General features: G+C 75.0%; 62 protein-coding genes (1 of these 62 running past the window's edge). 49 read left to right on the top strand and 13 right to left on the bottom strand.

Annotated elements, in window-relative coordinates; translation table 11 throughout:
- Nucleotides 1–64 precede the first annotated feature (64 nt).
- Nucleotides 65–1,234, top strand: coding sequence for a L,D-transpeptidase (locus tag EV188_RS30480; protein ID WP_133830093.1), 1,170 nt, complete (start codon nt 65–67; stop codon nt 1,232–1,234).
- Between the two features lie 48 nt (nt 1,235–1,282).
- Nucleotides 1,283–2,428: a L,D-transpeptidase gene (locus EV188_RS30475; protein WP_133830092.1), complete on the top strand. Its 1,146-nt coding sequence runs from the start codon at nt 1,283–1,285 to the stop codon at nt 2,426–2,428.
- A gap of 1 nt (nt 2,429) precedes the next feature.
- Here the strand turns inward: EV188_RS30475 and EV188_RS30470 are convergent, their stop codons facing one another.
- Nucleotides 2,430–3,203, bottom strand: coding sequence for an SDR family NAD(P)-dependent oxidoreductase (locus tag EV188_RS30470; RefSeq protein ID WP_243742109.1), 774 nt, complete (start codon nt 3,201–3,203; stop codon nt 2,430–2,432).
- A 159-nt stretch (nt 3,204–3,362) separates the two neighbouring features.
- Between EV188_RS30470 and mshA the strand changes: the two genes are divergently transcribed.
- The 5 genes from mshA (at nt 3,363) to EV188_RS30445 (ending at nt 8,449) form a co-directional block, all read left to right on the top strand.
- A complete protein-coding gene (gene mshA / locus EV188_RS30465) occupies nt 3,363–4,631 on the top strand; it encodes a D-inositol-3-phosphate glycosyltransferase (RefSeq protein WP_133830116.1) in 1,269 nt (422 codons plus the stop codon).
- Between the two features lie 56 nt (nt 4,632–4,687).
- On the top strand, nt 4,688–5,170 hold the full coding sequence (locus tag EV188_RS30460; RefSeq protein WP_208114437.1) for a type III secretion system chaperone family protein: 483 nt from the start codon (nt 4,688–4,690) through the stop codon (nt 5,168–5,170).
- Between the two features lie 284 nt (nt 5,171–5,454).
- Nucleotides 5,455–7,041, top strand: coding sequence for an AMP-binding protein (locus EV188_RS30455; RefSeq protein WP_133830089.1), 1,587 nt, complete (start codon nt 5,455–5,457; stop codon nt 7,039–7,041).
- Between the two features lie 421 nt (nt 7,042–7,462).
- Nucleotides 7,463–8,089 (top strand): helix-turn-helix transcriptional regulator, encoded by a 627-nt coding sequence (locus EV188_RS30450; RefSeq protein WP_243742108.1) that lies wholly within the window; start codon nt 7,463–7,465, stop codon nt 8,087–8,089.
- A 156-nt stretch (nt 8,090–8,245) separates the two neighbouring features.
- Nucleotides 8,246–8,449 (top strand): hypothetical protein, encoded by a 204-nt coding sequence (locus EV188_RS30445; protein WP_133830088.1) that lies wholly within the window; start codon nt 8,246–8,248, stop codon nt 8,447–8,449.
- A gap of 94 nt (nt 8,450–8,543) precedes the next feature.
- Here the strand turns inward: EV188_RS30445 and EV188_RS30440 are convergent, their stop codons facing one another.
- Nucleotides 8,544–8,912: a hypothetical protein gene (locus EV188_RS30440; protein ID WP_133830087.1), complete on the bottom strand. Its 369-nt coding sequence runs from the start codon at nt 8,910–8,912 to the stop codon at nt 8,544–8,546.
- 420 nt (nt 8,913–9,332) lie between these two features.
- Here EV188_RS30440 and EV188_RS30435 point away from each other — a divergent pair, with 420 nt between their 5' ends.
- From EV188_RS30435 to EV188_RS30425, 4 genes are all read left to right on the top strand, one after another.
- Entirely contained in the window at nt 9,333–9,746 is a 414-nt protein-coding gene (locus EV188_RS30435) for a helix-turn-helix transcriptional regulator (protein WP_133830086.1), read from the top strand.
- Complete coding sequence (locus EV188_RS32090) at nt 9,743–9,904, top strand: hypothetical protein (protein ID WP_166660177.1); 162 nt, start codon at nt 9,743–9,745, stop codon at nt 9,902–9,904. Before EV188_RS30435 ends, EV188_RS32090 begins: the two co-directional genes overlap by 4 nt.
- A gap of 174 nt (nt 9,905–10,078) precedes the next feature.
- A complete protein-coding gene (locus tag EV188_RS30430; RefSeq protein WP_243742107.1) occupies nt 10,079–10,843 on the top strand; it encodes an ANTAR domain-containing protein in 765 nt (254 codons plus the stop codon).
- Between the two features lie 68 nt (nt 10,844–10,911).
- On the top strand, nt 10,912–11,133 hold the full coding sequence (locus EV188_RS30425) for a hypothetical protein (RefSeq protein ID WP_133830085.1): 222 nt from the start codon (nt 10,912–10,914) through the stop codon (nt 11,131–11,133).
- A gap of 403 nt (nt 11,134–11,536) precedes the next feature.
- On the opposite strand, the gene EV188_RS30420 is transcribed toward EV188_RS30425, so the two are convergent.
- A complete protein-coding gene (locus EV188_RS30420; RefSeq protein WP_133830084.1) occupies nt 11,537–11,908 on the bottom strand; it encodes a hypothetical protein in 372 nt (123 codons plus the stop codon).
- Between the two features lie 193 nt (nt 11,909–12,101).
- On the opposite strand from EV188_RS30420, the gene EV188_RS30415 reads away from it, so the two are divergent.
- The 5 genes from EV188_RS30415 to EV188_RS30400 all read left to right on the top strand — a co-directional run bounded on the left by EV188_RS30415 (nt 12,102) and on the right by EV188_RS30400 (nt 15,074).
- On the top strand, nt 12,102–12,410 hold the full coding sequence (locus tag EV188_RS30415) for a hypothetical protein (protein ID WP_133830083.1): 309 nt from the start codon (nt 12,102–12,104) through the stop codon (nt 12,408–12,410).
- Nucleotides 12,411–12,614: 204 nt separating this feature from the next.
- Complete coding sequence (locus tag EV188_RS30410) at nt 12,615–13,070, top strand: hypothetical protein (RefSeq protein ID WP_133830082.1); 456 nt, start codon at nt 12,615–12,617, stop codon at nt 13,068–13,070.
- A gap of 176 nt (nt 13,071–13,246) precedes the next feature.
- Nucleotides 13,247–14,206 (top strand): helix-turn-helix transcriptional regulator, encoded by a 960-nt coding sequence (locus tag EV188_RS30405; RefSeq protein ID WP_133830081.1) that lies wholly within the window; start codon nt 13,247–13,249, stop codon nt 14,204–14,206.
- A 125-nt stretch (nt 14,207–14,331) separates the two neighbouring features.
- Nucleotides 14,332–14,505: a hypothetical protein gene (locus EV188_RS32085; protein WP_166660176.1), complete on the top strand. Its 174-nt coding sequence runs from the start codon at nt 14,332–14,334 to the stop codon at nt 14,503–14,505.
- Between the two features lie 170 nt (nt 14,506–14,675).
- The gene (locus EV188_RS30400) at nt 14,676–15,074 is read left to right on the top strand and encodes a hypothetical protein (RefSeq protein WP_133830080.1); all 399 of its coding nucleotides are present in this window, start codon (nt 14,676–14,678) and stop codon (nt 15,072–15,074) included.
- A 6-nt stretch (nt 15,075–15,080) separates the two neighbouring features.
- Here EV188_RS30400 and EV188_RS30395 read toward each other — a convergent pair whose 3' ends face one another.
- The 6 genes from EV188_RS30395 to EV188_RS32345 all read right to left on the bottom strand — a co-directional run bounded on the left by EV188_RS30395 (nt 15,081) and on the right by EV188_RS32345 (nt 19,132).
- Nucleotides 15,081–15,518, bottom strand: a complete 438-nt coding sequence (locus EV188_RS30395; RefSeq protein ID WP_133830079.1) for an OsmC family protein — start codon at nt 15,516–15,518, stop codon at nt 15,081–15,083.
- A 26-nt stretch (nt 15,519–15,544) separates the two neighbouring features.
- Nucleotides 15,545–16,024, bottom strand: coding sequence for a MarR family winged helix-turn-helix transcriptional regulator (locus EV188_RS30390; protein WP_133830078.1), 480 nt, complete (start codon nt 16,022–16,024; stop codon nt 15,545–15,547).
- A 37-nt stretch (nt 16,025–16,061) separates the two neighbouring features.
- On the bottom strand, nt 16,062–16,331 hold the full coding sequence (locus tag EV188_RS30385) for a GlsB/YeaQ/YmgE family stress response membrane protein (RefSeq protein WP_133830077.1): 270 nt from the start codon (nt 16,329–16,331) through the stop codon (nt 16,062–16,064).
- A 105-nt stretch (nt 16,332–16,436) separates the two neighbouring features.
- A complete protein-coding gene (locus EV188_RS30380; RefSeq protein WP_133830076.1) occupies nt 16,437–17,393 on the bottom strand; it encodes a sucrase ferredoxin in 957 nt (318 codons plus the stop codon).
- 65 nt (nt 17,394–17,458) lie between these two features.
- A complete protein-coding gene (locus tag EV188_RS30375; protein WP_133830075.1) occupies nt 17,459–18,760 on the bottom strand; it encodes a cupin domain-containing protein in 1,302 nt (433 codons plus the stop codon).
- 6 nt (nt 18,761–18,766) lie between these two features.
- Entirely contained in the window at nt 18,767–19,132 is a 366-nt protein-coding gene (locus tag EV188_RS32345; RefSeq protein WP_208114432.1) for a hypothetical protein, read from the bottom strand.
- A gap of 163 nt (nt 19,133–19,295) precedes the next feature.
- On the opposite strand from EV188_RS32345, the gene EV188_RS30365 reads away from it, so the two are divergent.
- The 12 genes from EV188_RS30365 (at nt 19,296) to EV188_RS30310 (ending at nt 31,423) form a co-directional block, all read left to right on the top strand.
- A complete protein-coding gene (locus EV188_RS30365) occupies nt 19,296–20,066 on the top strand; it encodes a phosphoglyceromutase (protein WP_133830074.1) in 771 nt (256 codons plus the stop codon).
- A gap of 146 nt (nt 20,067–20,212) precedes the next feature.
- On the top strand, nt 20,213–21,484 hold the full coding sequence (locus EV188_RS30360; RefSeq protein ID WP_133830073.1) for a sensor histidine kinase: 1,272 nt from the start codon (nt 20,213–20,215) through the stop codon (nt 21,482–21,484).
- On the top strand, nt 21,481–22,197 hold the full coding sequence (locus tag EV188_RS30355; protein WP_133830072.1) for a response regulator transcription factor: 717 nt from the start codon (nt 21,481–21,483) through the stop codon (nt 22,195–22,197). The genes EV188_RS30360 and EV188_RS30355 overlap by 4 nt, the downstream gene beginning before the upstream one ends.
- A 24-nt stretch (nt 22,198–22,221) precedes the next feature.
- Nucleotides 22,222–23,214 carry a Ppx/GppA phosphatase family protein gene (locus EV188_RS30350; protein WP_133830071.1) on the top strand — a complete coding sequence of 331 codons (993 nt, stop codon included), beginning with the start codon at nt 22,222–22,224 and terminating at the stop codon, nt 23,212–23,214.
- A 5-nt stretch (nt 23,215–23,219) separates the two neighbouring features.
- Nucleotides 23,220–24,452 (top strand): hypothetical protein, encoded by a 1,233-nt coding sequence (locus EV188_RS30345; RefSeq protein WP_133830070.1) that lies wholly within the window; start codon nt 23,220–23,222, stop codon nt 24,450–24,452.
- A gap of 75 nt (nt 24,453–24,527) precedes the next feature.
- The gene (locus EV188_RS30340) at nt 24,528–25,283 is read left to right on the top strand and encodes a sugar phosphate isomerase/epimerase family protein (protein WP_133830113.1); all 756 of its coding nucleotides are present in this window, start codon (nt 24,528–24,530) and stop codon (nt 25,281–25,283) included.
- Nucleotides 25,284–25,302: 19 nt separating this feature from the next.
- A complete protein-coding gene (gene proC, locus EV188_RS30335; RefSeq protein WP_133830069.1) occupies nt 25,303–26,145 on the top strand; it encodes a pyrroline-5-carboxylate reductase in 843 nt (280 codons plus the stop codon).
- Between the two features lie 283 nt (nt 26,146–26,428).
- On the top strand, nt 26,429–26,602 hold the full coding sequence (locus EV188_RS32855; RefSeq protein WP_274234950.1) for a helix-turn-helix domain-containing protein: 174 nt from the start codon (nt 26,429–26,431) through the stop codon (nt 26,600–26,602).
- Nucleotides 26,603–26,763: 161 nt separating this feature from the next.
- Nucleotides 26,764–26,865, top strand: coding sequence for a 30S ribosomal protein bS22 (locus tag EV188_RS30325; protein WP_010241351.1), 102 nt, complete (start codon nt 26,764–26,766; stop codon nt 26,863–26,865).
- 66 nt (nt 26,866–26,931) lie between these two features.
- Entirely contained in the window at nt 26,932–27,984 is a 1,053-nt protein-coding gene (locus EV188_RS30320; protein ID WP_133830067.1) for an NAD-dependent epimerase/dehydratase family protein, read from the top strand.
- A gap of 59 nt (nt 27,985–28,043) precedes the next feature.
- Nucleotides 28,044–29,093 (top strand): lysophospholipid acyltransferase family protein, encoded by a 1,050-nt coding sequence (locus EV188_RS30315; protein ID WP_133830066.1) that lies wholly within the window; start codon nt 28,044–28,046, stop codon nt 29,091–29,093.
- Between the two features lie 500 nt (nt 29,094–29,593).
- Nucleotides 29,594–31,423 carry an HNH endonuclease signature motif containing protein gene (locus EV188_RS30310; RefSeq protein WP_133830065.1) on the top strand — a complete coding sequence of 610 codons (1,830 nt, stop codon included), beginning with the start codon at nt 29,594–29,596 and terminating at the stop codon, nt 31,421–31,423.
- 314 nt (nt 31,424–31,737) lie between these two features.
- Here the strand turns inward: EV188_RS30310 and EV188_RS30305 are convergent, their stop codons facing one another.
- The 3 genes from EV188_RS30305 to EV188_RS30295 all read right to left on the bottom strand — a co-directional run bounded on the left by EV188_RS30305 (nt 31,738) and on the right by EV188_RS30295 (nt 35,131).
- The gene (locus EV188_RS30305) at nt 31,738–32,658 is read right to left on the bottom strand and encodes an HAD family hydrolase (protein WP_243742116.1); all 921 of its coding nucleotides are present in this window, start codon (nt 32,656–32,658) and stop codon (nt 31,738–31,740) included.
- Nucleotides 32,659–33,015: 357 nt separating this feature from the next.
- Nucleotides 33,016–34,320: a DUF5667 domain-containing protein gene (locus EV188_RS32080; RefSeq protein ID WP_166660175.1), complete on the bottom strand. Its 1,305-nt coding sequence runs from the start codon at nt 34,318–34,320 to the stop codon at nt 33,016–33,018.
- A gap of 124 nt (nt 34,321–34,444) precedes the next feature.
- Nucleotides 34,445–35,131, bottom strand: a complete 687-nt coding sequence (locus EV188_RS30295; protein WP_166660181.1) for a sigma-70 family RNA polymerase sigma factor — start codon at nt 35,129–35,131, stop codon at nt 34,445–34,447.
- Nucleotides 35,132–35,921: 790 nt separating this feature from the next.
- Here EV188_RS30295 and EV188_RS30290 point away from each other — a divergent pair.
- The 16 genes from EV188_RS30290 to EV188_RS30220 all read left to right on the top strand — a co-directional run bounded on the left by EV188_RS30290 (nt 35,922) and on the right by EV188_RS30220 (nt 50,012).
- A complete protein-coding gene (locus tag EV188_RS30290; RefSeq protein WP_424922965.1) occupies nt 35,922–36,269 on the top strand; it encodes a glutaredoxin family protein in 348 nt (115 codons plus the stop codon).
- On the top strand, nt 36,266–36,853 hold the full coding sequence (locus tag EV188_RS30285; RefSeq protein WP_133830064.1) for a ferritin-like domain-containing protein: 588 nt from the start codon (nt 36,266–36,268) through the stop codon (nt 36,851–36,853). Before EV188_RS30290 ends, EV188_RS30285 begins: the two co-directional genes overlap by 4 nt.
- On the top strand, nt 36,850–37,497 hold the full coding sequence (locus EV188_RS30280; protein ID WP_133830063.1) for a ferritin-like domain-containing protein: 648 nt from the start codon (nt 36,850–36,852) through the stop codon (nt 37,495–37,497). The genes EV188_RS30285 and EV188_RS30280 overlap by 4 nt, the downstream gene beginning before the upstream one ends.
- Before the next feature lie 299 nt (nt 37,498–37,796).
- A complete protein-coding gene (locus tag EV188_RS30275; RefSeq protein ID WP_424922964.1) occupies nt 37,797–38,627 on the top strand; it encodes a redox-sensing transcriptional repressor Rex in 831 nt (276 codons plus the stop codon).
- Nucleotides 38,624–40,027 (top strand): glutamyl-tRNA reductase, encoded by a 1,404-nt coding sequence (locus EV188_RS30270; protein ID WP_133830062.1) that lies wholly within the window; start codon nt 38,624–38,626, stop codon nt 40,025–40,027. Before EV188_RS30275 ends, EV188_RS30270 begins: the two co-directional genes overlap by 4 nt.
- Nucleotides 40,024–41,025 (top strand): hydroxymethylbilane synthase, encoded by a 1,002-nt coding sequence (gene hemC, locus EV188_RS30265; RefSeq protein ID WP_133830061.1) that lies wholly within the window; start codon nt 40,024–40,026, stop codon nt 41,023–41,025. Before EV188_RS30270 ends, hemC begins: the two co-directional genes overlap by 4 nt.
- 23 nt (nt 41,026–41,048) lie before the next feature.
- The gene (locus tag EV188_RS30260) at nt 41,049–42,695 is read left to right on the top strand and encodes a bifunctional uroporphyrinogen-III C-methyltransferase/uroporphyrinogen-III synthase (protein WP_133830060.1); all 1,647 of its coding nucleotides are present in this window, start codon (nt 41,049–41,051) and stop codon (nt 42,693–42,695) included.
- Between the two features lie 35 nt (nt 42,696–42,730).
- Complete coding sequence (hemB, locus tag EV188_RS30255; RefSeq protein WP_133830059.1) at nt 42,731–43,705, top strand: porphobilinogen synthase; 975 nt, start codon at nt 42,731–42,733, stop codon at nt 43,703–43,705.
- Nucleotides 43,702–44,142 (top strand): hypothetical protein, encoded by a 441-nt coding sequence (locus EV188_RS32075; RefSeq protein ID WP_166660174.1) that lies wholly within the window; start codon nt 43,702–43,704, stop codon nt 44,140–44,142. Before hemB ends, EV188_RS32075 begins: the two co-directional genes overlap by 4 nt.
- A complete protein-coding gene (locus EV188_RS32070; protein ID WP_166660173.1) occupies nt 44,139–44,594 on the top strand; it encodes a hypothetical protein in 456 nt (151 codons plus the stop codon). Before EV188_RS32075 ends, EV188_RS32070 begins: the two co-directional genes overlap by 4 nt.
- On the top strand, nt 44,591–44,920 hold the full coding sequence (locus EV188_RS30245; protein WP_133830057.1) for a hypothetical protein: 330 nt from the start codon (nt 44,591–44,593) through the stop codon (nt 44,918–44,920). Before EV188_RS32070 ends, EV188_RS30245 begins: the two co-directional genes overlap by 4 nt.
- An 80-nt stretch (nt 44,921–45,000) precedes the next feature.
- The gene (locus EV188_RS30240) at nt 45,001–46,986 is read left to right on the top strand and encodes a serine/threonine-protein kinase (protein ID WP_133830056.1); all 1,986 of its coding nucleotides are present in this window, start codon (nt 45,001–45,003) and stop codon (nt 46,984–46,986) included.
- Nucleotides 46,987–47,055: 69 nt separating this feature from the next.
- Nucleotides 47,056–48,372, top strand: coding sequence for a glutamate-1-semialdehyde 2,1-aminomutase (gene hemL, locus EV188_RS30235; RefSeq protein ID WP_133830108.1), 1,317 nt, complete (start codon nt 47,056–47,058; stop codon nt 48,370–48,372).
- 2 nt (nt 48,373–48,374) lie between these two features.
- Entirely contained in the window at nt 48,375–49,001 is a 627-nt protein-coding gene (locus EV188_RS30230; RefSeq protein ID WP_133830107.1) for a histidine phosphatase family protein, read from the top strand.
- Between the two features lie 7 nt (nt 49,002–49,008).
- Nucleotides 49,009–49,578 (top strand): TlpA family protein disulfide reductase, encoded by a 570-nt coding sequence (locus EV188_RS30225; RefSeq protein WP_481726167.1) that lies wholly within the window; start codon nt 49,009–49,011, stop codon nt 49,576–49,578.
- A 56-nt stretch (nt 49,579–49,634) separates the two neighbouring features.
- The gene (locus EV188_RS30220; RefSeq protein WP_133830055.1) at nt 49,635–50,012 is read left to right on the top strand and encodes a zinc-ribbon domain-containing protein; all 378 of its coding nucleotides are present in this window, start codon (nt 49,635–49,637) and stop codon (nt 50,010–50,012) included.
- A 14-nt stretch (nt 50,013–50,026) separates the two neighbouring features.
- Here EV188_RS30220 and EV188_RS30215 read toward each other — a convergent pair whose 3' ends face one another.
- Entirely contained in the window at nt 50,027–50,212 is a 186-nt protein-coding gene (locus EV188_RS30215; protein WP_133830054.1) for a hypothetical protein, read from the bottom strand.
- Between the two features lie 255 nt (nt 50,213–50,467).
- Here EV188_RS30215 and EV188_RS30210 point away from each other — a divergent pair, with 255 nt between their 5' ends.
- From EV188_RS30210 to EV188_RS30190, 5 genes are all read left to right on the top strand, one after another.
- Entirely contained in the window at nt 50,468–51,319 is an 852-nt protein-coding gene (locus EV188_RS30210) for a hypothetical protein (RefSeq protein WP_133830053.1), read from the top strand.
- Nucleotides 51,320–51,395: 76 nt separating this feature from the next.
- On the top strand, nt 51,396–52,244 hold the full coding sequence (locus tag EV188_RS30205; RefSeq protein WP_133830052.1) for a cytochrome c biogenesis CcdA family protein: 849 nt from the start codon (nt 51,396–51,398) through the stop codon (nt 52,242–52,244).
- 19 nt (nt 52,245–52,263) lie between these two features.
- Entirely contained in the window at nt 52,264–53,988 is a 1,725-nt protein-coding gene (gene resB, locus EV188_RS30200; protein WP_133830051.1) for a cytochrome c biogenesis protein ResB, read from the top strand.
- On the top strand, nt 53,978–54,970 hold the full coding sequence (gene ccsB / locus EV188_RS30195; protein WP_133830050.1) for a c-type cytochrome biogenesis protein CcsB: 993 nt from the start codon (nt 53,978–53,980) through the stop codon (nt 54,968–54,970). Before resB ends, ccsB begins: the two co-directional genes overlap by 11 nt.
- Nucleotides 54,971–55,044: 74 nt before the next feature.
- Nucleotides 55,045–55,721, top strand: partial view of a MinD/ParA family ATP-binding protein gene (locus EV188_RS30190; RefSeq protein WP_133830049.1) — the 5' portion only. The gene runs 631 nt beyond the window's last position; only the first 677 of its 1,308 coding nucleotides appear in the window; it begins with the start codon at nt 55,045–55,047; its stop codon lies beyond the right edge, outside the window.

Below are 55,721 nucleotides of genomic sequence, written 5' to 3'. Positions count from 1 at the left end.
CGGGCCGACCGCGTCGTGCGATCGGTGGATCGATCAGGAGGGGGCTTCCTCGGTGCGGGGACGCGTGCAGGGTGTGCTGGCGGCAGCGGTGGCGTTGATCGCCGTCGCCGCGGTCGTCGTGGGATGTGCGTCGGCGGGGGCGACGCCCCGGTCGCCGGGGTCGACGGCCGCCGATGCGGCGCCCCCGAGCGTGACCACCACGGCCGTGCCCGGCCGCACCGACGTCGACCCGGGCGGCGAGATCAGCGTCTCCGCGCCTGACGCGACCCTGCGCGACGTGGCGCTGACCGGCGCCGACGGCCGCGCGATCGCGGGCGCGACGAGCCCCGACGGGCACCGCTGGGCGGCCACCGAGGCGCTCGGCTACGGCAAGCCCTACACGTGGTCGGGCACGGCGGTCGGCGCCGACGGGGCCGTGACGCCGGTGGCCGGCGGCTTCTCGACCGTGGCCCCGGAGCGGGTCGTGCGGGCGCAGTTCGCGCAGCCCGACGACGCGACGGTGGGCGTGGCCGCGCCGGTCGTCGTGCAGTTCGACGGGCCGGTCACCGACAAGGCCGCGGCCGAGCGGGCCCTGTCGATCCGCACCAGCGTGCCCACCGAGGGCTCGTGGGCGTGGCTCCCGGACGACGCGATGGGCTCGCGCGTCCACTGGCGCCCGAAGGAGTACTGGAAGCCCGGCACGGTCGTCGACGTCTCGGCCGACCTGTACGGGGTGAACCTGGGCGACGGTGCCTACGGGCGCGAGGACCTCACGAGCCACCTGACCGTCGGGCGCTCGCAGATCGTGCGCGCCGACGTGACGAGCCACCGCATGGTCGTCATCCGGGACGGCCAGCAGGTCATGGACGTGCCGGCGAGCTACGGGCTCGGCAGCGACCCGAACCGCATCACGCGCTCCGGGGTCCACGTCGTCACCGAGAAGTTCGACAACAAGCGGATGACCAGCGCGCAGTACGGCTACGACCTGGTCGAGCACTGGGCCGTGCGGATGAGCAACAACGGCGAGTTCATCCACGCCAACCCGGCGTCGGCGGGCGCGCAGGGCTCGAGCAACGTGACCCACGGCTGCGTCAACCTCTCCACCGCCGACGCCCGGGCGTACTACGACACCGCGCTCTACGGCGACCCGGTCGAGGTGACGAACTCCCCGGTGCAGCTCTCCGCGGCCGACGGCGACGTCTACGACTGGGCCCTCTCCTGGGACCAGTGGCGGGAGATGTCGGCTCTCGCGTAGGGCGTCGGGCTGACACGATGGACCCTCGGACCACGAGCGGGGGAACGCATGGGTCGGGCGCTGGTCGCGCTGCTGGGCGGACTGCTGGTGGTGCTGACGGCTTGCGGGTCCGGGGCACCGGGGTCGGCTCCGGCGGCCCCGCCCCCGCCCGTCCGCGTCGACGTGACGCCGGCGACGAACGCCACCGACGTCGCGCCGCGGGCCGGCGTCGCGGCCACCACCGAGGGCACGTTCACCGACGTCACGCTCACGGCCGCACCCGGCGGCCCCGTCGCGGGCACGCTCTCGCCGGACCGCAAGCGCTGGACGCCCGACGGGCCGCTGGCCTACGGCGCCACCTACACGTGGGGCGGCACGGCCACGGCACCCGGCGGGGGCTCGTCGCCCGTCACCGGCTCGTTCACCACGGTCGCGCCGGGCGAGACCGTGCGGGCGACGCTGAACATCGGCGACGACCGCGAGGTCGGGATCGGCGCGCCGATCACCGTCCAGTTCTCCGCGCCGGTGGAGGACAAGGCGGCCGCCGAGCGGGCGCTGGAGGTCCGCACGAGCGTGCCCACCGAGGGCTCCTGGGCGTGGCTGCCCGACCAGGACGGCGGCTCGCGGGCGCACTGGCGCCCGAAGGAGTACTGGAAGCCGGGGACGAAGGTCGACGTCGCGGCCGACCTGCTCGGCGTCCCGTTCGGCGGCGGCGCGTGGGGCCGCGAGGACCTCACGACGTCGTTCACCATCGGGCGCGCCCAGATCGTGCGGGCCGACGTGAACAGCTTCCGCATGGTCGTCGAGCGCGACGGCGCGCAGGTCATGGACGTGCCCGCGAGCTACGGGCTCGACTCCGACCCGAACCGCACCACGCGCTCGGGCATCCACGTGGTGTCCGAGAAGTTCACCAACAAGCGGATGACCAGCGCGCAGTACGGCTACGACCTCGTCGAGCGCTGGGCGGTGCGCATCAGCAACAACGGCGAGTTCATCCACGCCAACCCCGCGTCGGCGGGCGCGCAGGGCTCCAGCAACGTCACGCACGGCTGCATCAACCTGTCCGAGAACGACGCCAAGGCGTTCTACGACAGCGCGATGTACGGCGACCCCGTCGAGGTCACCGGCTCCGGGGTCGACTACTCCGAGCGCGACGGCGACATCTACGACTGGGCGATCCCCTGGGACCAGTGGCAGGGCATGTCGGCCCTCTAGATCACCTCCGATGGAAGCGCATCCCCGTGGCCTGGTCGCGGGGCTTGAGCACGATGGTGTCCAGGTTGACGTGCGACGGGCGGCTCATCGCGAACGCGACGACCTCGGCGACGTCGTCGGCCACGAGCGGCGTGATGCCCTCGTAGACCTTCGCCGCGCGCGCTTCGTCGCCGTCGAAGCGGACCAGCGCGAACTCGGTCTCCACCGCGCCCGGCGCGATCTCGGTGACGCGCACGGGCTCGCCGAGCAGCTCGCCGCGCAGCGTGCGGTGCAGCGCGCCCTCGGCGTGCTTGGCGGCGGTGTAGCCCGAGCCGCCGTCGTAGACCTCGAGCCCGGCGATCGAGGTGATCGTGACGACGTGGCCGTCGCCGGAGTCGATGAGCAGCGGCAGCAGCGCCTTGGTCACGCGCAGGGTGCCGAGGACGTTGGACTCCCACATCCAGCGCCACTTGTCCTCGTCGGCCTCGATGACCTTCTCGGTGCCCTGGGCGCCGCCGGCGTTGTTGACGAGGCCGCGCAGGGGCGCCCCGCCGTCGACCAGCTCGCGCACCGACGCGGCGAAGGCGGCGACGGAGTCGGCGTCGGTGACGTCGAGGGGCAGGGCGGTGCCGCCGACCTCGTCGGCGATCTCCTGCAGGCGCTCCACGCGCCGGGCCCCGAGCACGGGGTGCCAGCCGTCGGCGGCGAGGGCCCGCGCGCTGGCCGCGCCGATGCCCGAGCTGGCACCGGTGACGACGACGAGGGGGCGATCGGATCCGGGGTTCGGCGCGCTCACGCCCCGCACCCTAGGACCCGGCGGACCGAGATCGACGAAGCCGATCGGGAGCCGCGCACCTAAGCTGGCGGGGTGACCCCGGCGGCGACGACGGTGACGGCAGCGGCGGCCCCCCGTTCCCGACCCCCGGAACCCGTCATCCGCGCCCATCCCGGGCAGCTGCGCCGCGTCGCGGTCATCTCGCTGCACACGTCCCCGCTCGCGCAGCCCGGCACGGGCGACGCCGGCGGCATGAACGTCTACGTCGTCGAGACCGCGCGGCGCATGGCCCAGCGCGGCGTCCAGGTCGAGATCTTCACGCGGGCGACGTCGTCCGACCTGCCGCCGGTCGCCGAGCTCGCGCCCGGCGTGCTGGTCCGCCACGTCACCGCCGGTCCGTACGGCGGGCTCGGCAAGGAGGACCTGCCCAGCCAGCTGTGCGCGTTCACCGCCGGCGTCCTGCGCGACGAGGCCCGCCACGAGCCGGGCTGGTACGACGTCGTGCACAGCCACTACTGGCTCTCCGGGCAGGTCGGGTGGCTCGTGCGCGACCGCTGGGGCGTGCCGCTGGTGCACACCGCGCACACCCTCGCCAAGGTCAAGAACGCCGCGCTCGCCGACGGCGATCGCCCCGAGCCGCTGTCGCGGGTGGTCGGCGAGGAGCAGGTCGTCGCGGAGGCCGACCGGCTGGTCACCTCCACCCAGGCCGAGACCGACGACCTGATCTCCGCCTACGGCGCCGACCCCGACCGGGTGCGCACCATCGCGCCCGGGGTCGACCTGCGCACGTTCACGCCGGCCCGCGGCCGCGACGAGGCGCGCGCCGCGCTCGGGATCGGGCCGGACGCCGTGACGCTCGCGTTCGTCGGGCGCATCCAGCCGCTCAAGGCCCCCGACGTGCTGCTGCGCGCGGCCGCGACGATGCTCGCGCGCCGTCCCGAGCTGCGCGCGCGTCTCGTCGTCCTCGTCGTCGGCGGGCCGTCGGGCTCCGGGCTCGCCGAGCCGGAGTCGCTCGTGTCGCTGGCCCGCGAGCTGGGTATCGCCGACGTCGTGCGCTTCCTGCCCCCACGCGGCGGCGACGAGCTCGCGCAGGTCTACCGGGCCGCCGACGTCGTCGCCGTCCCCAGCCACTCCGAGTCGTTCGGTCTCGTCGCCCTCGAGGCCCAGGCCTGCGGCACGCCCGTGGTCGCGGCCGCCGTGGGGGGCCTGCCGACCGCGGTCGCGCACGAGCGCTCCGGGCTGCTCGTCACCGACCACGACCCCGGCCACTGGGCGGACGCGCTCTCCCGGGTGGGCCTCGACCAGGCCGAGCGCCAGCGCCTGGCGGCCGGCGCCGTCGAGCACGCCGCGATGTTCTCGTGGGACCGCACCGCCGACGCGCTGCTCGCCACCTACGCCGAGGCCTCGCGCTCCCTGGCCCGCGACCGGGCGGCGGGGGTGGCGGTGTGAGCGCGGCGGACGCGGAGCGCAGCGGAGCCGGACCATCGAAGCCCGATCTCGAGGAGCTGGAGAAGGTCCTGGTCGCCGCGCTCGACGAGCGCGAGCTGACCTACCTGCGGCGCGGACCGGGGCGGCTGTTCGTCACCCTGCCCGGCACGAAGAAGCTCGCGACGCACTGCTGGCTGGTGCTCACCCCGCACGCGCTGCTCGTCGAGGCGTTCGTGTGCCGGCACGCGGACGAGAACCTCGAGGAGGTCTACCGCTTCCTGCTGCAGCGCAACGCCCGGCTCTACGGCGTGCACTACACGATCGACCGCGCGGGCGACATCCACCTCGTCGGGCGGGTGCCGCTCGTGGCCGTGGTGGACGAGGAGATCGACAAGATCCTCGGCCAGGTGCTGGAGGCCGCCGACGGCGACTTCAACACCCTGCTCGAGCTGGGCTTCGTCACCTCGATCCGCCGCGAGTGGGCGTGGCGGGAGTCGCGCGGCGAGTCGCTGGCCAACCTCTCGGCGTTCGCGCACCTGGTGGAGGACGGCAGGACATAGGGCCACGCCGCCGGCGTGGGACGGGGGGCATCCGACGCCGGCGACGGGCGTAAGGGAGCCGCTCACGGCGGCCGTCTCGAGCCGACCCGATGAATGTGGATCGGCGTCCGGTTACGTAGCCTCCCACCACGCAAAGCACAGGACAAGGCATCGTCTGCCGCCGAACGGGTGACGACGTCTCCTCGTACGCCCCCGAAGCGATCACGCAGTGCGCGCGATACCGGACCTGTCGATAGATTGTCCGTCGCCGACCCGCGCCCCGCTCGACGAGGAGTCCCTCCCGCATGATCGTTCGCAGCCCCTACGACGACATCGACGTCCCCGACACGGGCCTGCCGGAGTTCCTCTTCGGCGACCTGGGCGACGCCGCCGAGCGGGTGGCGATCATCGACGGGCCGTCGGGCGCGCAGACGACCTTCGGCGAGCTCGCCGCCGCCGTCGACCGCTTCGCCGCCGGCATGGGCGAGCGGGGCCTCGGGCCCGGCGACGTCATCGCGCTGTTCGCGCCGAACAACCCGTACTACCCCGTCGTCTTCCACGGGGCGCTCGCCGCCGGCCTCGCGGTCTCGACGGTCAACGCGCTCTACACGCCCGACGAGCTCGCCTACCAGCTGCGCGACTCCGGGTCGAAGGTGCTCGTCACCGTGTCCGCCTTCCTCGACCGGGCGCGCGCCGCGCTGGACGAGGAGGGGCTGGCGGTCTCCGAGATCATCGTCATCGACGGGGCTCCGAGCGTCTCCGGCGTCATCACCGAGACGTCGCTCTCCGAGGTGCTCGCGACGACCGCCGAGCGCCCGTCGGTCTCGCTCTCGGGCGACGACGTCGCCGCGCTGCCGTACTCGTCGGGCACCACGGGGCGGGCCAAGGGCGTGGTGCTGACCCACCGCAACCTGCTCGCGAACCTGCTGCAGATCGAGAAGATGGGCACGCACGTCTCGCCGGACACGAAGATCCTCGCGGTGCTCCCGTTCTTCCACATCTACGGCATGACCGTGATGATGAACCAGGGGCTGCACGCCCGGGCCGCGGTCGTGACGATGCCGAAGTTCGACCTCGCCGAGTTCCTCCGGATCATCTCCGAGCACCGCGTCGACCGCGTCTACATCGCGCCGCCGATCGCGGTCGCGCTGGCGAAGCACCCGATGGTCGACCAGTACGACATCGACTGCGTCGACATCGTGTTCTCCGGCGCCGCCGCCCTCGACGCCGAGCTGGGCGCCGCCGTGGGCCGCCGCCTGAACTGCACGATGCTGCAGGGCTACGGCATGACCGAGCTCAGCCCGGTCAGCCACTGCATGCCCGACGACCGCCCCGACATGGACCTCGGGTCGATCGGCGTGGCGCTGCCGAGCGTCGAGTGCAAGCTCGTCGACCCGGACACCGGCGCCGAGGGCGTGGAGCGCGGCGAGCTCTGGGTGCGCGGGCCCAACGTCATGCGCGAGTACCTCAACAACGCCGAGGCCACCGCCTCCACCCTGGACGCCGACGGCTTCCTGCACACCGGCGACGTCGCCACCGTCACCGACGAGGGCGTGTTCTACATCGTCGACCGGGTCAAGGAGCTGATCAAGTACAAGGGCTACCAGGTCCCGCCGGCCGAGCTCGAGGCGCTGCTGCTGACCAACGACGGCATCGCCGACGCCGCGGTGATCGGGGTCAAGGACGCCGAGGGCGAGGAGATCCCCAAGGCGTTCGTGGTGCTGCAGCAGGGCGCCGAGCTCTCGGGCGACGACGTGATGTCCTTCGTGGCCGAGCGCATCGCCCCGCACAAGAAGGTCCGCGTCGTCGAGTTCATCGACCAGATCCCGAAGTCGGCGTCGGGCAAGATCCTGCGCAAGGACCTTCGCGCCCGGGAGCAGGCTCCCGCGTAGGGTCGCTGACCCGCCGTTTCGGGCCTCTGACCTGCACGAACGCCGGATGACGTTGTGAAGTCTCTGTGAGGCTCCGCAACGGTACGGCGTGGTGTCCGGGTTCCACGGAACAGGCACGGAACGGATCGTGCATAGTCGATCAAGCCTCTCCGTCGAGTAGATCTTGGATGCGGGCGCGGGCCTGCTTCCAGGTCCGGGTGTAGACGGACTCGCGGACCCGCCCGCCGGTCGTCAGCGCCGGGAACAGCCGGCCGTCGGGCGCGACGCCGTAGCGGGTCCAGGTGCTCGCGCAGGATCGCAACGAGAGCCGGCCATCGACGGCAGGGGCGCTTGCACCCGCACGAGCGGCCCGGCAGGGCAGAGCCCGCGCCGCCGAGGGAGAGACCCCGAAGCCGGGTGCCGTGAGCCGAGGACATGAACCGTGCGCTCGCAGGTTGCTGTGTGCGAAAGTCAAGAGCGCGGTCAACTCAATGGCCACAGCACCGGTCACGAACGCTCGAACAAGCTGGTCGGGCAACCCGAGGAGACCGCGATGACCGTCGCCATGAACCCCATCGATCTCGCCACGGGCGTGCTCGTCGAGCGCTACCAGGTGACCGTCGAACGGGCGATCACGATGCTGGAAGAGCTGGCTTCCACCAGCGAAGCAGGCGTCGATGATTACGCCTCGTGGCTCGTCGCGCGCTGCGGCGACTCGACCGTTCGCCTGAAGCCGGCCGACGAACCAGCCCACGTGCGCCGGGCGATGGCGTACATCGCGGCCAACGCAGACAGCGACATCGGGATCGAGGACATCGCCCGTGCGGCGCGAGTGGGACCCCGAGGGCTGCAGAGCGCGTTCCAGAAATCCCGCGGGCAGACACCGATGGCCTTCCTGCGCTCGGTGCGGATGAACAACGCCCACGTCGACCTGGTGGCCGGCGACCCGACCAAGGGCGACACCGTCTCCGAGATCGCCGCACGACGGGGCTTCACCAACGCCGGCCGATTCTCCGTCGAGCACCGGAAGATCTTCGGGTGCAGCCCGAGTCACACACTCCACCGCTGACCAACACGTGCGCCGGCCGTAGAGGCCGAGGGCACCGCCGGAGATCCGGGAGACACATCGATGGGTGAGGCTGCAGGCAGCAGACGCCGCCACCCCCAGGCGAGCGCCGAGGCCGCACGCGAGCGGGCCAGCGAAGCCCAGCGACACGCGCGGGACGTGGCCCAGCAGCTCAGTTCGACCGCCGAGCGGGTTGCGGAGACCTTCGAGGACGTCGCCCACCGCAAGGATGTGCAGGCAGACGCCGCCGACTCGCAGGACGCTTCTGGACACCGGGGCGACGCGAGGCGTGCACGAGAGTTCGCGGACAAGGAGCGCACCGAGAGCCGGCGACTGCGCGAACAGTGGGACCTGCCGAGCTGAACCACCAGTGCTGACGGACGGGCCGGCGGTTCGGGTAGGGTTCTTCGCCAGGGCGACGCGGGCCCCGTTCGAGACGGCCGACTGCGGGTGCTTGCTAGCGACCCGGCAAGAATGGCTCCTCGATCTCCATGGCCGCGAGTCGCCGCCACCGACGTTCAGTGGCGTCGAGGTTGGCTCGTGCCCGTGCCGCCGCGGATCGGAGCCGGTCCTGCGCCGCACCGGGCCCGAGGTCTCTCGCGATGCGATCCAGCCTCGCTGCCGCCTGCTCCCGGCCGAGACTGACGTCGACGAGCACATCGAGCACCCGGGCCCGCAGCCGGTGCGCGTCGCGCAGGAGCGAGTTCGCGAAGTTGAGGTCCCCGCACGCCTCCTGCAGCGGGTCGGTAGCGGTACCGCCGGACCAGGCTTCGTCGATGCCCGTGGAGCCGGTGGTGTCCAGCTCCCACGGCATGTGGCCGTCCATGGGGCCAAGTTTGCATCGCGACGTCCAACGCGCGCGATACCTACCCCTCGCTGGGCCGTACGGGGCGATTCACGGAACCACCACGGAGCACGGGCGCGGCGTGGGAGTGGTCTGCATCTTGTTCGTGCAGGTGATGGGGCTGTCGACGGCGATCGGGTGAGGTCCTGCGCAAGGACCTCCGCGCCCGCGAGCAGGCTCCCGCCCAGCGCGGCGCTGCGACTTGTGTGTCCACGGCCGCCGACGGGAGGAGGGTCGTGTCGGTTGTGGACGACGAGATGCGGCACTCCTGCGTCGTCGGCTTCCGCTCACGCGGGCAGGCCGGCGCGAGGAGGGTGGGGTGTCGGATGCCCCGGATGCGGTCGACGTCGCGACCGGCGTGCTCATGGCGCGCTCCGCCAGGACCTCGAGCAGGCCTCGACGATGCTGGCAACGATCGCTCGGACCCACGATCGCGACGTCGCCGAGCTCGCCACCGCGGTGCCCATCGGGGTCCGCGGGCTGCAGCAGTCGTTCCGCAAGCACCACAGGCAGACGCCGCTGGGCCTTCTGCGTCGTGTCCGGCTGGACCGTGCCCACCGCGATCTCCTCGCGGCCGACCGGGCCGACTGCGTCACGGTGGGAGACATCGCGAACCGTTGGCACTTCGGGAACGCCGGCCGGTTCACGAGCGAGTGTCGGCAGGCCTTCGGATGCTCCCCCAGCCGGACCCTGCGCACTCCGGCGGTCCCGGGTTCCCCCGATCCGTCCGACCTGCACGGGCGTGCCCTCGACGCCGTGCAGCGGGGGCGGGGGAGCTCCACGACCGCGCGGTCGAGGCCTCGCTGCGGGCCGTGATCGCCAGGGCCCGCGCCGAACACATCGCGATCTCGCCCGTCGTCGAGGCGTGCCTGCACCTGCTCGCGGCCGACGAGATCGCCGCCGCCTCCGTTCGGGAGCCGTCGACGCCGCGGGCGAGCACCAACGGGACCAGCCGCCACCGAGTCTCACGCTGATCGACGCCACGCCGGCCCGGGGCAGACCCCCCTCGGCGAGGGGCGCTCCCGGACGCGATCTGCGCACCAGAACGGTAGATTGCCACCACGGTCGGGCGCACGGCCGACTGCCGGCGCAGCTGTCGCGCGCGCCATCGTGCGACGTCGGTCGGACCCGAGGCGGGGGTGTTGCCGTTGAGCCCACGGTCGAGCGACGACCCGGTCGCGCCGTTGCACCGCAGCGTCCAGGACCTGGTCGCGCGACGTCGCCTGCGGAACGTCGACCTCACCCTCGGCGACATCACGGCCACCGCCCTCGAGGTCGTCCCCCGTGCGGCGGGCGCGGGCATCACCTGCTGCCGCGACGACAGGGTGGAGGCCGGTCACGCCACCGACGAGCACGTCGGGCGGCTCGACGGGTACCAGGCCGAGCTGGAGGAAGGGCCCGGCGTCACCGCGCTGCGCGGCGACCCCGCGGACGGCCCGGTGGTGGCCGTCGACCTCGGCGGCGTCGATTCCTACCGGTGGCCGCGGTTCGCGCCGCTCGCCGCCCACCTGGGCTACCGATCGATCCTCTCGATCCACCTCGCCGCCGCGAACGGCCGTCCCCGACGGGCACTGAACCTCTACGCCACCGAGCCCCAGGCCTTCGACGACGACCACCGGCTCGTGGCCACCGCCTTCGCCGCGCAGGCCGCTGCCCTGCTGCACGGTGCCGAGGAAGCCCAGCACCTGATCCGTGCGCTGGAGAGCCGGGACGTCATCGCCCAGGCGAAGGGCATCCTCATGGAGCGGTTCGGCATCACCGACGAGGCCGCGTTCGCCATGCTGCGCACCAGTTCGCAGGAGACCAACATGAAGTTGCTCAGTGTCGCCAGCTGGCTCGTCGGGGAGGCCCTGCGCCGCAACGAGGAGACGACAGCGGACGGTCAGCAGTCATCTCCGGGCATCGCGACCTGAGAGACGATCCACGGACCCGAGGACGCCGCGGCGTCCGCGACACACGGCCGGCGAGGAGGTGCGTGTCGGTGTCCGACGAGCACGACGACCTCCGTGCGCGGATGCGGGCCGCGCACGATCGGGCGCAGCGGCTCGAAGAGCGCGCGGACGAGGCCAAGGTCCGGTCCCTACTGGTCCGCGCCGAGCACCTCCTGATCCAGCACTCGCCGGTCGTGGAAGGCCGGCTGCGCCTGCTCCTCGAGGACGGCGAGGCGCTCCCCTCGCGGACCGACCCGCCGTCCGGACCGTGATACGCGGATGCGCAGGAACGACGACAGGGACACCGCCCCGTGCACCGACACACCGCTGTCCTGACGGGCTCCGGCAGCGATGGGTGAGCTCGGGGTCCACCGACACCGTGCCGCGGAGGCGGATGCGGAGGTCGCGCTCGGGCAGGCCGCCGAGGCCTGCGACCACGCGCGCCAGGTGAGGCAACAGCTCGGGTCGACGGCCGAGCAGGTCGCGGAGACCTTCGACGACGTCGCGGACCGGAGGGACGAGCGCGCGGCGGACGCCGTCGGCGAGCAGGCTCGCGAGCAACGGCGCGGCGCGCAGCGGGCGCGCGCGTTCGCGGAGGAGGAGCGCGTCGAGAGTCGGCGACTGCGCGCTCAGGGGACACGCACCACTGATCTGCGGGCCGCCGACCGGCGTGCCCTACGGCCCGGGCGGAGGGCGCTCCCCGATGGCGACGGCCGCGAGTCGCCGCCACCGCCATCGAGCGTCTCCTCGGTGGGCGAGTGCTCGGTCCGCCGCCGCACGCAGCCGCTCCTGCGCGGCACCGGGCCCGACGATCGCCGCCGTGCGCTCCAGTCTCGCGGCAGTCCGATCCCAGCCCAGACTGAGGTCGACGAGGACGTCGAGCACCCGGTCACGCAGGCGGTGCGCGTCGCGCGCCATGGAGTGGGCGAAATTGATGTCCTCGCAGGCCAGTTCCAGCGGATCGCGCGAGAGGTCGCGCCCCCTGCCGTCGTCGCCGGTGTCCGTGGGGCCGGTGCTGTCCATCTCCCACGTGGTGTCGTCGTCCACGGATTGAAGTGTGCTGCGCCGAGTCGCGGGACGCGAGAGACCGTTTTCCACCCGCCGAGGTCGGCGCTGTCGCCCCGTCCGGATGCTCCGCCACCTCCTGCTGCGGTCCCCGATCCAGAGACGGGCTTCCGCCCGGGTTCCGGGAGTAGCCTCCGACCGGCTCCGCATCGAGGAGACGATGAGAGGAGCGGTGGTGGCGTCTGACGAGGCTCGGCCGCACGAGGACGGAGCCCCCGACGAGCGCGCTCGCACCGCGAGGCGGCGCGCGACGGAGGCACGCGAGCGGGCCAGGGAGATCGCGGGACGCCTGGCCCGCACCGGGGACGACATCGCCGTGACGCTCGACCGGCTCGCGTCCACCCGCGAGCGTGCGGCCGGGCTGGAGGAGACGGACTCCGACGACGAGCTCCGGTCGGCGCGGCGCGCGCGGGCGAGAGCCGAGGGCGAGCGTCAGGACAGCGCCGAGCTGCGGGCGACGTGGGACGTGCCGCCGACGGAGTGAGCGACGGCCGTCCCGTCGGTGGGGCGATGCGTGTCCCCACGAGCACGGACCGACCGCGAGGACGCCGTCTCGTCTGCGTGGCCAACCGCTACGCTGAGAGGCCAGCTTGTGGGACCCTGGTCCCACCGTCCCGGTCGGTCCCGGGGCGTCGTGTGCCCCAGCGCTACGAGTGCGCTGGTCCACCAGGGAGGCCGCCGGTCCGCGATGAGCAGCAACTCCGTGACCCCCGACGACGCCGCCTCCGGACCCGGAGCGAGCGCCGTGCGGGAGTCGGCCGCCGACACGCGCGAGATCGAGGCCGACATCAGGGACGGCCGCGCGGACGAGCGCGAGCGGTCCGCAGATGAGCGCGATCACCAGGCCGACGAGCGCGAGCGGCTCGCCGACCAGCGCGAGCACCGGGCCGACGAGCGCGAGGCCTCGCTGGACGCCCTGGCCCGGGCCGTCGGCCGACCGACGGCCGATCCCTTCGACCGGTCGGCCGCGGCTCTCGACCGGGCCGCGGAGGCGACCGCCCGCACCGACCGGGCCATCGAGCGGTCGCGGGAGGCGCTGCGTCGGTCCCGTCAGCAGATCGACCGCGAGCAGGACGACGTCGACCGTCAGACCGGCGCCGTCGCACGGGAGATCGACGCCGAGTCGCAGGAGCGGGGCCGGTAGCGGGCGCTCCCGAGGCCGGCACGGCGACCGTCGCCGCCGCGTACACCATGAGCACCGGAGAGGAATCCCCGGAGGACCCACTGCGCGGCTGAACGGGCGAAATTGCGCGTCCTCGGTGCAGCCCGTTCGCTGACCGGATATCGGTCATCGCTCGATCGGCATATCTTCTGGGGGCGATGACCGACGCCACGACCTCCGTCCACCGCCACCACGTCTCGACCGATGACCCCGACGTGGCGGCGGCCCACCAGCACGGCTACGCGCACTTCCGGTACGAGCCGATCGCCAGGGACGGGTTCGCGTTCGACCTCACGGCGTCGTTCGCCGGGGCGTTCGGCGTCAGCCGCATGCGGCACACGGGACGCTTCCGGGCCCAGGTGGAGCCGCCCCGGCGAATGATCGTGGTGGAGGTCCTGGAGGGTGGTCTGTGGGTCACCGCCGACGGCCACGACGTCGCGGCGCACCTGATGCTGGCGCCCCACTGGTCGTCGCACGCTGCGGGGTGGGACACCGTCGCCCTGCGGCTGACGACGCTCGACCTCGAGGAGGTCGAGCGGGTCGGCGCCGAGATCTCCGGGCTCGGGCCCTCCGAGGTGCTCTTCGGGACCATGACGCCGCGGTCGACGGCGCTCGCCCGGTACTGGACGGCCCTGGTCGACCATGTCGACCGGGCGCTGCTCGCCGAGGACGAGCTGATGGGCACGCGGCTGGTGCGGGCCGAGACGCTGCGCCAGCTGGCCGCCGGCGTGCTGACCGTGTTCCCCAACAGCACGCTCGACCATCGCGACGTGGGCGGTCCGGACGTCGTCGAGCCCGCCACCGTCCGCCGGGCCATCGAGTTCATGGAGGCCCACGCCCACGAGGACGTCAGCATCGCCCAGGTCGCGGAGGCGGCCCGGATGGGGCCGCGCGGGCTGCAGGCGGCGTTCCGTCGCCACCGCGCACAGTCCCCGCTGGACTACCTGCGCCGCGTGCGCATGGACCGTGCGCACCAGGACCTGCAGCTCGGCGACCCCACTCGCGGTGACACGGTGGGCGGCATCGCCGCCCGCTGGGGCTTCGCGAACGCCGGACGGTTCGCGGTCGACTACCGCCGCGCGTACGGGTACTCCCCGAGCGAGACACTCCGGCGCTGAGCGTGTCCTTCCCGCTGCCGCGTCCGGTGAGGCACCATCGGACGCGGCAGTCCGGTTCAACCGCGAGCCGCTCCGGCGTCACCGCACACCAACGGGGACCACGATGCGGTTCGACCACGACCCTCATGGCCACGCTGGCCGACGACCCGCCCGAGACGAGCACCGCGTTCTCGGAGTGGCTCGGCGAGCGGGATCTCGAGCAGCTGGCGGCGATCGCCCGCGCCGCGCGGTTCAGCGGTGACTCCTTCGGGCGCCGTCTGTCCGCGGCCGGACGCGGCGAGGAGATCCTGGACGAATAGCGCACACATTGTTCCCTTGACGAGGATCGTCCGAGGGAGGACCGTCAGCGGGGAGTTGTGAGCTCGCTCGCAGCTCGGCGCGGCCGGTGGCGGTCGATGCCCGGGCCCCGTCGGTCGCCCTCCCCCCGCGTGACCGACGGGGCCTCGCCGCGCTCGTACCGTGAGGTGCTGTGGAGTCGCACCGGACGTCCGTCGCCGTCACCACGGTGTCGGCGCTCGCCGCCGCCGGGGTCGCCGCCGCGATGCTGCTGGCGGGCACCGGCGGGCTCGCGGTCGCCCTCGTCGTCGTGCTCGTGGCGGTGCAGGCCGTGCTCCTGGTCGCGGTGCGCCATGAGGCCCTGCGGGCGCGGCAGTTCCTGCTCGCCTGGTCGGGCCAGGCCGGCCTGACCTACCTGGTGGCCGGCGAGCCCGGCGTGGCGTCGGCCCTGGTGTACCTGGGTGTGGGGCTGGTGTTCGCGGCCGTCGTCGTGGCCGGTCTGGCCCTCTGGCGGCCGGCGCCCGAGCCGGAGCACGAACCCGGGGAGCGCCGCGGCGACACCCAGCCCCTGCCCGTGGTGGACGGCGACTGACCGGGGTCAGCTTCCCAGCGACGCGTCCAGCGTGATCGTGGTGCCCGCCAGCGCCTTGGAGACGGGGCAGGTCTGCTCGGCGGTCTTCGCCAGCTCCTGGAATTTCGCGTCGTCGAGGCCGTCGACGTCGGCGCGCAGGGTGATCGCGATGCCGCTGATCTCGAAGCCGCCGCCCTTGGCCGGGGAGAGCGTGACCTCGGCGCTGACGTCGATCGACGTCGCGGTGAGCCCCTCGCCGCCGAGCACGCCGGAGAGGTTCATGGCCAGGCACGACGAGTGCGCCGCGGCGATGAGCTCCTCGGGGCTGGTCTGGCCGTTGGGGTCCTCGGCGCGGGTGGGGAACGAGACGCTGAACTGACCCGCGTTGGACGAGTCGAGGGTCACCTGACCCGTCCCGTCCTGCAGGCCGCCTTCCCAGTGGGTGGTCGCGTCGCGGCTCGGCATCGGTGTCCTCCTGTGGTGCGTTCGGTTCAGCCGGCGGACGACTCGGCGTCGGCGCCGCGGAACGCGATCGTCGAGGCGGTGAGCGTCCGGAGGAGCGTGATGAGCTCGCGGCGCGCCTCGTCGTCGAGGCCGAGCGCGCAGCCGATCGTGGTGGGCACGTGGGCGACCCGCCCGCGCAGCGCGCGACCGGCGTCGGTCAGGTGCACCGTGACGGTGCGCTCGTCGCGGGGATCGCGACGCCGCTCGACGAACCCGGTGCCCTCGAGCCGCTTGAGCAGCGGCGAGACGGTGCCGTAGTCGAGCGCCAGCGCGGCACCGACGTCCCGGACCGTCCGCGGCTCGGACTCCCAGAGGATCAGGAGGACGAGGTACTGCGGGTAGGTCAGCCCCAGCTCGGCGAGCAGGGGGCGGTAGACGTCGGTGACCGCGCGGGACGCCGAGTAGAGCGCGAAGCAGGCCTGCTCGGAGAGCAGCAGGTCCTCCGGTGCGCCCTCGTCGGTGCTCATCGCGCCGAACCTAGCGCACGACTACATCGTGCACAATTTATCGCTGCAGCTTCTTGCGGCCGCTCACCTTGTTGTAGATCACCAGCAGGATGATCGCGAAGATGATCGAGCCGATCCAGCCGAGCGGGTTGGAGAGCTCGATGCGGCCGCTGAACAACGAGAACACCAGGCCGCCGACGACGGACCCGAGGATGCCGAGACCGATCGTCGCGAGGATGCCGATGTTGTCCTTGCCGGGCACGAGCGCCCTGGCGATGAAGCCGACGATCAGTCCGAAGACGATCCAGCCGAGGATGGTGAGGATCATGGGTCCCGCTCCGTTCCAGGAGTACGTGCCGTGCAGCGGCCACGTTCCCCTGTTCCGACGGGCTCAACCAGTGTCCCACGCCGGTTCTCTGCGTTTACCTTCGCTTCACCCGACGACGCCCGTGACCGGCACACCGGCCGGCGTCCCGATCTCGGGAGCGAGATCCACGAGGTCGAACACGCGCATCGACGCGGCGCGCCCGGCCGAACAGGTGAGCGGCGTGGGGGAGGACACCCACCGCTCGCGCACGACGACCGTCAGCGCCCCGCGCTCCGGGCCGCCGTCGAGGCGCACCGCGGTGGCGCCGTCCTCGCGGGCCTCGACGCCCAGGACGCGCAGCGCGTCGACGTGCGACTCGTGCAGGGCCAGGCGGGCGTGGTGCTGGGCGGCCTGCGCCGGCGGGGTGAGGAACGAGCGCCCGCGGACCCAGACCGTGTCGACCTCGCCCGCGGCGTAGCGCTCGACGACCGCGACCGCCTCGGTGGCGGGCACACGGCCGAGCACCAGACCGTGGGGGAGCAGGACGACGTTGGCGGCGAAGCGGTCGCCGCCGGTGTGCGTGGTCTCCCACGTGCGCTCCGGGTAGGCGGTCGCGAGCTCCGCGGCGACGGGGCGCCCGCGCATCGCGCAGCACGCGTCGTGGCGGCCATGAGCGCACACGAGGTAGACGGGCTCGGGCGACGGCGTGGTCACCGCCTCCACGTCGGCCAGGGCGGCGGGCAGGCCGTCGGGCGAGTCGACGCGGCCCCAGCGCACCGACTCGGCGCCCGGCGTCGTGTCCACGACCGCGAACCGGCCGCGGTCGGCGGGGGGCTCGCCGCGCATGCGCGGCCGGCGGATCAGCTGGAAGCGCGCGCCGCGGGCGCGGCAGAAGGCGTCGATCGCGTCGAGGACCTCGGGGGCGTAGCCGGCGTCGCCGAGCGCCTGGTGACCCCACGGCCCGGGGTGCTCGACGAGCAGCCAGCACCGGGCGGGCGGCGCGGTCGCGACGAACGGGTCGTCGCGGTCGCGGGCGGCGTCCGAGCAGCGGAACGTCGCGCCGTTCGGCTCGCTCGAGGTCATCTCCCAGTCATACCCGCCCCGGTCGCCCGCGGACACCCGGTGCGGGCGCCGAAGTGAGGGTGACCTCACTCCGGCACGACGACGCCCTCCTTGAGCAGCCTCCGGACCACGACCGCGCCGTCCTCCGGGTCGAGTCCGGGCAGCTCCCCGGCGGTCGCCGGGCGGCCGTCGAGCAGGCGCTCGCACGCGGCCCGCGTGTCCGCGGGGAGGGTGAGGGTGCGGTCGGCGAGCTCGAGGACGACGGACCCGTCGTCACCGGCGTCGGCCGGGCGCAGCCGGTGGTGCAGGCCGCGCCGGAGCCGCACGGTGGTCGCGGCGTCGGCGGAGGTCGCCGCGGCGGCCTGGACCAGCGGGGCGACCGCCTCGGGCCGGTTGCCCGTCCAGGCGCGGCGGCGCAGACGCCGGGCGACCTGGTCGGCGCGCGCGGGGTCCGGCGCGGCGAGGGCCTGCGCGAGGCGCGCGGCGACGTCCTCGACGTGCGGGGCGAGCGCCGCGGGGTCCGACGCGTCGAGGCCGAGCGGCAGCGATCCGCGCAGCTCCGGGTCGGAGGTGAGCGCGTTGACCAGCGCGTCCACGACCGCCCAGCGGGTGAGGACGTGCACGCCGATCGTCAGGTGCGCGCTGACCTCGCCCTGCGCGGTCGCCGAGTGCAGGTAGCCGCGCGGGAGGTACAGGGCGTCGCCGGGCTCGAGGACCTCGTCGATCAGCGGCTCCTCGGCGGCCCGGGCGGCCACGGCGTCGGCGTGGTCGTTCCAGGGCTGGGAGCGCAGCGGGTCGGGGTGCACGGGGGCGTGGACGTGCCAGCGCTTGGAGCCCGCGACCTGCAGGACGAAGACGTCGTGGACGTCGTAGTGGGCGGAGAACCCCTGCGACGACGCCGGCGTGACGTAGGCGTTGGTCTGGGCGGGGTGCCCGAGCTCGGCCGCGAGCGCGGTGACGAGGTCGGCGACCGGGCCCCAGGTGCGGTGCACGCCCTGCAGCACCACGGTGTGGCCGTCGGCGAACAGCGCGGCGACGCGGTCGTCGTGGATCTGGTCGGCCACCTCGGCGCCGACCCCGCCCTCGCCGGTGAACTGCCGCGAGTCGACCACGGAGCCCTGCTTGGCGATCCGCAGGAACGGGGTGCGCAGCCCGCGCCGGGACAGCAGCTCGTCGACCGCGCCCAGGTCGAACAGGTCGCCGAACGCCGGCGGGTGCTCGGTGTCCCCGGCGTCGCTGTGCTTGGCCAGGTCGGCGGCGCGCGACAGGCGCGCCTCCCGGCCCCAGGCGGCCGCGGCGAACTCGTCGAGGTCACCGGCGACCAGGCGCCGCAGCGCCGGGCGATCCTGGGACCGCCCGGCGCCGGGGTCTGACGAGGAGCTCGTCACGGAGCCTCAGGCCCCGCCGTCGGCGCCGCCGTCGGAGCCGCCACCGCGGGCGCCACCGTCGGCCGGGCCGTGCGCGCCACCGTCGGCACCGCCGTCGGCACCGCCGTCGGCACCGCCGTCGGCACCGCCGTCGGCGCCGCCACCCGCGGCTCCACCGTCGGCCGGGCCGTGACCCGCACCGCCGTCGGCGCCACCGTCGGCGCCGCCGTCGGCGCCGCCGTCGGCGCCACCGTCGGCGCCGCCGCCCGCGGCACCGCCGTCGGCCGGGCCGTGACCCGCGCCGTGGTCCGCGCCGCCGTCGGCGCCGCCGTCCGAACCGCCGCCTGCCGCGCCGCCGTCGGCGGGGCCGTGGGTGATGTCGTCGTCGTTCACTGTGTCTCCCGGAGGTCGAGGGCGACCGGGGTGTCCGGTCGGGTGGTGGGTCGCGAGCAACGTGCTCCGACGACGCTGGCCGTACCCGGCCGAGGGTGATCTCACGCGCCGGTCACCCCGGTGGCGTGGTGTCGTCGCCGAGCCGCTGGCATCGTCTCGGGCCATGACCTCGGAGGGAAGCGTCGGCACGCTCGTGCTCCTGCGCCACGGCCAGAGCGACTGGAACGAGAAGAACCTGTTCACCGGCTGGGTGGACGTCGCGCTCTCGCCGAAGGGCGAGCAGGAGGCCCACCGCGGTGGCGAGCTGCTCGCCGACGCCGGCCTGCTCCCCGACGTCCTGCACACCTCGCTGCTGCGCCGCGCCATCAACACCGCGAACATCGCGCTCGACGTCGCCGACCGCGGCTGGATCCCGGTCCGCCGTGACTGGCGCCTGAACGAGCGGCACTACGGGGCCCTCCAGGGCAAGGACAAGAAGCAGACGATGGAGGAGTACGGCGAGGAGCAGTTCCAGATCTGGCGTCGCTCCTACGACACCCCGCCGCCACCGATCGACCCGGACGACCCCTACGCCCAGACCGGGGACCCGCGCTACGCCGACCTCGGCGACGCGCTGCCGCGCACCGAGTGCCTCAAGGACGTCCTGGAGCGGCTCCTGCCCTACTGGACCGAGGCCGTCGTCCCGGACCTGCGGGCCGGGCGCACCGTGCTCGTCGCCGCGCACGGGAACTCGCTGCGTGCGGTGGTCAAGCACCTCGACGGCGTCGACGACGCCACGATCGCCGGGCTGAACATCCCCACCGGGATCCCGCTGCGCTACGACCTCGAGGAAGGCGCCGGCGGCGACCTGCGCCCGACCAACCCCGGGGGCACCTACCTCGACCCCGACGCCGCGGAGGACGCCATCGCCGCGGTCGCGAACCAGGGTCGCTGACGCTGTCGCCCGGCAGCTCCGCTGCGCTTCGTGCCGCCGGTAGGTGAACGGCGTCCGAACGGGAGGCCAACCCTGTCCCCCGGCAGCGTTGGACAGCTCACGAGGAGCGCACGGTCGGGGGCACGACGGCCCTACCATCGACAGATGTGACCGTCCCCGTGCTGGTGACCGTCGTCGTGGCGCTGGCCGCCGCGGCGATCGGTGCCGTCGCCGGGGCCGCCGTCGTCCGCTGGAAGCGGGACGAACCCACCCGCGAGCGGTCCCGCGGCGTGCGCGGCCCGACGGTGGCCGAGCTCCTCGCCCGGCTGGTGCGCCGGTCCCAGTCGGGCATCGCGGTGATCAACCGCTTCGGTGACGTCGTGCTCGCGAACGAGCGGGCCGAGACGTTCGGGGCCGTGGTCGACGCCCGCCCGGACCCGCGGATCGCCGCGGCCGTGGCACGCATCGCGGCGGGCGCGGAGCCCTCCGAGGTGGACCTCTCGCCGTCGACCCACCCGCCGGGGTCGACGCCGCAGACGATCATCGCCCAGGTCCGCCCGCTCGGGGACGGCTTCGCGGTCGTCGACGCCACCGACACCTCCGCGGCGGTCCGGCTCGAGGCCGTGCGGCGCGACTTCGTCGCCAACGTGGGCCACGAGCTGAAGACGCCGGTGGGGGCGCTCGCCGTGCTCGCCGAGGCGGTGCTCGACGCCGACGACCCCGACGAGGTCGCCCACTTCGCCACGCGCATCCTCAACGAGTCCCACCGCCTCGGCGCCCTGGTCACCGAGCTGATCGCGCTGTCGCGCCTCCAGGGTGCGGAGAAGCTCCCGGAGCTCGTGCGCGTCGACGTCGACGAGGTCCTCACCGAGGCGCTCAAGCGCGTGCGGGTGCCGGCCGAGGCGGCGAGCGCCGCGGGCACCGAGGACGCCCCCGACCCGCGCGAGCGCTTCCTGCTCGACGCGCCCAGCGGCCTCGAGGTCGCGGGCGACCGGACGCTGCTGGTCACCGCGCTGTCGAACCTGCTCGAGAACGCCGTCGCCTACTCGCCCGAGGGCGCGTCGGTGTCGGTGCGCCGCCGCCGGCAGGGCGACCGCATCGAGATCTCGGTGACCGACCGCGGTATCGGCATCGCCCCGGAGCACCAGCAGCGGGTCTTCGAGCGCTTCTTCCGCGTCGACCCGGCCCGGTCCCGCGCCACGGGCGGCACCGGGCTCGGGCTCGCGATCGTCAAGCACGTCGCCGCCAACCACGGCGGCGAGGTCCGGCTGTGGAGCCAGCCCGGCGTGGGGTCGACCTTCACGCTGCGGGTCCCGGCGGCTCCTCCCGACGACGCCGACGACGACCTCGACGGCGACGAGCTCGGGGCCGACCTGGCCCTCACCACGGCGGGGTCAGGACCGGACCCGGCCCCGTCCGCCACCGGAGGTTCCCCATGACCCGCGTGCTCATCGTCGAGGACGAGGAGTCCTTCGCCGACCCGCTGGCCTACCTGCTGCGCAAGGAGGGCTTCGAGACCTCGGTCGCGGGCACCGGCGCGGCGGCCCTCGACGACTTCGAGCGCCACGGCGCCGACATCGTCCTGCTCGACCTCATGCTCCCCGGCATGAGCGGCACCGACGTCTGCAAGGCGCTGCGCCAGCGCTCCTCGGTGCCCGTGATCATGGTGACGGCCCGCGACGCGGAGATCGACAAGGTGGTCGGCCTCGAGCTGGGTGCCGACGACTACGTCACCAAGCCCTACTCGGCGCGCGAGCTCATCGCGCGCGTGCGGGCGGTGCTGCGCCGCGGCCAGGACGGTGAGCCCGAGGGCGCCGCGCCGGCGGCCGGGGGCGAGCGCCAGCTCCTCGAGGCCGGCCCGATCCGCATGGACGTCGATCGCCACGTGGTGAGCGTCGAGTCCGAGGGCCGCAGCGTCGAGGTGCCCCTGCCTCTCAAGGAGTTCGACCTCCTCGAGTACCTGCTGCGCAACGTCGGCCGGGTGCTCACCCGCGCCCAGCTCATCGACCGGGTCTGGGGTGCCGACTACGTCGGCGACACCAAGACCCTCGACGTCCACGTCAAGCGCCTGCGCGCGAAGCTGGAGCCCGAGCCGTCGGCGCCGCGGCACCTGGTCACCGTGCGCGGACTGGGCTACAAGCTCGACGCCTGAGCCGCACCGTTAGACTCCTGTGCCGTGCGACTGGGTGTGCTGGACGTGGGGTCGAACACCGTCCACCTTCTGGTGGTCGACGCCCACAGCGGAGGCCACCCCACGCCGACCCACTCCACCAAGACCGCGCTGCGGCTCGCCGAGCACCTCACCGACGGCAAGCTCGGGGACGCGGGCGCCGACGCGCTGGTCGCTGCGACGGCCGACGCTCGGCGCCAGGCCGTCGAGCTGGGGTGCGAGGACCTCCTGGCCTTCGCGACGTCCGCGGTGCGCGACGCCTCCAACTCACCCGCGGTGCTCGAGCGCGTGCGCGACGAGGCCGGTGTCGACCTGCAGGTGCTGTCGGGCCCGGACGAGGCGGCGCTGACGTTCCTCGCCGTGCGCCGGTGGCTGGGCTGGTCCGCGGGCCACCTGCTGGTGCTGGACATCGGCGGCGGCTCGCTGGAGATGGCGGTCGGCCGCGACGAGGCGCCGGTGCACGCGATCTCGGTGCCGCTCGGGGCCGGGCGGCTCACCCGCGACTGGTTCACCTCCGACCCCCCGCAGCGCACCGAGCTCAAGGCGCTCACCGAGTACGCCCACGAGGTGCTGGCCCCGGCCGCGAGCACGCTGCTGAGCGAGGGCCCGCCGGATCGTGCCGTGGTCACCTCGAAGACGTTCCGCTCGCTGGCCCGCCTCACCGGCGCCGCCCCGCGCAGCGCCGGCCCCCGGGTCCGGCGGCGGCTGAGCGCGGCGGGTCTGCGCCAGGTCGTGGCGTTCATCTCACGGATGAGCTCCGAGGACCTCGCGGAGCTCGAGGGCGTCTCCGCCAGCCGGAGCCACCAGCTCGTCGCGGGCGCCGTCGTCGCCCACGAGGCCATGACCGCCCTCGGCCTGGAAGAGGTCGAGGTGTGCCCCTGGGCGCTGCGCGAGGGGATCATCCTGGGTCGCCTCGACCAGCTGCAGCCGGGCGGTGGGATGGCGTCGGTCGACGGCCCCCTGGCGACTGGACGACCGACACTGCACCAGGCACGGTAGGTCGCGTGAACAGGGACGACGGGCCCCGACCAGGCACCCAGCGCAGCGTGGCCGAGCTGCTGGCGGCCTACAGCGCGGAGTCCCAGCAGCCCCGCCGTCGCCGCCCCGAGCCCGAGGACGCCGGCGGTGCTGCGCCGGAGGCGCCGGGCGGCTACGCCTACCGCGCACCCGACCCCGCCCCGCCCGCCACGGGCGGCTACGAGTCGGGCGGCTACGACACCGGTGGCTACGACACCGGCGGCTACACCGGTGGCTACGACACGGGCGGCTACGACCGTGGCGGCCAGCAGCCCGGCGGCTACGGCGGCCAGGACCCGTACGGGACCAGCTACGAGCCGTACGGCGCCGGCTACGACGGCCAGGGCTACGACAACCCGAACTACGACGGCCAGGGCTACGGCGGCGGCCAGGGCTTCGGCGGGTACCAGGGCGGCCGCAACGGCACCGAGTACCCGCCGCCGCGCGAGGCCTGGGCGCCCCCGCCGTCCGGCCCGCCGATGCCGCCGCCCGGACCCCCGCCCGGCCCGCCGCCGGTCCAGCAGGCCCCGCCCGGCCCGCCGCCCGCGCCGCCCGCCCCTCCGGTCACGGGCACCCAGGCGTTCGGCGCCCCGCCGCGTCCCGCGGGCCCGCAGGCCCCGCGCTCGGTCCCCGGCCCCGGCGTGCCCGCCGCGCGCGTCGGCGACGCCGGCCCCTCCACCGCCGTGTCGCCGGCACCGGTCCCGCCCGGCGCCCCGCCGCCGCGCGGTGGCCCGCTCGGCCAGGACCCCGACGACGGCGGCCCGCCGACCGCGGCGTCGGCGATGGCGCGCCCCGACCTCGACGACGACCTGCACGACGACCGGTTCGACGACGACTACGACGACGAGCCGGACGACGTCCCCGCGGGCCTCGGCCGCGCGCCGGGCCGCACGCGCTTCTCCGACGAGCTCGACGAGGACGAGTACCTCGAGGACGAGGAGCCGGAGCCGCCCCGCAACTCGGCCAAGGACTGGGCGATCATGATCGTCCAGCTGGTGCTGGGCGCGCTGCTCGGCGCCGTGCTGTGGACGGTCTTCTCCTACCTGTGGCAGGAGCAGCCGGTCGTCGCGCTGGTGCTCGCCGCCGCGGCCACCACCGGCCTGGTGTTCGGGGTGCGCGCGCTGCGCAAGTCCGACGACCTGCAGACCACCGTGCTGGCGGTCGTGGTCGGCCTGGTCGTGACGGTGTCCCCGGCCGCGATCGTGCTGCTGAGCCGCTGATCCGTGGTCTCCCGCCCGTCCCCGCACGGGGGCCCGCCGGTCGCGCTGTCGACGGCCTCGGTGTTCCCGGAGGACATGGACTCCGCGTTCGAGGTCGCCGCCGAGCTGGGCTACGACGGCGTCGAGCTCATGGTGTGGACCGACCCCGACAGCCAGCGGCTCAGCTCCGTCGCCCGGGCCTCGGAGCGCACCGGCATGCCGGTGCTCGCCGTGCACGCCCCGTGCCTCGCGATCACCCAGCGGGTGTGGACGCCGGACCCCGCGGAGCGCCTGCGCCGCAGCGCCGTCCTCGCCGCGAGCCTCGGCGCCCCGACCGTCGTGCTGCACCCGCCGTTCCGCTGGCAGCGGCGCTACGCCCACGGGCTGGCGCGCCAGGTCGACGAGCTCGAGCGCGCCCACGGCGTGCGCATCGCGATGGAGAACATGTTCCCGCTGCGCCGCGGCCGGCTGCGGTGGTCGAGCTACACCCCGGGCCACGACCCGACACGCCCCGGCGCGCGCTGGTACACGCTCGACCTCTCCCACACCGCGACCGCGGGCGACGACGCCCTCGACCTGCTCGAGCGCATGGGCGACCACCTGGTGCACCTGCACCTCGGTGACGGCACCGGCGTCGAGCGCGACGAGCACCTCGTCCCCGGCCGCGGCACGCAGCCCTGTGCCGAGGTGTGCCGGCGCCTCGGGGCGTCGGGGTTCGCGGGCACGGTGGTCGTCGAGATCAGCACACGGCGGGCCCGCTCGCGCAACGAGCGCCTCGACATGCTCGCCGAGTCGCTGCTGTTCGCGCGCCTGCACCTCGGCACTGACCTGCCCCGGTCCCCGGTCCGCTAGCTGGGGCAGGATCGCGCCCATGAGCAGCACCGTGGGCGTCCTGGGCGGCGGGAAGATCGGCGAGGCCCTGCTGGGCGGGCTGGTGTCCGCCGGCCGCGATCCGGGGTCGCTCCTGGTCGTCGAGGCCGTCGCCGCCCGCGCCGCCGAGCTGACCGAGCGCCACGGGATCACGGCGGTCGACGTGGCGGAGGCCGCGCGCCGCGCCGACGTGCTCGTCGTGGCCGTGAAGCCCGGGGACGTGCCGGGCGCGCTCGACGAGGTCTCTCAGACCCTCGGCGGTTGCGCGGATCGCCCGACCGTCATCTCCTTGGCCGCGGGCATCCCCACGTCGGCGATCGAGGCCCGCCTGCCCGCGGGCGTCCCGGTCGTGCGGGTCATGCCCAACACCCCGATGCTCGTTGGCCGCGCGATGTGCGTGCTCTCGCCGGGCGCGGCCGCGGGCGACGCCGAGCTCGCGGCGGCCGAGGAGCTGCTGGGCGCCGTCGGGCGCACGGTCCGCGTGGCCGAGGCCCAGCAGGACCTCGCGACCGCGCTCTCGGGCTCCGGGCCGGCGTACGTGTTCCTGCTCGCCGAGGCGATGATCGACGCCGGCGTGGCGCTGGGCCTGCCGCGGCCGGTCGCGACGGAGCTGGTCACCGCCACCGTGGAGGGCGCGGGCGGGCTGCTGACGACGCCGGGCAGCGACGGCCGCGAGGGCGCCGCCCCGCACCCGGGTCTGCTGCGCGAGGCCGTCACGTCGCCGGGCGGCACGACCGCGGCCGCGCTGGGCTCGCTCGAGGCCGACGGGCTGCGCGCCGCCCTGGCGCGCGCCGTGACCGCCGCGCGCGACCGCTCGGTCGCGCTCGGCGAGCAGTACGGCTGACCGCGACGGGCGGACGCGCGGATCCGTTCGTCGTGACGAGATCGTGCCGGGCGGTCTCGGCGTGGACGCTTGACGCGTCAGCACGCACGGCTGCCGCACGAGTGGGTGGACTCGAACCAGACGTCACACGCGTCCCGCTACCCTCACGCGCACAGCACGGCGTGTCGAACCGCCGGGAGGGGAAGCCCGGCGGCACGGCCTGTGCTCGGAAGTGGTGAGACCCATGCCCAACAACACGACGGGTTCCGGCCCGCGTCGGGCGGACGGGGACAACCTGGCGAGGGTGCAGTTCCTGACCGTCGCCGAGGTCGCCGCCGCCATGCGCGTGTCGAAGATGACCGTGTACCGCCTGGTGCACAACGGCGAGCTGCCTGCGGTCCGGGTGGGCCGCAGCTTCCGGGTGCCCGAGGACGCGGTCCACGAGTACCTGCGCGGCTCGTACTTCGACGCCGGCTGATCATCAGCTGACCGGGGCCGGCGAGACGATCGCCGCACCCCTCCACCACCGGTCGTCGCAGGGACGGCCGGTACGGTGGTGTGTCTGCGGCCGGTCGGTCGCCGGCCACGACGTTCAGCATCACGAACGCAGCATCAAGAGCGGTTCACGAGAGGTTTCCTATGGGTTCGGTCATCAAGAAGCGTCGCAAGCGGATGTCGAAGAAGAAGCACCGTAAGCTGCTGCGCAAGACCCGCGTGCAGCGTCGCAAGCTCGGCAAGTAGGGCCGGCGTCCCGGCTCCTCGCCGGGAGGGCCCGCCCGTCCGCGAGACCGCAGGAGATGCCAGCTCATGTCGGAGGCGCCGTCCGTCGTCCTCGTCACCGGGGTCAGCCGCTTCCTGGGTGGCCACCTGGCGGCGCGGCTCGCCGCCGACCCGTCGATCGAGCGTGTGCTCGGTGTCGACACGACGCCGCCGTCGCGCGAGATGCGGCGGCGGATGGGGCGGGCCGAGTTCGTGCGGGTGGACATCCGGAACCCGCTGATCGGCAAGGTCATCTCCACGGCGAAGGTCGACACCGTCGTCCACGCGTCGCTCTCGGGCAACCCCGCGCAGTCCGGGGGCCGCTCGATGATGATGGAGATGAACGTCATCGGGACGATGCAGCTGCTCGCGGCCTGCCAGCGTTCCGACACGGTGCGCCGGCTCGTGGTGAAGTCGACCAGCGCGGTCTACGGCGCGAGCCGGCGTGACCCCGCGACGTTCACCGAGACCACCGAGCCGAAGGCGATCCCGCCCGGCGGGTACGCCAAGGACGCCGTCGAGATCGAGGGCTACGTCCGGAGCTTCTCGCGGCGCCGGCCCGACATCCCGGTCACGACGCTGCGGTTCGTCAACCTCATCGGCCCGCGGATCGACACGTCGTTCGTGCGGTACTTCTCGCTGCCGGTCGTCCCCGTGGTGATGGGGTACGACGCGCGGGTGCAGCTGCTGCACGAGGAGGACGCGGTCGCGGTGCTCGAGCGCGCCGCGGCCGAGGACCTGCCCGGCGTGTTCAACGTCGGCGCGGCCGGGGTGCTGATGCTCTCGCAGGCCATCCGGCGCGCGGGGCGGATCTCGCTGCCGGTGCCGCAGCCCGCCGTGCCGCTGATCGGCCGCTTCACGCGGCGGGCGCGGCTCGTGGACTTCTCGCCCGAACAGCTGCGCCTGCTCAACTTCGGCCGCGTCGTCGACACGACGAAGCTGCAGGACGAGTTCGGCTTCACCCCGCGCTGGACGACCGTGCAGGCGTTCGACGACTTCGTGGCCGGGCGCAACCTGCGCCCGGTGATCGATCCGGCGACGTTCGGCCGGGCGCAGAACGCGGCGCTCGCCGTCGCCCGGGCCCTGCCCACCGGCTCGTGACCCCGCTCGACCCCGACCGCCCGTCCGCTCCGTCCTCTTCGTCCACCAGAGGTGACGTCATGCCCGAGGCCCGGGTGATCCCGCTGCGCTCCGACGGCGGACGCCCCCGACCCCGCCCGCGCCCCGCGCCGCGGCGGGCGAGCCGCCCGGGCGTCGGGTCCCTGCAGGAGCGCACCGAGGCCGCGCGCGGCATGGAGCCCGCCGACGCCGTGGACGCGGCACCGACCGTCGGCGAGGTGGCCGCCCTGCCGACCCCCGAGGGCCCGAGCGACCTCGAGGCGCGCGTCGCCGAGGTCGGCGAGTTCCTGCAGCGCCGCCTGACCGGCCGCTACTCCGTCGACGACTTCGGCTTCGATCGCGACCTCACCGAGCACGTGGTGATGCCGCTGCTGCGCCCGCTCTACGAGCACTGGTTCCGCGTGGAGACCATCGGCACCGAGAACGTGCCGCTCTCCGGCGGGGCGCTGCTGGTGGCCAACCACTCCGGGACGCTGCCCCTCGACGCGCTCATGACCACGGTCGCGGCCCACGACGACCTGCCGGTGCCCCGCCACCTGCGGATGCTCGCCGCGGACCTCGTCTTCGGCCTGCCCGGCGTCGGCGCCGCGGCCCGCAAGGCGGGGCACACGCTGGCCTGCAACGCGGACGCCGAGGCGCTGCTGTCCTCGGGCGAGCTCGTCGGCGTCTGGCCCGAGGGGTTCAAGGGCATCGGCAAGGACTTCGCCGACCGCTACAAGCTGCAGCGCTTCGGACGCGGCGGCTTCGTGTCGGCGGCGCTGCGCTGCGGCGTGCCGATCATCCCGTGCTCGATCGTCGGTGCCGAGGAGATCTACCCGAAGATCGGCGACCTGGGCCCGCTGGCGCGGCTGCTGGGCGTCCCGTACTTCCCGATCACGCCGACCTGGCCGCTGCTCGGGCCGCTCGGGCTCGTGCCGCTGCCGTCGAAGTGGTACATCGAGTTCGGCGAGCCGATCCCGACCGACACCTACGAGCCGGGCGCCGCCGACGACCCGATGCTCGTGTTCAACCTGACCGACCAGGTGCGCGAGAACATCCAGCAGACGCTCTACCGCCTCCTCGCGGGCCGGCGGAACGCGTTCCTGGGGTAGCGGCGAGCAGGCCGCGCGTCGCCGCGCGAGCGATGCGGCATCGCTGGCGTCCGACGCCAGGAACGCCACATCCTCGGTGACGCGACACGCCGGGCGTCGCGACGCACGGGGTGTTGTCAGCGTGGCGGCCACGCTGACGTTGAACGTCAGGAAAGGCGCCTCGATCATGTGGCGATCCGGCAGCCGTTGGTCGCTCTGCGACCGCCGGAAGCGGGGCCGCACCGCGTCCGCTCGGCCATCCACGGTCGAACCCCGGGATTGCGGGATCGCGCCGGCGCGCCGAGCACAGGCATCACCACGGCGGCCGGCTCGACGCCGTATACGCCCACACCCACGGCCCGGCGCGGGATGTCGGTGAAGTGACTCGGCGCGTCGAGGCGCGGGCGCTCCTCGACGGCGTGGGCGACACAGACGATCGTCGGCGCCGCATCTCGGGTGGCTCCTGGACCCGTGCGTCGAATCCGCCCGTCGTTGTCGGGGGTGGGCGCTAGTCTCGGTGCATGGTCGAACAGGTGTTCGCATCGTTGCCGGAGGGGCTCGCCGACGCCCCGCCCGGCGCGGCGCTGGGCGCCTTGTTGGAGCAGGTCGACCCGCGGGCGGTGTCGCCGCACGACACGGTGACCCTCGCGGCGGCGTGGCGCCGCCAGCTCTCCCATCACGAGGCCAGGTTCGCCCAAGCAGCCCGCGAGGTGGCGCTGGCCAACCCCGGCCGGCCCGGCGGGCGGTGCGAGGGGTTCGGCGAGTTCAGCACCGACGAGCTGCGTGTGCTGCTGTGCGAGTCCCGCACCCGGGTGTCCAAGCTGCTGGGGCAGGCCGACACGGCGATCGCGGCGATCCCCGAGCTGTGGGCGGCGTGGGACGCCGGGCTGATCGACACCGACCGGGTGCGGATCTGTGTCACTTGGACCTCCTCGCTGTCGGCCGACCACGCCCGCCAGGTGGCGGTGACGGTGCTGCCCGAGGCGCCGCACCTCACGTTGTCGGGGTTGATCGAGCGCATCAAGGCGCTGGCCACCGGCCTCGATCCGGAGTGGGCGGCCACGTTGTACGACAAGGCCCGGCGTCAGCGGCGGGTGCGGGCGCGGCGCACCGAGTCCGGCACCCTGAACCTCTCGGGGCTCGACCTGCCCCTGGATGCGGGGGCACTGTCGGTCGCGCACGTGGAGTCGCTGGTGTTCCGGGCGAAGGCGGCGGGTCATCCGGGCCTGATCGACACCATCCGCGCCGACATGTACCTGGCGCTGCTCAGCCCCCGCCCCCAGGGGTGGGACGACGATGCCCTGGTCGCGCACGTCGTCGCCCACGCCGACCCGAATGATCCCCGCGGCCGCACGACACCTCGCCACGTCGGCGCCGACGGCCCCGGACCCGGCGGCGGCACCAGCCGCAGCGACCGCGGGCCCGTTGATCCCGTGCCTGACGAGCCCGCGCCCCACGAGCCCATGCCCGAGGAGTCAGGTGACGCCCGGACTCCCTCTCGCGGAGCGCGGCGCGGGCGGATCGAGATGCGGATCGGGCTGCTGACGCTGCTGGGGTTCGACGAGAAGCCCGGCACGATGCCCGGCTACGGGATCGTGCACGCGCCCTTCGCGCGCCAGTTCGCCCGCCAGCTCTGCCACGCCGAGTGGCGGGTCGCGGTCACCGACGACGACGGACACCTGCTCGCCGCACTGGTCACCCGACGCCGACCCGCGGGCTACGCCACGACACCACCCGGGCAAGGCCACGCCGCCCGCCCAGTGCTCGAGCTGCACATCAGCAAGACCGAGCTGATGAGGCGCCTCCGCGAGCCCGACGCCTGGGCGCCCGTCCTCGAGGACCTGCGCGCCCAGCTCGCGGCGTGGGCCGGCCCGCCGAGCACGCCCGACGAGGCGCGCCGGCGGTTCCCGTCCGCCGCGCTGGCCCGCTGGACCCGGATGCGCGATGGCACGTGCGTGTTCCCTCCGTGCGGGGCGTCCTCCCTGGTCGCCGACATCGACCACACGCTGGCCGTCATCCACGGCGGGCTGACCCTCGAGCACAACCTCGACCCGGTGTGCCGCCACGACCACCGCCTCAAGCACGAGGGCGGCTGGCAGCTCCAGCAGCCCACACCCGGGCGCTTCACCTGGACCAGCCCCACCGGCCACACCTACGACCGACCGCGTCGGCCCGTCACACCTGACATTCCCGACCCGGCCCCCAGTCGTTTCCGGTCGAGCACCTCGCCCATGGAGTACGCCACCGACGAGCCCGTCTGGGTCAACGACCCCTATCCCACCGGCCGACCACCCGGACGGCCACCGCCCGGACCGGGCCACGACCCGGCGGACGACCCTCCGCCGTTCTGACGACCGAGCGTTCCCCGCGCACGCCCGCCACGGCTCCGTGCGCGGGGACGGCGGTCCGGGACAGGCGCGCCCGTCCGGTGTGGACGGTCGGGCGCGGCCCGGGGAGCGCGGCCCGGAGAGGGCAGACCGGCAAGTGCCCGGCCTGCATGCGCGACCGGCGAACGCGGGGCATCGGCGTCCGGCCCGATCGCCATCGCGTCGGTGCCGGCCAGGTGGGCACGCAAACCGGCGAGAGCCGCGTCTCTTCTCCCGGTTGCCTCGACGCACGGCGACCAGCCGACGCCCGCACGGCCGCGGAGGCGCGTCGAGTGCCGTCAGCCGACCAGGCGCTCAGCCAACCGCGAGGCGGTCGAGCGCCGGCGGTAGGCCGCACCGGCGACGACCGCGCCGGCGACGGCTCCGGCGCCGAGCACCGACGGCACGCCGATCTTGGCGGCCTTGCGCCCGGACCGGAAGTCACGGATCTCCCAGCCGCGGCGGCGGGCCATCGCGCGCAGGTCGGAGTCGGGGTTGACGGCCACGGCCGTGCCGACCACCGAGAGCATCGGGGCGTCGTTGACCGAGTCCGAGTACGCCGCGCAGCGCCGCAGGTCGAGTCCCTCGCGCGCGGCGAGGGCCCGGACGGCGTGGGCCTTGGCGGGGCCGTGGAGGAGCTCGCCGACGAGCCGCCCGGTGAACACGCCGTCCTCGCTCTCGGCGACCGTGCCGAGCGCGCCGGTGAGCCCGAGGCGGCGGGCGATGATGCGGGCGAGCTCGAGCGGCGTGGCCGTGACGAGCCAGACCCGCTGGCCCGCGTCGAGGTGCATCTGGGCGAGCGCGCGCGTGCCCTCCCAGATGCGGTCCGCCATCAGCTCGTCGTAGATCTCCTCGCCGAGCGCGACCAGCTCCGAGACCGACTGGCCGGCCACGAAGGACAGCGCCTGCTCGCGGTGGGCCCGCACGTCGTCCGGGCTGCCCTCGCCGCCGAGCCGGAACTTGAGCTGCTGCCAGACGAAGCCACGCAGGTCGGAGCCCGAGAAGAAGTTCCGCGCCGCGAGACCGCGGGCGAAGTGAAAGATCGACGCGCCCATCATCATCGTGTTGTCGACGTCGAAGAACGCGGCGGCCGTGAGGTCCGGTGGGACGCGCGTCGACGGCGGCACGCGGTGGATGTCGGGCGCGTCGGCCGAGGCGGCGGCCGCGGCGGGCCCGCCGCCGGCGAGCTCCCCGTCGGGCGCGCCCTCGACGCCCGGCACCTCGACGGGCGCGGACGGGTCGGTGGTCGGCCCGGCGCTCTCGGGCACCGCCTCGAGCAGCTCGGACGCGGTGGGCTCGCCCAGCGCGGGGTCGCCCAGTGCCGGATCACGCAGCGCGGCCTCGGCGGACGCCTCTCCGGCGAGCCGTGCCGCTTCCCGCTCCGCCTGCAACCGGCGCTCGCGCCGTCCTGCCACCGCCGGACCCTCCCGTCGTCCGTCCCGGGACCGTGCCGCCGGGAGCGGGACGGACTCGACCCCGGCGCGGTGCTCGTTCCACCCTAGACGGGTCCCCCGACCACGGGGCGTGCCACGACCGGGGCTCACTGCCACGACGCCCGGGCGGCGCCGCGGCGGGCGTCAGCCGAGGCTCAGGCCGGGCAGACCGGGGAGGAGCGGCGGGACGTCGACCTGCGGCAGCAGCGGCACCGGGAGCGGCACGCGCACCGGGTCGGGCGACTCGCGCTGCTCGCCGCCGGGCAGGAGGTCGTCGACCACGCCGTTGTCGTCCTTCGAGTCGCGGCTGCTGCGGCTCGACTCCTCGGTGGAGGTGCTGGTCCGCGACGTGGTGGTCGTGGTGGTGGTCGTCGTGGTCGAGCTGGAGGTGCTCGCGGCCCGGGAGCTGTCGGGCGAGGCGGTCGCCGGCTGGCGGGTGGTGTCGCACTCGCGGGCGGGCAGCGGGCCGAGGTCGTCGCTCTCGGTGCCGGACTCGCAGCGGGTCGGCCCGCCGAGCGCGGTGGCCCGCTGGCCGAGGCGCTGGAGCATCTGCTGGGAGTCGGTGGCCGCGGCGCGCCCGTCGCTGTCGAGCGAGGGGCTCAGCGTGTCGAGCCGGGAGGACTGCTCGCGCGCCCACTCGGCGAGCACGGCGGGCTTCGGGCCCGACGGCTGCGCCGCCAGCGGGAGGATCATCCGCGAGCCGGTGCGGGCCTGCTCGCCGAACGCCCGCAGGTTCTCGAGCACCAGCGCGGCGTCGCCGGGGTCGAGGCCCGCCGCCGCGGGACCGGTGCCGGCCGCTGTGGTGGTGTCGCGGGCGATGAGGTCGGAGACCTCCTCGAGGCGGGTGGCCGCGAAGTCGAGGTGGCGCTGCCCCTTGGCCTCCTGGCCGCTGGTCAGCCCGATCTCGGCGCTCTCCGAGGCCCGCTTGACGCCGTAGAGCATCTCGCCGGGCAGGGAGCCGCGGCTGAGCAGCACGGTGATCGCCCCGAGCAGCAGGACCGCGCAGGCGCCCGTCACGAACTTCGCCAGGATCCGGGAGGTGGAGCGGCGCTGCGGGGCCGACGCGCGCCCGGCGGGACGGCCGTCGGCCGGACGGGTGCTCGTCCGACGTGTCCCACTGGTGCGGTCGGCCCGGCCGGCCCCCCGACCGCCGGCCGGGCCGGAGTCCGGGCTGCGCAGGACACGCGCGCTCTCCCGCGGGGCCTGCGCCGCGGCGCCCCCGGTGATCTCGGCCATCACGGCCGCGCGCATCCGGGCGCTGGTCGCGCGGTCGGGTCCGACGGCGTCGCGTCCGGCGGCCCGCAGGGCGGCCGTCAGCTCGAGGTCGCGGGCGAGCTCGGGATCGGTCTCGGCCCCGGCACGATCGGGACGCGCCGGACGCCCGGTGGCGTCGCGCTGATCCCCGACGCGAGCGAACCGCTCGTCGTCTCCGTCGTGCCCGCTCGACATGCCGTCCGTCCTCATCGTCCGCGCGTCACGGTCCGTACGCGCCGTGGTCGTCGCAGGGGCAAACGAACGGACAGCCGACCGGTTACGACGATGCGGTGTGCGGTTCGAACTACAACGTTGTGACTCACCGCAGACCCTCGGGCAACAGTTGAGCGAGCCGACGCACCGCACGGTGCTGGAGGGCCTTCACGGCCCCCTCGTTGCGTCCCATGATCTCGGCGGTCTCCGCCACCGAGAGGCCCTGGAGGAACCGCAGGGCGATGCATTCCTGCTGGTCGTCGCCCAGGCGCGCGACGCATCGCAGCAGCTCGGCGTGGGTGGCGCCGGCGATGACCTCGGACTCGGGGCCGGGGCGGAAGCTGCTCGGCGCGACGTCCGCGACCTCGGCGGTGGAGCTCTCGAGGCGGTAGCGGCTGGACTTCACGTGGTCGAGCACGAGGTTGCGGGCGATGGTGACGAACCACGCACCGATGTCGCGGCCCTGGTAGCTCACCGAGGTGATCCGGCGGTACGCGCGGACGAACGTCTCCTGCGTGAGGTCCTCGGCCGCGGGGCGGTCGCCCAGCCGGAAGAGCACGAACCGGAAGACGGTGTCGTGGTAGCGGTCGAAGAGCTGCCCGAACGCGTCGGTGTCGCCGTCCTGCGCGGCCCGGACGAGCGCCCAGCCCTCGGCGGTCGAGCCGTCGTCGTCGGGCAGGTCGTCGGGGAGGTCGTCGGCGATCTCGTCCTCGTCCGCCTCGCCCGACGCGGCGTCCTCGGGCAGCGGCTGGGGGCCGGCGAGGGTCGCGGTCGGGTCGCCCGGGGGCTGCATCGGGACGACGCCGGTGGGGGCGGCGACGTCGGCCGGGGGCGGGACGTCCTCGGCAGCCGGCGGCACCGGGGGCAGCGGCCCCGTGCCGGTGCGGGGCGCGGGCGGCTCGGCCTGCGGGACGCCCATGGGCGGCGTGGGGCGGCCGCCGGCGGGGCGGCCGGTGCGCGTGTGGCCGTTCGGGGACGCGCTCGGGGGGTCCGCCGAGGGCGGGGGCCAGGTGTCCTCGCGCCGCCGCTGCGCCGGGTAGAAGGGCGCGGTCGGCGGGGCACCGTGGGCGCGGGCGTCGATCACCGGCTCCGGCGGGGTGTCGGTGCCGGTGGCACCCCGGGACCAGCCGGTGCCGTGTCGCCCACCCCGGGCCGACACGTGGCCGGGACCGGGCTCGTCGGCGGGGTCGGGTGCGGCGCGCCTCACGGCGCTCCGGGGACGCTCGTGGGGAGACGGAGCGCAGCGGAGCTCGACCCGTCGAGACAGAGAGGGGAGCGGCCCGCGTCGCGCGCGCACGTCCGGCCGTGACGGCCGGCTGCGTCGGACATGCCCTCTCCCTCGATCGACCTCTCCCGATCCGGATCCCCCGTGGAAGGGGGCGTCGCCGGGGGAGCATACGTGCGGCGTGAGTTCCCCTCGCACCGGCGCGGCCCCGGGACGGGTGACCCTCTCCGACCTGCACCGACGGTGCGACGAGCGGCCGTTCGGGGGTATCCCGGGGCTCCGCGTGGGGCCCTGTGGACCGTGCGAGACTGCCGCCGGGCGGTGCACCGAGAGGGTGTCGGACGGAGGGGACGAGCCGGTGGCGGACGAGCGGTCCGACGAGCGGGCGACCGCGTCGGTGGGCGGTGCGACGGGCGGTCGTCCCGGCGGGTCGGACGCCGGATCGGGGGACGACCCCGTCCGGGTGGTCGTGCTCGTGCGCGCCGACTGCCGGACCTGTGACCGGATGGAGGGCGTCGTGCGCGAGATCTGCGGACGCGCCGGCGAGGAGCACACGGTGGTCGACGTCGACGGTCCGGACACCGACCCCGAGTGGCGCGCCGAGTACGGCGACCGCATCCCGGTCACGCTCGTGGACGGGGTGGAGATCGGGTCCTGGCGCCTCGAGCCCGCCGATCTCGTCCGCGCGCTGGGGGAGGCCCCGTGACCGCGCCGGTCCCGGCGGACGTGCCGGCCCTGCAGACCGCGTCGTCGCTCGTGGTGCTGTCCGCCGACACCTACTCCTCGCTGCAGGCGCTGCCGTTCGGCGGCGGGGCCTCCGCGCCGGCACCCCTGCGCGACCTGCTCGCCGCCGCCCTCGACGCGCTGGCCCGCGCCCGCACCGACCTCGCGACCGCGACGCGGCGGGCCGGCGGCCGGGCGCAGACCAACGCCGACCCCCGCTACGCCCCGGTGGTCGAGCAGGCGCTGCCGACCGTGCGCGGTCCCGGTGACGTCGTCGGGCTCGCGCTGACCCTCGAGGACGTCCTCGCCCAGACGCTCGTCAGCGACGTCGTCGAGCTGTCGGTGCCCGAGGTCCGGCGGATGGTCGCCGGGCACGCGGCCGCCGCGGCCCGGCGCAAGGCCCTGCTGCTCACGCTGCAGACGCTGCTCTCGACCGGACGCGCCGAGCTGGTCGCCTCCCCGCCGGACCTGGCGGCCCTGCCGCCCGCCGCCGGGACCGTGGGGTTCCCGGACGTCCTCTTCCCGACGGAGAAGGCGTCGCCGGCGACCGAGGGGGCCGTGCGATGAGACGGCGTCAGTTCCTCCTCGGCCTCGGCGCCCTCGCGGGTGTCGGCGCCCTGGCCGCGTGCTCGAACGAGGCGCCCGCCGGCCCGCCCCCGTCCGGCGCCCCGCCCGCCCCGTCGACGACCACGACCACCGCGGCGCCGACCTACGAGGGCGAGGCGGCGTCCGTCGCGCTCGGCGCCGCGCTCTCCGCGCTCGCGGGCGAGCTGCTCGGCCAGGCCGCGTCCGGCGCGGGCCAGGGCCGCTACGGCGCGGTGCCCGGCGTCGTGTCCGCCTACCTGTCGGGCGCCGCGGCCCAGCACGTCGCGCACGCCGAGGCGTGGAACCGGCTCCTGGTCGCCGGTGGGCGGCCCGCGGTCGACGGCGCCCCGCTCTCGGTCGAGCCCGCGCTGCGCGCCCGCCTGGACGCCGCCCGCGCCCCGGTCGACCTCCTGGGCCTCGCCGCGGACCTCACCGGCACGGTGGCCGCCACCGTCACCGCGATCGTGGGCGAGGTCACCGACGCGTCCGCCGTCACGCTCGCGGCGGGCGTCGGGCCCGTCGCGGCCATGCACGGTGCGACCGCGGACTTCCTGCTCGGACGGCCGCCCACCGCACCCAGTGACCCCACCGCCGGAGCGCTGGGTCCCGACGCGCTCACGGTCTGACACCCGCGTCCACCGGACGGCGCACGGGGAGCGCCGGGTACCGCGTGGCGACGCTCACGACACCGCTGGAGAAGGCGTTCAGCGGTCGGATCGGGCAGACTGGAGGCTTCCGCCGGTCGGCACGACGCCTGCACCACGCGGCGCGGCCCGGCGGGTCTCGGCGATTTTGTGCGTGCGTTCACGAGCGCTAGCGTTGGTCGCCGACGGGTCCGTCGGGTGCGGGTCCTGCGTGACGGGTGCGTACCGCCGCCGGACGCGCACCGCGGCACGCAGCGAGGGATGACAGGAGGCGCCCGGAAGTGACGGTCGATCGTGGCACCCGGCCTGCTCGCCGCCCGGTGCCCGCGACCCGGACGCCCGAGGACGGCCTCACGGCGGCGCCGGTGAACGGTAGCGCCGACGTCGACCACGACACCACGGACACCGCCACCCGGCCCGTGCCCGAGGCCACCGTCGCCCGTCTGGCCGTGTACCTCCGCGTGCTCACCACCCTCCTGGCCGAGGGGCGCGGCACCGTCTCCAGCGAGGAGCTGGCCGCGGACGCCGGGGTGAACTCGGCGAAGCTGCGCAAGGACCTCTCGCTCATCGGTTCGTCCGGGGTGCGCGGGGTCGGGTACGACGTCTCCCGGCTCGTCGCGGAGGTCGAGGCCACGCTGGGCCTGACCCGTCCGCACGCGGTCGCGCTGGTCGGCGTCGGCAACCTCGGGCACGCCCTCGCCGGCTACGGGGGCTTCGCCGCGCGCGGCTTCCCCGTCGCCGCGCTCTTCGACGTCGACCCCGCGCTCGTCGGCACCACCCTCGACGGCGTCGTGGTCGAGCACGCCGACACGATCCCGCGGGTCTGCGCCGAGCGCGGCGTGACCATCGGCGTGGTCGCGACGCCCGCTCCCGCCGCCCAGCAGGTCTGCGACCACCTCGTGGCCGCGGGCGTGCGCAGCATCCTCAACTTCGCGCCCACCGTGCTGGTGGTGCCCGCGGGGGTCGAGGTGCGCAAGGTCGACCTGGCCGTGGAGATGCAGGTGCTGTCGTTCCACGTCGCCCGCCGGCACGGCACGGTCCCCGCCGCGGGGACCGCCGCCGGCCCCGCCACCACCCCGCGACAGACCCCGCGAGAGGCGGTCTCCCGATGAGCCTGCTCCTGGTCGGCGTCTCGCACCGCACCGCCGAGGTGCCGGTGCTCGAGCGCGTCGCCGTGTCCGGAGACGACACCCGCAAGGTCCTCGACGACCTGCTGACCGGTGACCACGTCACCGAGGCGATGCTGGTCTCGACGTGCAACCGCGTCGAGATCTACGCGGTGGTCGAGACCTTCCACGGCGGCCTCACCGAGGTGTCCTCGGTGCTCGCCCGCCACGCCCACGCCGAGGTCTCCGACCTCACCGACCACCTCTACGTGCACTACGCCGGCTCGGCGGTGGAGCACCTCTTCTCGGTGGCCGCCGGGCTCGACTCGATGGTCGTCGGCGAGGCCCAGATCCTCGGCCAGCTCCGCGCGTCCTACAACGAGGCCCGCGAGCTCGGGTCCGCGGGCCGTGTGCTGCACGAGCTGGCCCAGCAGGCCCTGCGCGTCGGCAAGCGCGCCCACACCGAGACCGGCATCGACGCCGCCGGCGCCTCGGTCGTCTCCGAGGCCCTCGCCGACGCGGAGTCCGCGCTCGGCGGTCTCGCCGGGCGGCGCGCGCTGGTGGTCGGCGCCGGGTCGATGGGCGCGCTGAGCGCCGCCCACCTCCGGCGCGCCGGTGTCGCCGAGATCGTGCTGGCCAACCGCTCCGAGGAGAACGCCGAGCGGCTCGCCGTCTCGCTGCGCGCCGAGGGCACCCTGGCCCGCGCGACCGGCCTCGACGCCCTGCGCGCCGAGATCGCCGCCGCCGACGTCCTCGTCGCCTCCACGGGCGCGGTCGGCACGGTGGTCGGCGAGGAGGACGTGCGCGCCGCGCGTGACGCCGCCGCGGCCCCGCTGGTCGTCTGCGACCTGGGCCTGCCCCGCGACGTCGACCCCCGTGTCGGCGCCCTGCCCGGCGTCCTCGTCATCGACCTCGCCGCCCTCGGCGAGCGCCTGCGCTCCGCGAGCGCCGGGCTCGCGGTCGAGGAGGCCCGCGGCATCGTCGCCGAGGAGGTGCGCGGCTACTTCGCGGCCCAGCGCACCGCCGAGGTCACGCCGACCGTCACCGCGCTGCGCCGCCGCGCCGCGGAGGTCGTCGACGCCGAGCTGCTGCGTCTCGACGGGCGCCTGCCCGACCTCGACGAGCACGCCCGCGACGAGGTCGCGCAGACCGTGCGCCGCGTCGTCGACAAGCTGCTGCACACCCCGACGGTGCAGGTCAAGCGCCTCGCGCAGTCGCCGGGCGGCGACACCTACGCCGAGGCCCTGCGCGAGCTGTTCGAGCTCGACCCGCAGACCCCGGCGGTGCTCGCCGAGACCACGGCGAGCGTCGAGCCGGGCGACGGGATGGACCAGGCGCTGGCCGTGGACACGAGGCGCGACGCGCAGCGCAGCGGAGCCGGCGCCATCGGCAGGGGGCGCCGATGACGGCCACCGCAGCCACCACAGATGTGGGCGCCCGCACGATCCGGATCGGGACGCGGGCGAGCCTGCTCGCGCGCACCCAGACCGACATCGTCGCCACCGCACTCACCGACGCGGGCGCGACCGTCGAGGTCGTCACGATCTCCACCGACGGTGACCGCAGCCAGGCCGCGGGCACGCCGATCGCCCAGACCGGGGTCGGGGTGTTCGTCACCGCGCTGCGCGACGCCGTGCTCGCCGGCGAGATCGACGTCGCCGTGCACTCCTTCAAGGACCTGCCCACGGCCCCCGTGCCGGGGCTGACCCTCGCCGCCGTCCCGGCGCGCGAGGACCCGCGCGACGCGCTGGTGGCCCGCGACGGCATGGTGCTCGGCGAACTGCCGCCGGGCGCCGTGGTCGGCACCGGGTCGCCGCGGCGCGTCGCGCAGATCGCCGCGCTGGGCCTGGGCCTCGAGCTCGTGCCGATCCGCGGCAACGTCGACACCCGGATCGGGAAGGTCGCCCGCGGTGAGCTCGACGCCGTCGTGCTCGCCCGCGCCGGGCTCGCCCGCCTGGGCCGCGTCGGCGAGGCCACCGAGGTGCTCGACCCGCTGCAGGTGCTGCCCGCCCCCGCGCAGGGGGCGCTCGCCTGCGAGTGCCGCGCCGACGACGCGCCGCTCGAGGCGTTCCTGCGCTCGACCCTGCACGACGAGTCCGTCGCGGTCGCGGTGTCCGCGGAGCGCGCCGTGCTCGGCGGGCTGGGCTCACCCTGCGGCGCCCCGGTCGGGGCGCTCGCCGAGGTCGTCGAGGACCTCGACGACGACGGGCACGTCGTCGAACGGCTGTCGCTGCGCGCGGTGGCCGCCACGGCGGAGGGCGCGCTCGTGCGCGGCTCCGCCACCGGAGAGACCGAGGACGCCGAGCAGATCGGCCGCGGACTGGCCGAGGAACTGCTCGCCGACGGGGCGGAGCCGAAGGGGCTCGCCGGCGACACGGCGAACCAGCCCCCGCCCGCCTCCTGAACACCACGATGGGATCGGAAGACATGACAGCACCCTCGACGACCGCCGGTCGGGTCGCCTTCGTCGGCAGCGGGCCCGGTGACCCCGGCCTGCTGACCGTGCGGGCCCGCGACGCCCTCGCCGCCGCCACGCTGGTGGTGGCCGATCGCGGCGTGCCCGCGGACGTCCTCGCGCTGCTGCCGTCGTCGGTGACGGTGCGCCCGGTCGGGCAGGTCGGCGACGACCCCGCCGCCGGCGGCCCCGCGACCGACGCCGTCGTCGCGCCGGGCTTCGCGGCCGACGACCCGGCCGCGACCGGTGAGGGCCCCGCGCCCGCCGACCCCGCGACGCTCGCCGACACCGTGGTCGGGGCCGCGCGCGGCGGCGCCTCGGTGGTGCGCCTCGTCGTCGGCGACCCGCTGGTCCGCCCGGACGTCGTCACGGAGGTCCGCGCCGTCGCGGCGGCCAGCGTGCCCTTCGACGTCGTCCCGGGCATGCCGGCCGACTCCGCGGTCCCGACCTACGCCGGCGTCGCGCTCGGCCCGGCCCACACCTCGGTCGACCTGACCGCGGGCGAGCCCGTCGACTACGCCGCCCTCGCCGTCGCGCCCGGCCCGCTGGTGCTCCAGGCCACCGCGGCCGAGCTCGCCGGCGCCTCGGCGCAGCTCATCGAGAACGGCTGGAAGCCCGGCACCCCGGCCCTCGTCACCGCGGCCGGCACCGGCTCGCGGCAGCGCACGGTGGAGACGAGCCTCGACAAGCTCGCCTCCGACGGCGCCGAGCTCGAGGGCACGCTGGTCATCACCCTCGGCGACGCCGTCACCGACCGCGCCACGCTCTCCTGGTGGGAGTCGCGCGCGCTCTACGGCTGGCGCGTCCTCGTGCCGCGCACCAAGGACCAGGCGGGCGCGATGAGCGATCGCCTGCGCGTCCACGGCGCGGTGCCCGAGGAGGTGCCGACCATCGCCGTCGAGCCCCCGCGCAGCCCGGCGCAGATGGAGCGCGCGGTCAAGGGCCTCGTCGACGGCCGCTACCAGTGGGTCGTGTTCACCTCGGCCAACGCCGTGCGCGCCGTGTGGGAGAAGTTCGGCGAGTTCGGCCTCGACGCCCGCGCGTTCTCCGGCGTCAAGATCGCCTGCGTCGGCGAGGCGACGGCCGAGACCGTCCGCGCCTTCGGCGTGCACCCCGAGCTCGTGCCGTCCGAGGAGACCGAGCAGTCCTCCGAGGGCCTGCTCGACGTGTTCCCGCCGCACGACGACGTGCTCGACCCGGTCGACCGGGTGCTGCTCCCGCGTGCCGACATCGCCACCGAGACCCTCGCCGAGGGCCTCCAGCAGCGCGGCTGGGAGATCGACGACATCACCGCGTACCGCACGGTGCGCGCGGCCCCGCCGCCCGCGCCGGTGCGTGAGGCGATCAAGACCGGCGGGTTCGACGCGGTCTGCTTCACGTCGTCGTCGACGGTGCGCAACCTCGTCGGGATCGCCGGCAAGCCGCACGCCCGCACGATCGTGGCCTGCATCGGCCCGAAGACGGCCGAGACGGCCGTCGAGTTCGGCCTGCGCGTCGACGTGAAGCCGGACGTGGCCGACGTGCCGTCGCTGGTGGAGGCGCTGGCGTCGCACGCCACGAAGCTGCGGGCGGAGGGCGCGCTGCCCCCGCCGCGCAAGACGAAGGCCCGCAAGCGCTAATTTGGGGCCACTCGGCTCCCGAAGGACGAAGGTCCATGTACCCCACCGACCGTCCCCGCCGGCTGCGGGCGAACCCCGGTATGCGTCGCCTCGTCGCCGAGACCGACGTGCGTCCGCGGCACCTGATCCTGCCCGTGTTCGTGGCCGAGGGCCTCGACGCGCCGCGCCCGATCTCGTCGATGCCGGGGGTCGTCCAGCACACCCGCGAGTCGCTGCGCAAGGCGGCCGCGGAGGCGGCGGCGGCCGGTGTCGGCGGGATCATGCTCTTCGGCGTGCCCGCGCGCCGCGACGCGGTGGGCTCCGGGGCGACCGACCCCGGGGGCATCCTCAACGTCGCCCTCGGCGACGTGCGGGCCGAGGTCGGCGACGCCCTGCCGGTCATGGCCGACACGTGCCTCGACGAGTTCACCGACCACGGTCACTGCGGGGTCCTCGACGCGGACGGCGGCGTCGACAACGACGCGACCCTGCCGATCTACGCCGAGATGGCGGTGGCCCAGGCCCGCGCCGGCGCGCACGTCGTCGCGCCCAGCGGGATGATGGACGGCCAGGTCGGCGTCATCCGGGCCGCGCTCGACGAGGCGGGGTTCCGCGACACCGCGATCCTCGCCTACTCGGCCAAGTACGCGAGCGCGTTCTACGGCCCGTTCCGCGAGGCCGTCGACTCCCAGCTCCAGGGCGACCGCCGGACCTACCAGCAGGACCCGGCGAACGCGCGCGAGGCGGCCCGCGAGGCGGCGCTCGACCTCGACGAGGGCGCCGACATGGTGATGGTCAAGCCGGCGATGGCCTACCTCGACGTGCTGCGCCGGGTCGCCGACCACGCCGACGTCCCGGTCGCCGCCTACCAGGTGTCCGGCGAGTACGCGATGATCTCGGCCGCCGTCGAGCGGGGCTGGCTCGACCGCGAGCGCACGATCCTCGAGTCGCTGACCGGCATCCGGCGCGCCGGCGCCGACCTCGTCCTCACCTACTGGGCCACCGAGGCCACCGCCTGGCTGGACCGGTGACGGTGCCCGACCGCGCACCCGTCGACCCCGTCGCGGTCACCCCGCCCGAGGAGGAGCCGGGGCGGCCGGGGATCGTCACGGCCGCGATCGTGGTGTGGGTCGTGCTCGGGGTCCTCATGATCGGGACGGCCGTCCTGTTCGCGGTGGGCCTGCTGTTCGGCAACCTCGACCCGACCACCGAGCCGATCGCCGTGGTCGCCGCGATGATCGTGCTCGCCGCCGCGGGCGTCGGCACCGTCGTCGGGGCCCGCCGGCTGCGCGACGGCTCGCGGATGGCCCGCATCGGCCTCACGGTCCTCGGCGCCGTGCTCGCCGTCGTCGGCCTCGTGCAGGTGACGTTCCTCGGCGTCGGCGGCGTGTGGTTCGTCGCGTTCGCCGTCGGGGCGGTGCTGCTGCACCTGCCCGCGGCGCGGGCGTGGTTCGGCCGGCCGACGTGAGCGACCCGGAGCCCGTGCTCTACGAGGAGTCGGGCACCCGGCCGGCGATCCTGCTGTTCGGCCCGGTGCTCGCCGCGGCCGGGATCGGGCTGGAGTCCCTGGCGCCCGGCGGGGCCTCCCTGCCGCTGTGGCTCGGGGTCGGGCTGCTGGTCTTCCTCTACACGCTGCTGCTCGTGCGCACCCGGCGGCGCTACCTGCGCGTGCTCCTGACGCCGTCGGCGCTCGAGCTGGGCACCACGAGCCTGCCGATGTCGCACGTGACGTCGCTGCGCCCCGTCGACGAGGAGCACCACGGCGTGCGGGTGCTCGGCGACGGGCCGGTGGTGCCGCGCAAGCTCTCGCCGGTGGTCCTGCGCCTCACCGACGGCACCCGCGCGGTCGCCTGGGCGCGCGACGGTGCCGCGCTGCGCGCCGCGCTCGAGGACCTGCTGCGCGCGCGGGCGGCGTCGTGAGGCGCCCGGTCGTGCTGGCCGTCATCGCGGTCGTGCTCCTGGTCGCCGCGGTGGTCCTGCTGGTCGCCGGGGTCGAGGTGCGGGAGACGACGGGCGGGCTGCTCGTCACCCCGATCCGCCAGGTGCACCTCGTCGGCGGCTACCTCGTCGCCGGGACGGTCGCCGGCGTCGCCGCGGTGCTGACCGCGCTCGTCGCCGTGCCGGCCCTGCGGCGTGGTCCGGCGCGGGAGGACGAGCGCGCCACGGAGAGCACGGAAAGCACCGAGGAGCCGACCCCGTCCGGGGAACCCGCGTCGCTCACGCCGGGAACCGAGCGCAGCACGTGATCGCCTGCGGGCGGATCGTCTGACTATCCTCCGTCCGGGCGCCGGGACGACATCCGTCCGCCCTACCCGGGGGAGGGCGGATGACGGACACCTTCGGGCCGTACCGGCTGGAGGGTCGTCTCGGTCGCGGCGGCATGGGCGAGGTGCACCGCGCCTACGACACGCGCCGCGACCGGGAGATCGCGCTCAAGCGGCTGACGCCCGAGCTGGCCGACGACCCCGAGATCCGCGAGCGCTTCGAGCGCGAGTGCCGCACCGCGGCCCGGCTGTCGTCGCCGCACGTGGTGCCGATCCACGACTTCGGGGTCATCGAGGGGCGGCTGTTCCTCGACATGCGCCTCGTCGAGGGCCGCGACCTCGCCAAGGTGCTCGCCGAGGAGGGCCCGCTCGGCCCCGCTCGCGCCGTCGGCATCGTCGAGCAGGTCGCGGACGCGCTCGACGACGCCCACGCGAACGACCTCGTGCACCGCGACGTCAAGCCCGGCAACGTGCTGGTGACCGCGGGGCGCGGCCCGGACTTCGTGCACCTCGTCGACTTCGGGATCGTGCGGCTTGCGAGCACGGGCACGCGCGGACGGAACCTGACCGGCACCGGGACCACGCTCGGCACGCTCGCCTACATGGCGCCCGAGCAGTTCGAGGGCGCCGCCGTCGACCGCCGCGCCGACGTCTACGCGCTGGCCGTCGTGCTCTACGAGTGCCTCGTCGGGCGGCCGCCGTTCGACGGCGACATGCCCGCGATGCTGCACCAGCACCTCGCGGTGAGCCCGGCACCGCCGTCCTCGCGGCGTCCCGGGCTGCCGCCGGCGCTCGACGCCGTCGTGCTCCGTGGCCTGGCCAAGCGCCCGGCCGACCGGTACGCCGAGGCCGGCGAGCTCGCCGAGGCGGCGCGCGCCGCGGTGGAGGGCAGCGGGCCCGTGCCGGCGGCCGCACCGCCGGTGGCGGGCCCGGAGCACGGGCGGGAGACGTGGATCGGGCCGCCGGCGCCGTACGCGCCCCCCGGCCAGGTCCGCTGGGACAGCGCGCCACACGGCGCGTCGGGGGCCTGGTCGCCGGGCGCGCCCCCGCCGCCGGGGGCCTGGAACGGATCCGGTCCCTGGGCCGCGCCGGCGACACCCCCGCCGCCCCCGACGAAGCGCGGGCGGACGGTCGCGATCGTCGCCGGGGCCCTCGTCCTCGTGGCCGCGGTGATCGTCACGACGGTGCTGGTCGTCGGCGGGGGCGGGTCGTCGGGACCGGCGACGATCGCCGTCGGGACGCCCGCCTCGCTCGCCCAGATGTTCCCGGAGACCGTGTCGGGAGGGTGCGCGCCCGGCGACCTGACCGCCTACCGGATCAGCACGAGCGGCGCCCAGCCCGTCGAGGCCCTCCAGTGCGCCGGACCGGGCGACGTCGCCGTCTCCTACGCCCGCTGGAACACCGCCACCGACGCCACCGACCGCGTGGTCTCGTACGCGACCTCGCCGTCGGTGGACGGCCAGCGGCAGTGGACGGCCGCGAACGTGACGCAGGGGCCCTACTGGCAGACGGTCAGCGCCGGATCGTGCACGACGATCGCGGCCTACAGCGGGCTGGCCGTGAACGTCCAGCTCTACGCCCCCGCCGACCGGTGCGCCGACGTCACCGCGGCCTTCCGGACGTCCGGCCTGCCCGCCGGGGACCAGCTGCGGACCGTCGAGCGCAGCATCCCCGGGGCGGTCCGCGAGGGCTGCGGCGCGGCGACGCCGTCGCCCGGGACCTCGGGGATCGTCCCGCTCCAGGTGCGCAGCTGCACCGGGCCCGAGGGCACGACGACGACGTGGTCGCGGTGGAACGGCCCCGGCGACGTCGCGACCGAGGCCAACGCCCGCGGATCGCGCAGCGGCGAGACGGTGAGCTCCTGGAACGCGCCGAACGGGCCGCGCCAGGGCCCCTACCTGCGCGCCGAGGACGGCGGCACGTGCCGGGCGCTGCTCGGCTGGGACACGGCGCCGTACGCGGCCGAGGTCGTCGGGCCGGACTGCGACGCCGTCGACCGGACGGTCGCCGGGCTGGGGCCGCCGCCGGGGGAGGGCCTGCCCCTCTGACCCCGGCTCCTCCCGGCCACGGCGACGTCACCCGCCGACTGGGAGACTGGCACCGTGACCAGTACAGCGATGACGGGCTCGGGCACGTCGAGCGTCGGGCACAGCGCCGACCTCTTCGCGCGCGCCGAGCAGGTGGTCCCGGGCGGGGTGAACTCCCCGGTCCGCGCCTTCAGGTCGGTCGGCGGGACCCCGCGCTTCATGGTGTCCGGCTCCGGGCCGTACCTCACCGACGCCGACGACAACCGCTACGTCGACCTGGTCAGCTCCTGGGGCCCGATGATCCTCGGGCACGCGCACCCGGCCGTCGTCGAGGCCGTGCGCGAGGCCGCGACCCGCGGGCTGTCGTTCGGGACGCCGACCGAGGGCGAGGTCGCGCTCGCCGAGGAGATCGTGCGCCGCGTCGAGCCCGTCGAGCAGGTCCGCCTGGTCAACTCGGGCACCGAGGCGACGATGAGCGCGGTGCGCCTCGCGCGGGGCTTCACCGGCCGCAGCGTCGTGGTCAAGTTCGCGGGCTGCTACCACGGGCACGTCGACGCGCTGCTCGCCGAGGCGGGCTCCGGCGTCGCCACCTTCGGGCTGCCCTCGACGCCGGGCGTCACCGGCGCGCAGGCCACCGACACCGTCGTCCTGCCCTACAACGACCTCGACGCGGTCGCCCAGGCGTTCGCCGAGCGCGGCACCGAGATCGCCTGCGTGATCACCGAGGCGGCCGCGGGCAACATGGGTGCGGTCGCGCCCGACGACGGCTTCAACGCCGGCCTCAAGCGCCTCTGCCAGGCCCACGGCGCGCTGCTGGTGATCGACGAGGTGATGACGGGCTTCCGGGTCTCCTCGGCGGGCTGGTACGGCCTCGAGGGCGTGGCCGGCGACCTGTACTGCTTCGGCAAGGTCATGTCCGGCGGCCTGCCCGCCGCGGCGTTCGGGGGCCGCGCCGACGTGATGGCGCACCTCGCGCCGGCCGGGCCCGTGTACCAGGCGGGCACGCTCGCCGGGAACCCCGTCGCCACCGCCGCGGGCCTCGCGACGCTGCGCCAGGCGACGCCCGAGGTCTACGCCGCCCTCGACGCGCACGTCGACCGGCTGCACGGGCTCGTCACCGACGCGCTCACCGAGGCCGGCGTCGTCCACACCATCCAGCGCGCGGGCTCGCTGATCTCGGTGCGCTTCGCCGAGGGCGAGGGACGGAACTACGAGGACATGCGCGCCGCCGAGACCTGGCGCTTCCCGCCGTTCTTCCACGCCCTGCTCGACCGCGGCGTCTACTGGCCGCCGAGCGTGTTCGAGGCCTGCTTCGTCTCCGCCGCGCTCGACGACGAGGCGTTCTCGGTGATCGCCGACGCCCTGCCCCACGCGGCGCGGGCGGCGGCGACGGCGGAGGCGCCGTGACGATCCGGACCACCGTCCACCTGGTGCGCCACGGCGAGGTGCACAACCCCGAGGGGATCCTCTACGGGCGCCTGCCGGGCTACGGGCTCTCCGACACCGGCCGTGAGCAGTCGAAACGGGTGGCGCTGCACCTCGCGGGCGCCGACGCCACCGCGCTGTTCGTCTCGCCGATGCAGCGCGCGCAGGAGACGGCCGAGCCGGTCGCCGCGGCGCTCGGGCTGGAGCCGGTCACCGACGACCGGCTCATCGAGGCCGCCAACGAGTTCGAGGGCCAGCACGTCTCGGTCGGCGACGGGGCGCTGCGCAAGCCGGAGTACTGGCCGCTGCTGCGCAACCCGTTCCGCCCGTCGTGGGGCGAGCCGTACCTGGAGATCGCGCACCGCATGCTCGGCGTGGTCCACCGGGCGCGCGCGGCCGCCGCCGGCCACGAGGCCGTGTGCGTGTCCCACCAGCTGCCGATCTGGACGCTGCGCCGCTTCATGGCCGGGCAGCGGCTGTGGCACAACCCCACCCACCGGCAGTGCTCGCTCGGCTCGGTGACCAGCTGCGTCTTCGACGACGAGAGCCTCGTCGACATCGCCTACGCCGAGCCCGGCGGCGCCTCCGACCCGACGGCCACGGGGGCCTGAGGTGCGGGTGCTCCTGCTGGCGCTGGCGGCCCTGCTGCTCGTCGCCGGGTGCTCGTCCGGGGCCGGCGAGGGCGAGTTCGTCTTCAACGGCACCGGCGGGCGCACCACGGTCGTCTACGACCCGCCGGAGACCCGCGGCACGCTCACCCCGATCAGCGGCGACAGCCTCCTCGAGCAGGGGAGGACGATCTCCACCGACGCCTACCGGGGCCAGGTCGTCGTGCTCAACGTGTGGGGCTCGTGGTGCGGGCCGTGCCGCGGCGAGGCGGACGCGCTCGACCAGGTCGCGTCGGCGTCGGCGCCGCGCGGGGTCCAGTTCCTCGGGATCGACGTGCGCGACCAGCGCGACGCCGCCGCCGACTTCGTCCGCGACCGCGGCGTCGTCTACCCGTCGATCTACGACCCGCCGGGCCGGTCGCTGCTCGCGCTGCGCGGCTACCCCCGCAACGCGGTGCCGTCGACGATCGTGCTGGACCGCGAGCACCGCGTCGCGGCCGTCTTCCTCACCGCGATCCTCGCCGAGGACCTGCAGCCCGTGGTCGACCGCGTCGCGGCGGAGCCGGCCCCGGCGAGCTGACTGGTCGCGCACAATCTGCGAAGCTCACCGGTAGGACCGCTCCCCGGGGGTACGCATTGATCGTCTTCGGCACTCGCCGCACCGTCACGCAGCTGGCGCTGATCGTCCTGACGTGCGCCAACTGTCACCGCTCGGCCGCCAACGCGATCTTGAAGGCGATCACGAAGTTCACGCTGTTCTTCATCCCGCTGTTCCCGGTCCGCACGCGCTACGCGACGCAGTGCACCGCGTGCGGGTTCCTGATGTGGATCGAGAAGGAGCAGGCCGAGCAGCTCGCGCAGGGCCCGGCGGCACCGCCGGCGGGCCCGCCGCCCATGCCGGGCCAGTACCAGCCCTTCCCGAACCAGAGCGCGGCGCCGGGGATGCCCGGCGCCGCGCCCTGGTCCGCGCCACCGCCGCCGCCGGGCGGCAACGGGCACGCGCGGTACAACTGACCCGCGGCGCGCGCTCAGCCGCTGCGGCGCGCGGCGAAGTCCGTGCGGACGTGCACGGGCTTCGTCCGCTGCTTCGGAGCGGCCACGCGCGGGGCGGTCGGCTGACCGGCTGACCCGGCCGATCGTCCGCGGGCGGCGGCGCGGCGCTCGGCGCGGTTGGCCGGGCGCTCGGACGTGGCTGTGGGGTCGGTGGTTCGCATACGAGACCTCCTGGGGTGTGCGGGACGGACGCCGCCGCGACACCCGGGGTGCGAGACGCACCGCGCCGGGCGGCGTGAGGGGCAGCGGAGTCGGACACGGGGACAAGTGCGGTCCCGGGCGTCCTCAGGAGTCGACGAGCACGACGCGGACGGTACGAGCGTCCGGCCGGGGTGCGCGAGCGAATTTCGGCGACGCCCGGGAACATCTGCCCACCCCCGCGCCGTCGAAGCTCCGAGGCGACGCGAGGGGGAGCGATGTGGCTGGTGTGGACGGTCGTGGTCGGCGCGGTGGCCGTCGGGCTCGGGCTGGCGATCGCCGGGATGGTCGTGCTGCCCCGGCGCCGGTCCGCGGGCCGGGACGACGCCGCGTGGGAGACCTGGGCCGGTGAGCACGGGTGGCACCACGTCGGGGCGCACCCCTCGCTGTCCGGCTCCTCGTGGTTCCGCCCGCCGAGCCCGGCGCAACGGCGCGGGGTGGTCGTCCGCGACCTGACGAGGGCGGTCGGCGACCACGTCGTCCGCGCGGTCGAGCACCGTCGCTGGGCGACGGTCAGCGATGGTGAGGGCGACGAGGTCGTCGTCGAGGACACCGCGCTCGTCGAGGTCGACGACGCCGTCGTCGACGCCCCGGCGGTGTTCCTGCGCCCGCGCGGGTGGCCGGTGACCCGCTGGGAGGACCAGATCGGCCGGTTGCCGGAGGTCGACGCCGGGCCCCTGGCCGCGACGTTCACCGCGTACAGCCGCGACGCGGGATACGCGGCGGCCCTGCTCGCCCCGTCGCTCGCGCGGTTCGCCGGACCACCGAAGCCGCCCGGCTCCGTCGTGGTCGACGGCCGGCACGCGCTCATGGTGTGGGACGGGCCGCTGACCACGGCGACGCTCGAGAGCGCCGTCGCCTTCCTCACCGCCCTGGTCGCGGCGCTGCCGCGGGACCTGCCGGCGCCCGGGCGCCGGCGCCGCGACCCCGACCGCCGCTCGGGCATCGAGCGGTTCGTCGCCGACACGGCCGGCCGCGCGCCGCAGGGCGAGCCCGGGTGGCTCGGCAGCGCCGGGCGGGACCTCGCCGCGGGCGACCCGTTCATCGGCTCGCGACGTCCGGGGGCCTGACTTCTACGACACATCGTCGGAGATGGGTCCCCGTGCTCACGCGCGCCCGACGGAGGCGTCCTACCCTGGACCCGCCATGAACCTGACCGAGGTGGCCACGTCCGGCCCCGTCCTGCTCGCCGTGCTGCTGTCGGTGGCGGCGGGAGTGGTCAGCTTCGCCTCGCCCTGCGTCGTGCCGCTGGTGCCGGGCTACCTGGCCTACCTCGCCGGTCTCGTCGGCGCCGACGCCCCGGCCGTCACCGAGGACGAGGTCCGCGCCCAGGACGCCGAGCGCCGCGCGGCGGTGACGGGCGAGCTCCCCACCGCCGGCACAGCCACGGCCACGCCGCGGAAGCTGCGCCGCTTCCGGGTCGCCGGGGCCGCGGGCCTGTTCGTCCTCGGCTTCACCGTGGTGTTCGTCGTCGGGCTCGGCTCGATCGTCTGGCTGGCCGACGCGCTGCTGGTCAACGAGGCGCTGCTGCAGCGGATCGGGGGCGTGGTGACCGTGGCCATGGGCCTGGTCTTCCTCGGCCTCGTGCCCGCCCTGCAGCGCGACACCCGCCCGCACTGGGTCCCGCGCACCGGCCTGGTCGGCGCGCCGCTGCTCGGCGCGACGTTCGGGCTCGGGTGGACGCCGTGCCTCGGGCCGACGCTCGCCGGGGTCGTCGCCCTGGCCAGCGGCACCGACTCCGGGTCGGCCGGGGTCCGGGGCATGGTCCTGCTGCTCGCCTACTGCCTCGGGCTGGGCGTGCCGTTCGTGCTCATCGCCCTCGGTGCCGGCCGCGCGGTCCGGGCCCAGGCCTGGCTGCGGACGAACAGCCGGCGCATCCAGATCGTCGGCGGCGTCGCGCTCGTCGTCGTCGGGCTGCTGCTCGCCACCGGCCTCTGGGCCGAGATCGTCGCCCTGCTGCGCGGCCCCGTCGCCGGCTTCACCACCCCCCTCTGAGCCCTCTGTAGGCCCCCACATGACCTCCACGCTGCAGGCTCCCCCCGGCGACGCGGGCCCCTCGCCGTCACGCCCGGGCCGGGCGCGGCAGGCGCTCGCGCTGGCCCGCAACACGTGGCGCGGGCTGACCAGCATGCGCACCGCGCTGATCCTGCTGTTCCTGCTCGCGGTCGCGTCGCTGCCCGGCGCGCTGCTGCCCCAGCGCACGCCGAGCCCCAACGCCGTCAGCGACTACCTCGCCCAGAACCCCACCCTCGGGCCGTTCTTCGACGACCTCGGGCTCTTCGACGTCTTCGCGACCCCGTGGTTCGCGGCGATCTACCTGCTGCTGTTCATCTCGCTCATCGGCTGCCTGGTGCCGCGCTCGTTCGAGCACGTGCGGGGCCTGCGCGCCGAGCCGGTGTCGGTGCCACGCAACCTCGCGCGCCTGCCCCACCACGCGCAGAGCACGTCCGACGACGACCCGGACGCCGTCGTCGAGTCCGCCCGCCGGCGGCTGCGGGGCTGGAAGGTCGCCGTGCGCTCCGAGCCGGGCGGCGTGCGCACGCTCTCGGCGGAGAAGGGCGCGCTGCGCGAGGTCGGCAACCTCGTCTTCCACCTCAGCCTCGTCGCGCTGCTCGGCGGCATCGCCTTCGGCAAGATCTTCGGCTACGAGGGCCAGGTCATCGTCATGGCCGACGGCAGCGAGTTCTGCAACTCCGGCATCTACGCCTACGACTCGTTCCGCCCCGGCCTGTCGGTCGACGGCACCGGGCTCGACCCGTTCTGCATGATCGTCGACGACTTCCGGGCCTCGTTCCGCCCCGACGGCCAGCCCGACTCGTTCGACGCGACCGTCCGCTACCAGGACACCGACGCCGTCGAGCGCGGCGACACCACGTGGCAGCCGCACGACCTCGCCGTCAACGATCCCCTGCGCGTCGACGGCGAGCGCGTCTACCTGCTCGGGCACGGCTACGCCCCGCGGTTCACGGTCACGTTCCCGAACGGCGAGCAGCGCGTCGGGCTCATCCAGTGGCGGCCCGTCGACCAGGCCACCCTGCTCTCCGAGGGCGCGACGAAGATCGACCCGCCGGGGGTGACGGACGAGTCGGAGCGCCGGCGTTCCCAGCTCGCCATCACCGGCCTGTTCGCCCCCACCTCGTCCGGCGGCGGGCTCGTCACCTCGACGTTCCCGGCGCTGAACGACCCGGAGGCCGCCGTCGACGTGATGCGCGGCGACCTGGGCCTCGACTCGGGCCGCGCTCAGTCGATCTTCGAGGTGGACCGGAGCATGGTCGAGCAGGGCCGCCTCGTGCGGGTGGCCCGCGAGAACGTCAAGCCGGGCGGCGAGATCGCGCTCGACGACGGCACGCGCATCCGCTTCGACGGCGTCGAGAACTGGGTGTCGCTGCAGGTGTCGCACGACCCCGCGCAGACCGCCGTGCTCGTCGCGGCGATCGCCCTGCTCGGCGGGCTGACGCTCTCGCTGACCGTGCGGCGGCGGCGGTTCTGGGTGCGCGTCACCCCTGCCCAGCCGTCTACGACAGTAGGTCGTACGGTGGTGAGTCTCGGCGGACTCGCCCGGACCGACCGGGCGGGCTACGGCGAGGAGTTCGGGCGGCTCGCCGCGGACCTGGCCCCGCCGCGTCCCGACGACGCGGACACGGGGCGGGAGCGCCCGGACCCGGACGTCCCGGCGGACGCGGTCGAGTCGGGCGAGCCGGACGAGCAGGACGATCGGGAGGACGACGATGGTCGTTGACGCAAGCCTGGGCCAGTTCGGCGACCTGCTGTTCGAGTCCGCGCTCGCGGTCTACGTGCTCGCCATGATCCTGCACGCCGTCGAGCACGCGCTGCTGCGGCGGACGGGGGCGGAGCAGGAGGAGGCCCGCGTGCCGGTGGCCGCCGCCGTCGGCAGCGGGACGGTCTCCCGCGAGGGCGCGCCCGCCCTCGAGGACACGGCCACGCCGGCCCGCCCGCCGCGCACCAAGGCCGAGCGCTTCGGGCGCACCGGGGTCTCGCTGACCGTGCTCGGGTTCGCCCTGCACTTCGCGATGCTCGTCGTGCGCGGGCTCGCCGCCCAGCGCGTGCCCTGGGGCAACATGTACGAGTTCACCGCGGCGATCTCGCTGGTCGCGGTGGGTGCCTGGCTGGTCGTGCTGCGCCGCCGGCCCGAGCTGCGCCGCCTCGGCGCGTTCGTGCTGCTGCCGGTGATCATCCTGATGTTCCTGGCCGGCACGGTGCTCTACACGCAGACCGCGCCGGTGGTGCCCGCGCTGCGCTCGTACTGGCTCGCCATCCACGTCTCCGCGGCCGTGATCGCCTCGGGCATCCTGCTGCTCGCCGGCGTCGCGAGCGTGCTCTACCTGCTGCGCCGGGTGCACGAGAACGACCCCACGCGGCTCACCTGGACCTCGCGCCTGCCCTCGGCCGACGTCCTCGACCGCGTCGCGTACCGCGCCACCGCCATCGCGTTCCCGATCTGGACGTTCGCCGTGATCACCGGCGCGATCTGGGCCGAGGCCGCCTGGGGTCGGTACTGGGGCTGGGACCCCAAGGAGACGACGGCGTTCATCGCCTGGATCGTCTACGCCTGCTACCTGCACGCCCGGTCGACGGCCGGCTGGCGCGGACCGCGCGCGGCCGTGATCAACGTCGTCGGTTTCGCGGTGATGGTCTTCAACCTGTTCTTCGTCAACCTCGTCGTCACGGGGCTGCACTCGTACGCGGGCGTCGGCGGCTGATCGTTCTCGGGTCGTGAAGGATCTCCCCGACGGGATACGGTGCGGCGCGCACGCGACGAGGGAGGACCGTGGGGATGGAATCCAGGGACGACGCCGGCGCCGAGCGTGAGGGTGCTGCGCCCGCGCCGGAGTCGTCGGGCGCCGCGTCGCCCGCCGCGGAGCCGACCACGGGTCCGGCGTCCGGCGAGACGCCCGCCGTCGCCGGCCCGCCCGACTCCCCGGACACCACCCGCCGCGTCGACACCGCCGAGGCCGCCCGCGGTGACGCCGCCCAGCCGCGTCACGCCGCGTTCGACCCGCGCGCCGGCGCCGCCCCCACCGGCCGCGTCCCCGGCCCGCCCCCGGGCCCCGCGCCGGCCGACCGGGCGCCCGTCTCAGGCCGCTTCACCACGCCGGGTCGCGGCGCGGGCGCCCCGTCCAACGGGGTCCCGAACACCTACGACCTCTCGTCCGCCCAGCTCCTGCGGCCGAGCAAGCGCCCGCCGCAGACGGGCTGGCGGCGCGCCCTGTTCGTCGGCTCGGGCGGGCTGGTCAACCCCGGCGAGAGCGTCGGCGACGCCGCCCGCCGCGAGCTGATCGCGCGGGTCAACCAGCCGCTCCACGGCTGCTACAAGATCGCGATGCTGAGCCTCAAGGGCGGCGTCGGCAAGACCACGATGACGACCACGCTCGGGTCGACGTTCGCGTCCCTGCGCGGCGACCGCGTGATCGCCGTGGACGCCAACCCCGACCGCGGGACGCTCAGTCAGAA

The organism is Actinomycetospora succinea, from assembly GCF_004363095.1.
GTDB lineage: Bacteria > Actinomycetota > Actinomycetes > Mycobacteriales > Pseudonocardiaceae > Actinomycetospora > Actinomycetospora succinea.
Note: the sequence above shows the minus strand (reverse complement) of the source record. Positions and strands in the feature narration are given on the sequence as shown.

Bases quoted from the DNA above. Each gene is read 5' to 3' on its own strand.
- EV188_RS30380 (WP_133830076.1), bottom strand. From the start codon at position 17,393: ATGACCTCGAGCGAGCCGAACGGCGCGACGTTCCGCTGCTCGGACGCC.
- EV188_RS30315 (WP_133830066.1), top strand. From the start codon at position 28,044: ATGCCCGAGGCCCGGGTGATCCCGCTGCGCTCCGACGGCGGACGCCCC.
- EV188_RS30440 (WP_133830087.1), bottom strand. From the start codon at position 8,912: ATGGACGGCCACATGCCGTGGGAGCTGGACACCACCGGCTCCACGGGC.
- EV188_RS30390 (WP_133830078.1), bottom strand. From the start codon at position 16,024: ATGAGCACCGACGAGGGCGCACCGGAGGACCTGCTGCTCTCCGAGCAG.
- EV188_RS30395 (WP_133830079.1), bottom strand. From the start codon at position 15,518: ATGCCGAGCCGCGACGCGACCACCCACTGGGAAGGCGGCCTGCAGGAC.
- EV188_RS30455 (WP_133830089.1), top strand. From the start codon at position 5,455: ATGATCGTTCGCAGCCCCTACGACGACATCGACGTCCCCGACACGGGC.
- EV188_RS30410 (WP_133830082.1), top strand. From the start codon at position 12,615: ATGAGCAGCAACTCCGTGACCCCCGACGACGCCGCCTCCGGACCCGGA.
- resB (WP_133830051.1), top strand. From the start codon at position 52,264: ATGACCTCCACGCTGCAGGCTCCCCCCGGCGACGCGGGCCCCTCGCCG.
- EV188_RS30320 (WP_133830067.1), top strand. From the start codon at position 26,932: ATGTCGGAGGCGCCGTCCGTCGTCCTCGTCACCGGGGTCAGCCGCTTC.
- EV188_RS30205 (WP_133830052.1), top strand. From the start codon at position 51,396: ATGAACCTGACCGAGGTGGCCACGTCCGGCCCCGTCCTGCTCGCCGTG.
- EV188_RS30385 (WP_133830077.1), bottom strand. From the start codon at position 16,331: ATGATCCTCACCATCCTCGGCTGGATCGTCTTCGGACTGATCGTCGGC.
- EV188_RS30475 (WP_133830092.1), top strand. From the start codon at position 1,283: ATGGGTCGGGCGCTGGTCGCGCTGCTGGGCGGACTGCTGGTGGTGCTG.
- EV188_RS30295 (WP_166660181.1), bottom strand. From the start codon at position 35,131: ATGCAGCCCCCGGGCGACCCGACCGCGACCCTCGCCGGCCCCCAGCCG.
- EV188_RS30310 (WP_133830065.1), top strand. From the start codon at position 29,594: ATGGTCGAACAGGTGTTCGCATCGTTGCCGGAGGGGCTCGCCGACGCC.
- EV188_RS30325 (WP_010241351.1), top strand. From the start codon at position 26,764: ATGGGTTCGGTCATCAAGAAGCGTCGCAAGCGGATGTCGAAGAAGAAG.
- EV188_RS30210 (WP_133830053.1), top strand. From the start codon at position 50,468: ATGTGGCTGGTGTGGACGGTCGTGGTCGGCGCGGTGGCCGTCGGGCTC.
- EV188_RS30365 (WP_133830074.1), top strand. From the start codon at position 19,296: ATGACCTCGGAGGGAAGCGTCGGCACGCTCGTGCTCCTGCGCCACGGC.
- hemB (WP_133830059.1), top strand. From the start codon at position 42,731: ATGTACCCCACCGACCGTCCCCGCCGGCTGCGGGCGAACCCCGGTATG.
- EV188_RS30355 (WP_133830072.1), top strand. From the start codon at position 21,481: ATGACCCGCGTGCTCATCGTCGAGGACGAGGAGTCCTTCGCCGACCCG.
- EV188_RS30435 (WP_133830086.1), top strand. From the start codon at position 9,333: ATGCTGGCAACGATCGCTCGGACCCACGATCGCGACGTCGCCGAGCTC.
- hemC (WP_133830061.1), top strand. From the start codon at position 40,024: ATGACGGCCACCGCAGCCACCACAGATGTGGGCGCCCGCACGATCCGG.
- EV188_RS30280 (WP_133830063.1), top strand. From the start codon at position 36,850: ATGAGACGGCGTCAGTTCCTCCTCGGCCTCGGCGCCCTCGCGGGTGTC.
- EV188_RS30405 (WP_133830081.1), top strand. From the start codon at position 13,247: ATGACCGACGCCACGACCTCCGTCCACCGCCACCACGTCTCGACCGAT.
- proC (WP_133830069.1), top strand. From the start codon at position 25,303: ATGAGCAGCACCGTGGGCGTCCTGGGCGGCGGGAAGATCGGCGAGGCC.
- EV188_RS30260 (WP_133830060.1), top strand. From the start codon at position 41,049: ATGACAGCACCCTCGACGACCGCCGGTCGGGTCGCCTTCGTCGGCAGC.
- EV188_RS32085 (WP_166660176.1), top strand. From the start codon at position 14,332: ATGGCCACGCTGGCCGACGACCCGCCCGAGACGAGCACCGCGTTCTCG.
- ccsB (WP_133830050.1), top strand. From the start codon at position 53,978: ATGGTCGTTGACGCAAGCCTGGGCCAGTTCGGCGACCTGCTGTTCGAG.
- EV188_RS30215 (WP_133830054.1), bottom strand. From the start codon at position 50,212: ATGCGAACCACCGACCCCACAGCCACGTCCGAGCGCCCGGCCAACCGC.
- hemL (WP_133830108.1), top strand. From the start codon at position 47,056: ATGACGGGCTCGGGCACGTCGAGCGTCGGGCACAGCGCCGACCTCTTC.
- EV188_RS32080 (WP_166660175.1), bottom strand. From the start codon at position 34,320: ATGTCGAGCGGGCACGACGGAGACGACGAGCGGTTCGCTCGCGTCGGG.
- EV188_RS30240 (WP_133830056.1), top strand. From the start codon at position 45,001: ATGACGGACACCTTCGGGCCGTACCGGCTGGAGGGTCGTCTCGGTCGC.
- EV188_RS30340 (WP_133830113.1), top strand. From the start codon at position 24,528: ATGGACTCCGCGTTCGAGGTCGCCGCCGAGCTGGGCTACGACGGCGTC.
- EV188_RS30270 (WP_133830062.1), top strand. From the start codon at position 38,624: ATGAGCCTGCTCCTGGTCGGCGTCTCGCACCGCACCGCCGAGGTGCCG.